Source organism: Bacillus sp. AP8, assembly GCF_000321185.1.
GTDB lineage: Bacteria > Bacillota > Bacilli > Bacillales > DSM-1321 > Bacillus_AD > Bacillus_AD massilioanorexius.
Map to the genome: position 1 here is coordinate 1 of NZ_CAPG01000076.1, position 57,671 is coordinate 57,671.

Annotated in this window: 62 protein-coding genes (1 of these 62 running past the window's edge); 27 read left to right on the forward strand and 35 right to left on the reverse strand. The window is 33.6% G+C overall.

The window, feature by feature from the left end:
* Positions 1-63 precede the first annotated feature (63 nt).
* Positions 64-1,449 (reverse strand): L-cystine transporter, encoded by a 1,386-nt coding sequence (locus tag BN349_RS18050; protein ID WP_019243740.1) that lies wholly within the window; start codon positions 1,447-1,449, stop codon positions 64-66.
* Between the two features lie 667 nt (positions 1,450-2,116).
* Between BN349_RS18050 and BN349_RS18055 the strand changes: the two genes are divergently transcribed.
* The gene (locus tag BN349_RS18055) at positions 2,117-3,967 is read left to right on the forward strand and encodes an acyltransferase family protein (RefSeq protein ID WP_019243741.1); all 1,851 of its coding nucleotides are present in this window, start codon (positions 2,117-2,119) and stop codon (positions 3,965-3,967) included.
* Between the two features lie 128 nt (positions 3,968-4,095).
* Here the strand turns inward: BN349_RS18055 and BN349_RS18060 are convergent, their stop codons facing one another.
* A complete protein-coding gene (locus BN349_RS18060) occupies positions 4,096-4,377 on the reverse strand; it encodes a late competence development ComFB family protein (RefSeq protein ID WP_019243742.1) in 282 nt (93 codons plus the stop codon).
* A gap of 411 nt (positions 4,378-4,788) precedes the next feature.
* Between BN349_RS18060 and BN349_RS24300 the strand changes: the two genes are divergently transcribed.
* Complete coding sequence (locus BN349_RS24300) at positions 4,789-5,553, forward strand: potassium channel family protein (protein ID WP_019243743.1); 765 nt, start codon at positions 4,789-4,791, stop codon at positions 5,551-5,553.
* 288 nt (positions 5,554-5,841) lie between these two features.
* On the opposite strand, the gene BN349_RS25980 is transcribed toward BN349_RS24300, so the two are convergent.
* The 5 genes from BN349_RS25980 to BN349_RS18090 all read right to left on the reverse strand — a co-directional run bounded on the left by BN349_RS25980 (position 5,842) and on the right by BN349_RS18090 (position 9,693).
* Positions 5,842-5,994 carry a hypothetical protein gene (locus BN349_RS25980; protein ID WP_019243744.1) on the reverse strand — a complete coding sequence of 51 codons (153 nt, stop codon included), beginning with the start codon at positions 5,992-5,994 and terminating at the stop codon, positions 5,842-5,844.
* A gap of 247 nt (positions 5,995-6,241) precedes the next feature.
* Positions 6,242-6,985, reverse strand: a complete 744-nt coding sequence (locus BN349_RS18075) for a hypothetical protein (protein ID WP_019243745.1) — start codon at positions 6,983-6,985, stop codon at positions 6,242-6,244.
* Between the two features lie 303 nt (positions 6,986-7,288).
* Positions 7,289-7,792: a hypothetical protein gene (locus BN349_RS26160; protein WP_019243746.1), complete on the reverse strand. Its 504-nt coding sequence runs from the start codon at positions 7,790-7,792 to the stop codon at positions 7,289-7,291.
* Between the two features lie 11 nt (positions 7,793-7,803).
* Positions 7,804-8,100, reverse strand: a complete 297-nt coding sequence (locus BN349_RS18085; RefSeq protein WP_019243747.1) for a hypothetical protein — start codon at positions 8,098-8,100, stop codon at positions 7,804-7,806.
* A gap of 243 nt (positions 8,101-8,343) precedes the next feature.
* Positions 8,344-9,693 (reverse strand): glucose-6-phosphate isomerase, encoded by a 1,350-nt coding sequence (locus BN349_RS18090; RefSeq protein ID WP_019243748.1) that lies wholly within the window; start codon positions 9,691-9,693, stop codon positions 8,344-8,346.
* A 272-nt stretch (positions 9,694-9,965) separates the two neighbouring features.
* Between BN349_RS18090 and BN349_RS18095 the strand changes: the two genes are divergently transcribed.
* A complete protein-coding gene (locus tag BN349_RS18095) occupies positions 9,966-10,199 on the forward strand; it encodes a DUF378 domain-containing protein (protein ID WP_019243749.1) in 234 nt (77 codons plus the stop codon).
* Between the two features lie 162 nt (positions 10,200-10,361).
* Here the strand turns inward: BN349_RS18095 and BN349_RS18100 are convergent, their stop codons facing one another.
* Both BN349_RS18100 and yugI read right to left on the reverse strand, forming a co-directional pair.
* Positions 10,362-11,642: a Glu/Leu/Phe/Val family dehydrogenase gene (locus BN349_RS18100; RefSeq protein ID WP_019243750.1), complete on the reverse strand. Its 1,281-nt coding sequence runs from the start codon at positions 11,640-11,642 to the stop codon at positions 10,362-10,364.
* A gap of 539 nt (positions 11,643-12,181) precedes the next feature.
* Complete coding sequence (yugI, locus tag BN349_RS18105; protein ID WP_019243751.1) at positions 12,182-12,583, reverse strand: S1 domain-containing post-transcriptional regulator GSP13; 402 nt, start codon at positions 12,581-12,583, stop codon at positions 12,182-12,184.
* Between the two features lie 387 nt (positions 12,584-12,970).
* Here yugI and BN349_RS18110 point away from each other — a divergent pair, with 387 nt between their 5' ends.
* Positions 12,971-13,177, forward strand: a complete 207-nt coding sequence (locus BN349_RS18110; protein WP_019243752.1) for a helix-turn-helix domain-containing protein — start codon at positions 12,971-12,973, stop codon at positions 13,175-13,177.
* A gap of 241 nt (positions 13,178-13,418) precedes the next feature.
* Here the strand turns inward: BN349_RS18110 and BN349_RS18115 are convergent, their stop codons facing one another.
* The 3 genes from BN349_RS18115 to BN349_RS18125 all read right to left on the reverse strand — a co-directional run bounded on the left by BN349_RS18115 (position 13,419) and on the right by BN349_RS18125 (position 16,588).
* Positions 13,419-14,621, reverse strand: coding sequence for an MFS transporter (locus BN349_RS18115; RefSeq protein ID WP_019243753.1), 1,203 nt, complete (start codon positions 14,619-14,621; stop codon positions 13,419-13,421).
* Between the two features lie 294 nt (positions 14,622-14,915).
* Entirely contained in the window at positions 14,916-16,091 is a 1,176-nt protein-coding gene (locus BN349_RS18120) for an aminotransferase (RefSeq protein ID WP_019243754.1), read from the reverse strand.
* Positions 16,088-16,588, reverse strand: a complete 501-nt coding sequence (locus BN349_RS18125) for an Lrp/AsnC family transcriptional regulator (RefSeq protein WP_019243755.1) — start codon at positions 16,586-16,588, stop codon at positions 16,088-16,090. The genes BN349_RS18120 and BN349_RS18125 overlap by 4 nt, the downstream gene beginning before the upstream one ends.
* Positions 16,589-17,004: 416 nt before the next feature.
* On the opposite strand from BN349_RS18125, the gene BN349_RS18130 reads away from it, so the two are divergent.
* Positions 17,005-18,174 (forward strand): MalY/PatB family protein, encoded by a 1,170-nt coding sequence (locus BN349_RS18130; RefSeq protein ID WP_019243756.1) that lies wholly within the window; start codon positions 17,005-17,007, stop codon positions 18,172-18,174.
* A gap of 161 nt (positions 18,175-18,335) precedes the next feature.
* Here the strand turns inward: BN349_RS18130 and BN349_RS18135 are convergent, their stop codons facing one another.
* The 3 genes from BN349_RS18135 to BN349_RS18145 all read right to left on the reverse strand — a co-directional run bounded on the left by BN349_RS18135 (position 18,336) and on the right by BN349_RS18145 (position 19,930).
* Complete coding sequence (locus tag BN349_RS18135) at positions 18,336-18,845, reverse strand: superoxide dismutase family protein (protein WP_019243757.1); 510 nt, start codon at positions 18,843-18,845, stop codon at positions 18,336-18,338.
* Between the two features lie 74 nt (positions 18,846-18,919).
* Positions 18,920-19,129: a hypothetical protein gene (locus tag BN349_RS18140; RefSeq protein WP_019243758.1), complete on the reverse strand. Its 210-nt coding sequence runs from the start codon at positions 19,127-19,129 to the stop codon at positions 18,920-18,922.
* Positions 19,130-19,204: 75 nt separating this feature from the next.
* Entirely contained in the window at positions 19,205-19,930 is a 726-nt protein-coding gene (locus BN349_RS18145; protein ID WP_019243759.1) for a peptidylprolyl isomerase, read from the reverse strand.
* Between the two features lie 359 nt (positions 19,931-20,289).
* Between BN349_RS18145 and BN349_RS18150 the strand changes: the two genes are divergently transcribed.
* Entirely contained in the window at positions 20,290-20,676 is a 387-nt protein-coding gene (locus tag BN349_RS18150; RefSeq protein WP_019243760.1) for a kinase-associated lipoprotein B, read from the forward strand.
* 54 nt (positions 20,677-20,730) lie between these two features.
* Here BN349_RS18150 and kapD read toward each other — a convergent pair whose 3' ends face one another.
* Positions 20,731-21,351, reverse strand: coding sequence for a 3'-5' exonuclease KapD (gene kapD / locus BN349_RS18155; protein ID WP_019243761.1), 621 nt, complete (start codon positions 21,349-21,351; stop codon positions 20,731-20,733).
* Between the two features lie 215 nt (positions 21,352-21,566).
* Between kapD and BN349_RS18160 the strand changes: the two genes are divergently transcribed.
* Positions 21,567-23,441: a transglycosylase domain-containing protein gene (locus BN349_RS18160; protein ID WP_019243762.1), complete on the forward strand. Its 1,875-nt coding sequence runs from the start codon at positions 21,567-21,569 to the stop codon at positions 23,439-23,441.
* Positions 23,442-23,636: 195 nt separating this feature from the next.
* On the opposite strand, the gene BN349_RS18165 is transcribed toward BN349_RS18160, so the two are convergent.
* Positions 23,637-24,194, reverse strand: coding sequence for a DUF5366 family protein (locus BN349_RS18165; protein WP_019243763.1), 558 nt, complete (start codon positions 24,192-24,194; stop codon positions 23,637-23,639).
* A gap of 519 nt (positions 24,195-24,713) precedes the next feature.
* On the opposite strand from BN349_RS18165, the gene BN349_RS18170 reads away from it, so the two are divergent.
* From BN349_RS18170 to BN349_RS24305, 8 genes are all read left to right on the forward strand, one after another.
* On the forward strand, positions 24,714-27,131 hold the full coding sequence (locus BN349_RS18170; RefSeq protein WP_019243764.1) for a Na+/H+ antiporter subunit A: 2,418 nt from the start codon (positions 24,714-24,716) through the stop codon (positions 27,129-27,131).
* Positions 27,118-27,540 carry a Na(+)/H(+) antiporter subunit B gene (locus BN349_RS18175; protein ID WP_019243765.1) on the forward strand — a complete coding sequence of 141 codons (423 nt, stop codon included), beginning with the start codon at positions 27,118-27,120 and terminating at the stop codon, positions 27,538-27,540. Before BN349_RS18170 ends, BN349_RS18175 begins: the two co-directional genes overlap by 14 nt.
* Positions 27,540-27,881, forward strand: a complete 342-nt coding sequence (locus tag BN349_RS18180; RefSeq protein WP_019243766.1) for a Na(+)/H(+) antiporter subunit C — start codon at positions 27,540-27,542, stop codon at positions 27,879-27,881. The genes BN349_RS18175 and BN349_RS18180 overlap by 1 nt, the downstream gene beginning before the upstream one ends.
* Positions 27,874-29,364, forward strand: coding sequence for a Na+/H+ antiporter subunit D (locus BN349_RS18185; protein ID WP_019243767.1), 1,491 nt, complete (start codon positions 27,874-27,876; stop codon positions 29,362-29,364). The genes BN349_RS18180 and BN349_RS18185 overlap by 8 nt, the downstream gene beginning before the upstream one ends.
* Positions 29,365-29,370: 6 nt before the next feature.
* A complete protein-coding gene (locus tag BN349_RS18190; RefSeq protein ID WP_019243768.1) occupies positions 29,371-29,847 on the forward strand; it encodes a Na+/H+ antiporter subunit E in 477 nt (158 codons plus the stop codon).
* Positions 29,848-29,895: 48 nt separating this feature from the next.
* On the forward strand, positions 29,896-30,132 hold the full coding sequence (locus BN349_RS18195) for a Na(+)/H(+) antiporter subunit F1 (RefSeq protein WP_232423577.1): 237 nt from the start codon (positions 29,896-29,898) through the stop codon (positions 30,130-30,132).
* Positions 30,116-30,454 carry a monovalent cation/H(+) antiporter subunit G gene (gene mnhG / locus BN349_RS18200; protein WP_019243770.1) on the forward strand — a complete coding sequence of 113 codons (339 nt, stop codon included), beginning with the start codon at positions 30,116-30,118 and terminating at the stop codon, positions 30,452-30,454. Before BN349_RS18195 ends, mnhG begins: the two co-directional genes overlap by 17 nt.
* Positions 30,455-30,928: 474 nt before the next feature.
* Entirely contained in the window at positions 30,929-31,825 is an 897-nt protein-coding gene (locus BN349_RS24305; protein ID WP_019243771.1) for an FAD-dependent monooxygenase, read from the forward strand.
* A 292-nt stretch (positions 31,826-32,117) separates the two neighbouring features.
* Here the strand turns inward: BN349_RS24305 and BN349_RS18210 are convergent, their stop codons facing one another.
* On the reverse strand, positions 32,118-32,498 hold the full coding sequence (locus BN349_RS18210; RefSeq protein WP_019243772.1) for a PaaI family thioesterase: 381 nt from the start codon (positions 32,496-32,498) through the stop codon (positions 32,118-32,120).
* Positions 32,499-32,614: 116 nt separating this feature from the next.
* Between BN349_RS18210 and BN349_RS24310 the strand changes: the two genes are divergently transcribed.
* Positions 32,615-33,040: a hypothetical protein gene (locus BN349_RS24310; protein WP_019243773.1), complete on the forward strand. Its 426-nt coding sequence runs from the start codon at positions 32,615-32,617 to the stop codon at positions 33,038-33,040.
* A 105-nt stretch (positions 33,041-33,145) separates the two neighbouring features.
* Here BN349_RS24310 and BN349_RS18220 read toward each other — a convergent pair whose 3' ends face one another.
* A complete protein-coding gene (locus BN349_RS18220; RefSeq protein ID WP_019243774.1) occupies positions 33,146-34,648 on the reverse strand; it encodes a leucyl aminopeptidase in 1,503 nt (500 codons plus the stop codon).
* 387 nt (positions 34,649-35,035) lie between these two features.
* On the opposite strand from BN349_RS18220, the gene BN349_RS18225 reads away from it, so the two are divergent.
* Positions 35,036-35,515 carry a divergent PAP2 family protein gene (locus tag BN349_RS18225; RefSeq protein WP_019243775.1) on the forward strand — a complete coding sequence of 160 codons (480 nt, stop codon included), beginning with the start codon at positions 35,036-35,038 and terminating at the stop codon, positions 35,513-35,515.
* A 274-nt stretch (positions 35,516-35,789) separates the two neighbouring features.
* On the opposite strand, the gene BN349_RS18235 is transcribed toward BN349_RS18225, so the two are convergent.
* The 4 genes from BN349_RS18235 to BN349_RS18250 form a co-directional block, all read right to left on the reverse strand.
* Complete coding sequence (locus BN349_RS18235; protein WP_019243777.1) at positions 35,790-36,449, reverse strand: 3D domain-containing protein; 660 nt, start codon at positions 36,447-36,449, stop codon at positions 35,790-35,792.
* Between the two features lie 471 nt (positions 36,450-36,920).
* A complete protein-coding gene (locus BN349_RS18240; protein WP_019243778.1) occupies positions 36,921-37,244 on the reverse strand; it encodes a YuiB family protein in 324 nt (107 codons plus the stop codon).
* A gap of 84 nt (positions 37,245-37,328) precedes the next feature.
* Entirely contained in the window at positions 37,329-37,811 is a 483-nt protein-coding gene (locus tag BN349_RS18245) for an NUDIX domain-containing protein (RefSeq protein ID WP_019243779.1), read from the reverse strand.
* Between the two features lie 89 nt (positions 37,812-37,900).
* Complete coding sequence (locus tag BN349_RS18250) at positions 37,901-39,118, reverse strand: NAD(P)/FAD-dependent oxidoreductase (RefSeq protein WP_019243780.1); 1,218 nt, start codon at positions 39,116-39,118, stop codon at positions 37,901-37,903.
* Positions 39,119-39,475: 357 nt separating this feature from the next.
* Here BN349_RS18250 and BN349_RS18255 point away from each other — a divergent pair, with 357 nt between their 5' ends.
* Positions 39,476-40,471 carry an NAD(P)/FAD-dependent oxidoreductase gene (locus BN349_RS18255; protein WP_019243781.1) on the forward strand — a complete coding sequence of 332 codons (996 nt, stop codon included), beginning with the start codon at positions 39,476-39,478 and terminating at the stop codon, positions 40,469-40,471.
* A 222-nt stretch (positions 40,472-40,693) separates the two neighbouring features.
* Here BN349_RS18255 and BN349_RS18260 read toward each other — a convergent pair whose 3' ends face one another.
* A complete protein-coding gene (locus BN349_RS18260) occupies positions 40,694-41,056 on the reverse strand; it encodes a HesB/IscA family protein (RefSeq protein ID WP_019243782.1) in 363 nt (120 codons plus the stop codon).
* A 198-nt stretch (positions 41,057-41,254) separates the two neighbouring features.
* Here BN349_RS18260 and BN349_RS18265 point away from each other — a divergent pair, with 198 nt between their 5' ends.
* Positions 41,255-41,947, forward strand: coding sequence for a DUF2225 domain-containing protein (locus BN349_RS18265; protein WP_019243783.1), 693 nt, complete (start codon positions 41,255-41,257; stop codon positions 41,945-41,947).
* Positions 41,948-42,141: 194 nt separating this feature from the next.
* Here the strand turns inward: BN349_RS18265 and BN349_RS18270 are convergent, their stop codons facing one another.
* Positions 42,142-42,381: a YuzB family protein gene (locus tag BN349_RS18270; protein ID WP_019243784.1), complete on the reverse strand. Its 240-nt coding sequence runs from the start codon at positions 42,379-42,381 to the stop codon at positions 42,142-42,144.
* Between the two features lie 325 nt (positions 42,382-42,706).
* Between BN349_RS18270 and BN349_RS18275 the strand changes: the two genes are divergently transcribed.
* Positions 42,707-43,774, forward strand: a complete 1,068-nt coding sequence (locus tag BN349_RS18275) for an NAD(P)/FAD-dependent oxidoreductase (RefSeq protein WP_019243785.1) — start codon at positions 42,707-42,709, stop codon at positions 43,772-43,774.
* 95 nt (positions 43,775-43,869) lie between these two features.
* On the opposite strand, the gene BN349_RS18280 is transcribed toward BN349_RS18275, so the two are convergent.
* Positions 43,870-44,199 (reverse strand): YuzD family protein, encoded by a 330-nt coding sequence (locus tag BN349_RS18280; RefSeq protein WP_019243786.1) that lies wholly within the window; start codon positions 44,197-44,199, stop codon positions 43,870-43,872.
* Positions 44,200-44,337: 138 nt separating this feature from the next.
* Here BN349_RS18280 and BN349_RS18285 point away from each other — a divergent pair, with 138 nt between their 5' ends.
* A complete protein-coding gene (locus BN349_RS18285; RefSeq protein ID WP_019243787.1) occupies positions 44,338-44,574 on the forward strand; it encodes a NifU family protein in 237 nt (78 codons plus the stop codon).
* Between the two features lie 224 nt (positions 44,575-44,798).
* Here BN349_RS18285 and thrB read toward each other — a convergent pair whose 3' ends face one another.
* From thrB to yutH, 4 genes are all read right to left on the reverse strand, one after another.
* Complete coding sequence (thrB, locus tag BN349_RS18290) at positions 44,799-45,707, reverse strand: homoserine kinase (RefSeq protein ID WP_019243788.1); 909 nt, start codon at positions 45,705-45,707, stop codon at positions 44,799-44,801.
* 8 nt (positions 45,708-45,715) lie between these two features.
* Positions 45,716-46,777 (reverse strand): threonine synthase, encoded by a 1,062-nt coding sequence (gene thrC / locus BN349_RS18295; protein WP_019243789.1) that lies wholly within the window; start codon positions 46,775-46,777, stop codon positions 45,716-45,718.
* The gene (locus BN349_RS18300) at positions 46,774-48,072 is read right to left on the reverse strand and encodes a homoserine dehydrogenase (protein WP_019243790.1); all 1,299 of its coding nucleotides are present in this window, start codon (positions 48,070-48,072) and stop codon (positions 46,774-46,776) included. Before BN349_RS18300 ends, thrC begins: the two co-directional genes overlap by 4 nt.
* Positions 48,073-48,286: 214 nt before the next feature.
* Positions 48,287-49,291, reverse strand: coding sequence for a spore coat putative kinase YutH (yutH, locus tag BN349_RS18305; protein WP_019243791.1), 1,005 nt, complete (start codon positions 49,289-49,291; stop codon positions 48,287-48,289).
* 597 nt (positions 49,292-49,888) lie between these two features.
* Between yutH and BN349_RS18310 the strand changes: the two genes are divergently transcribed.
* The gene (locus tag BN349_RS18310; RefSeq protein ID WP_019243792.1) at positions 49,889-50,383 is read left to right on the forward strand and encodes a phosphatidylglycerophosphatase A family protein; all 495 of its coding nucleotides are present in this window, start codon (positions 49,889-49,891) and stop codon (positions 50,381-50,383) included.
* Positions 50,384-50,484: 101 nt separating this feature from the next.
* Here the strand turns inward: BN349_RS18310 and BN349_RS18315 are convergent, their stop codons facing one another.
* Positions 50,485-51,255, reverse strand: coding sequence for a TIGR01457 family HAD-type hydrolase (locus BN349_RS18315; RefSeq protein ID WP_019243793.1), 771 nt, complete (start codon positions 51,253-51,255; stop codon positions 50,485-50,487).
* A gap of 343 nt (positions 51,256-51,598) precedes the next feature.
* Here BN349_RS18315 and BN349_RS25035 point away from each other — a divergent pair, with 343 nt between their 5' ends.
* From BN349_RS25035 to BN349_RS18325, 4 genes are all read left to right on the forward strand, one after another.
* Positions 51,599-52,093: a nuclear transport factor 2 family protein gene (locus BN349_RS25035; protein ID WP_019243794.1), complete on the forward strand. Its 495-nt coding sequence runs from the start codon at positions 51,599-51,601 to the stop codon at positions 52,091-52,093.
* The gene (locus tag BN349_RS25040; protein WP_019243795.1) at positions 52,086-52,928 is read left to right on the forward strand and encodes a PAS domain-containing protein; all 843 of its coding nucleotides are present in this window, start codon (positions 52,086-52,088) and stop codon (positions 52,926-52,928) included. The genes BN349_RS25035 and BN349_RS25040 overlap by 8 nt, the downstream gene beginning before the upstream one ends.
* Before the next feature lie 5 nt (positions 52,929-52,933).
* Positions 52,934-53,173 carry a GGDEF domain-containing protein gene (locus BN349_RS25045; RefSeq protein ID WP_019243796.1) on the forward strand — a complete coding sequence of 80 codons (240 nt, stop codon included), beginning with the start codon at positions 52,934-52,936 and terminating at the stop codon, positions 53,171-53,173.
* A gap of 414 nt (positions 53,174-53,587) precedes the next feature.
* Complete coding sequence (locus BN349_RS18325) at positions 53,588-54,052, forward strand: hypothetical protein (protein WP_019243797.1); 465 nt, start codon at positions 53,588-53,590, stop codon at positions 54,050-54,052.
* 743 nt (positions 54,053-54,795) lie between these two features.
* On the opposite strand, the gene BN349_RS18335 is transcribed toward BN349_RS18325, so the two are convergent.
* Entirely contained in the window at positions 54,796-56,547 is a 1,752-nt protein-coding gene (locus tag BN349_RS18335) for a helix-turn-helix domain-containing protein (RefSeq protein WP_019243799.1), read from the reverse strand.
* Positions 56,548-56,647: 100 nt separating this feature from the next.
* Complete coding sequence (locus tag BN349_RS25985) at positions 56,648-56,824, reverse strand: hypothetical protein (RefSeq protein ID WP_019243800.1); 177 nt, start codon at positions 56,822-56,824, stop codon at positions 56,648-56,650.
* A 102-nt stretch (positions 56,825-56,926) separates the two neighbouring features.
* Between BN349_RS25985 and BN349_RS26965 the strand changes: the two genes are divergently transcribed.
* The gene (locus BN349_RS26965) at positions 56,927-57,064 is read left to right on the forward strand and encodes a GGDEF domain-containing protein (protein WP_342780451.1); all 138 of its coding nucleotides are present in this window, start codon (positions 56,927-56,929) and stop codon (positions 57,062-57,064) included.
* Positions 57,065-57,154: 90 nt separating this feature from the next.
* Here the strand turns inward: BN349_RS26965 and BN349_RS18345 are convergent, their stop codons facing one another.
* Together BN349_RS18345 and BN349_RS18350 are read right to left on the reverse strand one after the other, a co-directional pair.
* Positions 57,155-57,592 (reverse strand): DUF86 domain-containing protein, encoded by a 438-nt coding sequence (locus BN349_RS18345; RefSeq protein ID WP_019243801.1) that lies wholly within the window; start codon positions 57,590-57,592, stop codon positions 57,155-57,157.
* A gap of 14 nt (positions 57,593-57,606) precedes the next feature.
* Positions 57,607-57,671, reverse strand: the final stretch of a protein-coding gene (locus BN349_RS18350) for an EAL domain-containing protein (protein ID WP_019243802.1). Its footprint extends 1,243 nt past the window's final position; 65 of the gene's 1,308 nt are visible here — the last part of the coding sequence; its start codon lies off the right edge, out of view — the gene reads right to left on this strand; the stop codon is at positions 57,607-57,609.

The window sequence follows — 57,671 nt, forward strand, 5'->3', positions numbered from 1 at the left end:
AAAAAAACAAGGTGCTCGAAAGGAAATTTCCTTTCGAGCACCTTGTTTTCAGTTTCAAACTATTTACACCTCAGCTTCGATCTTAGCTGAATCATCTACATACGTTTTTGAATCTAGTTCTCCAATAATTCTACTTGTTAGAACACCAGATGTCATACTTCCACTAACGTTTAACGCTGTTCTTCCCATATCAATTAGAGGTTCAACTGATATTAATAGTCCAGCTAGCGCTACAGGAAGATCTAATGCTGAAAGAACGAGAATAGCCGCAAACGTCGCTCCTCCTCCGACTCCAGCAACTCCGAATGAACTAATGGCAACAACAAGAATTACTGTAGCAATAAATGTAGGTGTTAATGGGTCAATCCCTACTGTCGGTGCAATCATAATGGCAAGCATCGCTGGATATATCCCTGCGCAACCATTTTGTCCGATGGATAATCCAAATGACCCTGCAAAATTGGCAATACCATCAGGTACACCCAATTGTTTTTGCGTTTGAATGTTCAATGGTAAAGCTCCTGCGCTTGTTCGAGAAGTAAAGGCAAACGTTAAAACAGGAAATGCTTTTTTGATATACGTAATAGGATTTAATCCTGCAAGTACTAATAATAATAAGTGAATGAAAAACATAATAAGCAAAGCCGCATAAGAAGCTGCCACAAATTTACCTAATTTCAAAATCGAATCAATATCACTAGTTGCCACAGTCTTTGTCATGATAGCTAAAATACCGTATGGTGTTAATCGGAGTATTAATGTTACGACTCTCATTACTATGCTATACAATGTATCGATAATTTTTGCAAATAACTCTGCTTGTTCTGCTTGTTTTCGTCTTACCCCTAAATATGCTACTCCTATAAATGCAGCAAAAATAACAACCGATATTGTTGATGTAGGTCTAGCACCCGTGAAATCTAAGAATGGATTTGTTGGAATGAGATCTAGAATTTGTTGAGGCATCGTCTTTCCTTCAATACCAGTAAATGTTTCTTCAATTTCAGTACCACGAGCATTTTCAGCATCACCTTGATCAATTTGAACAGCCTCTAAATCAAATACGGCTGCAGAAGTAATTCCTACTGCGGCAGCAATAGCTGTTGTACCAATTAAAATACCAAGAATGAGAACACTTATTTTCCCTATATTACTAGTGAGTTTTAAGCGCGTAAAGGCTGATAAAATAGAAACAAATACAAGTGGCATAACAATCATTTGTAAAAATTTCACATATCCGCTTCCTACAATACTAAACCAGTCAACAGATTTCGCTAATGCTTCTGACTGCGGTTCGTACATCCATTGAAGTAGAAACCCAAAAAGAATTCCTAAACCCAATGCAGTAAATACTCTTTTAGTAAAAGAAATATGCTTTCTTTGCATAAAAATGAGTACAGCTATAAGTAATAACATAATTGCAATATTTAATATGACATAACCAATCATTTCTCTCTCCCCTTTGCTGTTCATGAAGTTTAATTCCGACAAAACTCATAAGAATAATTGTATACTCTACATATTACCATTAAACAGTTGTAAATAACAATAAAAAAATCATATTTAGGCATTTTCACCCAATTTACTTCAACAATTACCTTCATTCATGAAATTTTTTTAGATTCTTAATATCATATATTTATGCCACTTCCTCATCACTCAAAAATATAAAATGAAATTTCTACCTTTTTGTACTCTAAGAGTATGTTTTTTTCATAGAAATGGTATAATTCACACATTAAATCATTCTTCTTACAAGCAATCAATTTTATTAGTTTTAGGCACTGTTATACGCCACTGCTGTTGATTATTTATAAGGTTATAATCAGGCGAAAATCTGTAAGCCTCCTGACGGAGAAGCCATAAAGGCAAAGCACAACATGACGAGACTTGCAACTCACCCATGGTAAGCGAACAGCTTGGAGCTATTATCAACCATGAATTTTAACAGATACTATTTTTTTTAAAACTTTTTGTATTATATAATCGTCTTAATAGATTGATACATTAATAAAAGTGGAAGCCATAACATGTAAACAAGTAATGGGAAAAACCATATATTTTAAAAACTTCAAAGAAATAAGCAAAAGCTTACAAAACAAAAGAGGTCACTGTAATGTCTAATCTTACAAAAGAAAAAAATCGATATATACATAGTCTTGATGGATTAAGAGGAATTGCTGTACTTGCAGTAATTGCTTATCACATGGATTTCAATTGGGCATCTGGCGGTCTACTTGGTGTAACCATTTTTTTCGTCTTATCCGGATACCTAATAACAAACTTATTAATGATGGAATGGGATCAAACAAACACAATAAACCTAAAAGAGTTTTGGTTCAGACGAGCTAGAAGATTACTTCCAGCTATGTTTTCCATGCTTTTTATCATAACAGCCTGGGTCACTCTATTCGAACAATCTTTTTTGTCAAAGCTTCGTGAAGACTTTCTAGCTGCTGCTCTATATGTCAGTAATTGGTGGTATATCTTTCAAGACTTATCCTATTTCGAAGCAATGGGAACGCCATCCTTACTAACTCATTTTTGGTCTTTAGCCATCGAAGAACAATTTTACATAATATGGCCTATTTTTATTTTCGTAGCACTTCTCTTCAAAATGAAGAAGAAACATATAATGATTACAACGATTGTAATAGCCGTTATTTCCGCTCTTGCAATGGCCTTATTATATGATCCAAATGTCGATCCAAGTAGAGTTTACTACGGCACTGACACTAGAGTGTTTTCATTATTAAGTGGTGCCGCTCTTGCATTTTTTTGGCCTAGTCAAAAATTAGCTAAACAAGTTCCAACTCAATTACGAATAGTTTTGGATATTACCGGGGCTGCTGCACTTGTTATTATTTTTGTAATCATAGCTTTGACCAATCAATATGGCAGCTTTTTATACTACGGTGGCATGGTATTAGTGTCGATTCTTTCCGTTATACTGATTGCTACTTTAGTTCATCCAGCTAGCAAATTAAGCAAATTGATGAGCTTTAAACCCCTTTGTTGGATAGGGGCTCGCTCATACGGTATATACTTGTGGCATTATCCGATTATATTGTTAACATCGCCTAAAGTTGACATTGGAGAATTTAGTTTCACAAGATTCCTTTTTCAAATTGTATTAATTTTAGTTGTTTCGTCCCTTTCTTACACATATATTGAAAATCCTATTCGCAAAGGCGGGATAAAAAAATATATAGATCGTGTACGAAATAAAGAATGGAACACGAGTAATATAACAAATAAACAATGGATTGCCTTTGGATGTACAGTGCTCATTCTACTTACAGCTACCTTTGGGCTGACATTAAAATCCATCCATTCGCCAGAAACAGTGAAAGCTAAAGAAGAGCATTTAATAACGAATAACAGCAGCAAACAAGCAAATAGTTCTCCTAAAAAAGAGAACCCTACAATAAATAAAGAAGAACAGAACCAAACAGATAAAACCGAACCAAAAGAGGATCCTAAACAAAACGTCGATAAAAAAGTAAGCGTGGTTGGTGATTCAGTTATGATTGATTCCGCCCCCTACCTTAAACAGCATTTTCCAAACATTGTAATCGACGCAGAAATTGGGCGCCAAATGTATAAGGCCGCTCAAATTGTTGAAGGTTTTAAATCGAATAATAAATTAGGAGACTACTTAGTCATTGGTCTAGGTTCTAACGGAGCTTTTAATTCACAGCAACTTAAGTCTTTAGTTCAGTCAATAGATAGCAAAGTTAGAATCATTTTAATTACAACACGCGTTCCTAAGCCATGGGAAAGCACAGTAAATGAAGCATTAAAGACAATCGACCAAGAGTTTAAAAACGTGACTCTAATAGACTGGTACAAATACAGTGCTGGACATGCGGAATATTTTGAACCTGATGGCGTGCATTTAACAAAAATAGGCTCTGAATTTTATGCTTCTTTAATTGCATCTGAAATCAACAGAAATACGAATTAACTAAGAAAAAGTAATACCAAACATAAAATCAAACGATAAATAAGAGGGTGTCCAACAAAACGTAACTTTTGGGACACCCTCTTATAGTTCATCTACAAAAATAAAAAGTATCCTAATCATGGGACAAATTAATTTCCATGCTTGGGATACTTCCCAACTGTATAAATAGCGCTTATGATTCTTTTATTAATCCATTTGAGATTCTCAGGGGTATTCAATTGATCATACGCATTCTTTCTGGACTCTTCATCTGATACATAATGATTAGGTAAATTATTTAAACTTAAAACAATTACTTCCGTACGACATTTATCGCAATGACAAAATGTTTGATATTCTGGTCCAGTTAATAAAATAGTCACTAATGTAGCGACTATTTCTTCCATTACATTAACATAATTCCGCTCCATTCCACTCCCACTTCCCAGGCAAAAAAAGATATAGAACTTATATCCTAAACTGCGCAAATATTCTTATTTGAATTATATATAATTACCTATATTTTTTCGAGAGTCTTTGAGTACAAAGTTTTACAAATTAAAAGAAAATAATAAGTCTATTACCCTGATTATTATATCTTTCGAACTAAAAAACAAAAAAACAACCGCAAATCTCAAAAATTCCGCAACCATTCCAACTTAAGTTTATATATCTAACTGAGGTATCTGTATTTATAAAGACTGTCATGGCGACTTCATGAATTGTCAATATTCTTCCAAACTAATGATGTGGGTAAATGTAATTCGATGTGAATCATGCTTAAATTCCCATAAATATAGACACAATAGTAATGTAAGTGCAGACATACGGAGTGAAATAACTTGTACGAAAAAATCGTTATATTTTTTACAAAGATTCCTAAGATCATTAAACTAATCATCATTATACTTTTTTTAATTTACATATTCGGGTCAATCATGACTTTCATTGAACCAGATAGGTTCCCAACACTATTGGATGGCATATGGTGGGCTATAGTAACAACATCAACTGTTGGATATGGTGACTTTACGCCTGTCACTGTATTAGGGAAACTAATCGGAATACTATTAATTTTCATCGGAGCAGGATTTGTAACAAATTATTTTGCATCACTTGCAGCAACAGCTGTTTATACAGAGGAGAAGCTTATGAGGGGTTCTAGTGCATTTACAGGAAAAAACCATTATATTATTGTTGGATGGAATGAACGATCCAAAAACATTATTCGCTCATTGCATCAATTAGACTATAAAATCCCAATTGTACTTATTGATTACTCTATAAAAAAACATCCAGATTCCAATCTGAGTTATCATTATATACATGGAAAAGCAACAGAGGATACAACTTTATACAATGCCAATATTCAATATGCAAAAAAAATACTAATAACAGCAGACTTTAAGCAACATGAATACCAAGCAGATATGTCATCCATATTGACGCTGATTGCCAGCAAAGGTTTAAATCCATCTATTTATGCATGTATAGAAATATTAACAGCCAATCAATTAGAAAATGCCAAACGAGCTGGCGCTGATCAAATCATTCAAACAAATGTATTTGCTGGTGAAAAAATGGTAGATGTTCTTATAAAAGAATAAGAATTTTTGTCATTTTCTCAGTTTAATTTAACCGCTCTATACACAATACCCTTTAAATAATTCAACATTTGCAGAAAATGACTACTTCGAATAGATTAGCTAAAAAATTCAATTTACTTTTCTTAGTCTACTGTTCTTACTTCCTATAAAAAAGGAAGATGCCTAATACTACAGCATCTTCCCACTTGATATCATACATTTTTGGATTTATCGCAAGTAGAACGAAAGAGGAAATAGAGCTTGTCCTAATCCATTCATTACGCTAATCAATTATTACTTTGATCTTTACTAATATTTATTAGTGTTTTTTATGACCATGTTTCTTTCTTCTTTTATGCTTCTTTTTACATTTACAACCAAAGCTTGAGCTTGATGATGAACTAGATGATGAGCTTGAGCTTGATGATGAACTTGAGCTTGAGCTTGAGCTACTAGATTCACATTTCACTCTTTTCTTTTTCCATTCGTGATGACATTTTTTAACCTTACAATAACATTTTTTTGTTGACATATTATCTACCCCTTTATTTGAATTTAATATATTAAATGCAAAAGAAAGGTAAAGTGCTTGTGTTACTATCTATTTTTCAAACTATTATTTTTTTTACTAGTTTATAAAAAACAAATTGTGTTCTGCAATCTCTATAATCAATATACATAGCGATACCCCAAACACCTTCCCTATTCACTAAATACTTTCGTCTGATTCATCTGAGAAATCACTAAAGTTATTCAAAGAATTACTATTTCTTGAAAAACCACTAGATGATTGATCTAAAAACACATTGGATTGTCTAGGATGGCGATCTCTATCAATTTGAGTTACAACTAGAGCCGCGTTTAAAACATCTAATTCTGTCGGACATGGTCCTGTTCCACTTGTAAAATTAGCAGTAACCTTTAATTGTACAATATCACCAGCACGTAAAGTGAGTTGAACTGGTCTAGCGCCTTGTAATATTTCATTAGTTAGAAGATCTGGAAGTACCAGGACACTATTATTAATTAAATTATTATTTACAAATACAGCAACTCTTATATTTGTTATAGATGCAGTTCGAGAGAGTACACCAGTAACTGCGATAGCAAATTCAACATTGTAATCTCCCGTTCTCAAAATTTTGATGAAATTACCATTAACATTAGGAATAGCACGATTAAAAGGACCAGCAGTTGTAAAATCAATTGCTGTTGTTATTAATGAACTACCCGTAGTAAGATCAATTATTTGAGGTGGTGTATCCGCAGGTCGATATAACGACGCATGCGCCAGCTGCTGTTTACGAGGTTTACAATGCATTTTCTTATGACTGCTGCTTGAGCTTGAACTACTACTTGAGCAGCTGCTTGAGCTTGAACTACTAGATTCACGTTTCTTTTTCCAATGACAGCGACATGGTTTAGATTTACAGCGACATTTTTTAGATCCCATATTTTCATCTCCTTTTCAATAAGATAATATAGTTAATGCAAATGTTTAATGAATTGCTTGTACAATTATCTATTTTTTTAGAAAAACAAACGCTGTAACCTATTTCCGCATATTCATTAGCTAGACTTAACTCCCAAATAGAATTCATCGCTTTTCAAATTCTATTAAATATTTCTTCCAATAAACCTTTCACAAATCACCACTTTCTTTCATATGATAGAACAAAGAATATTACTAGATATATAAAGAAAAGAACCCCTACCATTAAGGAAGGGTTCAGTTGAATTGTATAGTTCAACCTGATTAAGGCATAGAATATCCAGAATCATAACCATAATGATGTTTTGCATCAATTTGTTTAATAGTCAAAGCTGCGTTAAAGTAACAAGCTTTAGTTGAATCATAGCCGTGGTACGGTTCAATATATACATCATGGAATTGTGCCGTTAATATGTCACCATACTTCAAGTAGCGATGCGTAGTAATAGAATAAGTTTGATCAAATTTAAAATCATCGTTATCTTGATTTACCACATTATAATTAAGTGTTGTTTTCTTATCTTTATCACCAGTTACACAAACACTTACTTTAGCGCTGAATACTCCATTTTTCCAATAATGTTTTGCTTCTGCCTCTCCTGCAATTCGAAGAGTATGGGTAATTTCATATACTCCTGGATTTAAGATAGTAATTGCATGATCATCAATTGAAGGTCTAGTTCCCCAAGACGGTCCCTTAGTTGTATATTTAACCTTTCCAAACCCATCATGGATATGAACCCCTGGACATCCATCTGGAATATACAAAGACCCATAAGCTAAATTATATTTTTCTTTATGCTTTTTTTCTTTTTTCGGTTCTTTTTTGGGTTCTTTTTTGGAACTGCTGCTGCTACTGCTGCTACTGCTACTGCTGCTACTACTGCTGCTACTACTGCTGCTACTACTGCTGCTACTACTGCTGCTTTCATAGCTACTCTCATAGCTGCTACTCTCATAGCTACTGCTCTCATAGCTGCTGCTCTCATAACTGCTGCTTCCTTTACTTTCGAAACCGCTACTGCTACTGCTACTGCTGCTATTCTCATAATGAACACTACTGCTAGTCGAGCCAACACTTTCCCATTTTTTATTATGATGACACTGACAAGGTTCAGAATTACAATAACAATTTTTAAAAGACATATTATCTTCTCCTTTTCTTAGGTTTAATATATAAAATGAAAATAGGGAAAAAATCGCTTGTACAAACACCTATATTACAAAAAAAGGCAATTCACCCATTTTTAAAAAGTCTGTATCACATTTTTTACATAAAAAAAAGTCACACATTTTTGTGTGACTTCCTTTAAATTTAATTATTTCAAACGTTTTTCAAGCTCTGCTTTTTTCTCTTCAAAGCCTGGTTTTCCAAGTAAAGCAAACATATTTACTTTATATGCTTCAACTCCTGGTTGATCAAAAGGATTAACTCCTAAGATGTATCCACTTACTGCACACGCTTTTTCAAAGAAGTATACAAGATATCCGAATGTGTATGCATCCATAGCTGGAATCTCAACTAATAAGTTCGGTACACCTCCATCAGTATGTGCAAGTAAGGTACCTTCAAACGCTTTGGTGTTTACAAAATCAACTGTTTTACCAGCTAAATAATTTAAACCATCGCTATCGTTATTTGCTTCTTCAATTGTTATTTCATGTCGAGCATTTTTCACTTTAATAATTGTTTCAAATAAGTCACGACGACCTTCTTGAACATATTGCCCTAGTGAATGCAGGTCTGTTGAAAAGTTTGCAGAAGCTGGGAAGATTCCTTTTTGATCCTTCCCTTCACTTTCACCAAATAACTGTTTCCACCACTCATTAAAATATTGCAAGCCCGGTTCATAGTTAATGAGCATTTCAATTGTTTTACCCTTACTATATAAAACATTTCGAACTGCAGCATATTGGTAAGCAAGATTTTCTTCAAGCTCTTCTTTAGCAAAATCAACTTGCGCTTGTGCAGCTCCATTCATCATTTCTTCAATGTTTGCCCCACTTACTGCAATTGGAAGTAATCCAACTGCTGTTAAAACAGAGAAGCGTCCACCAACATCGTCTGGAATAACAAATGTTTCGTATCCTTCTTCATCCGCAACTGTTTTTAAAGCACCGCGAGCTTTGTCAGTTGTAGCATAAATACGTGCACGAGCTTCTTCTTTTCCGTATTTATCTTCTAATAATTTACGGAAAATACGGAAAGCAATCGCAGGTTCAGTCGTTGTTCCTGATTTCGAAATAACATTGATTGAAAAATCTTTATCTTGAAGTAAATCCATAAGATCCTTCATATACGTACTACTAATATTGTTTCCTACAAATACAATTTGAGGTGTCTTACGTTGCTCTTTTGTCAAAGCATTATAAAAGCTGTGCTGTAACATTTCAATAGCTGCTCTAGCTCCTAAGTACGAGCCACCAATCCCTATTACTAACAAAATATCAGTATCATTTTGAATCTTTTTTGCTGCTTTTTGGATACGACTGAATTCTTCTTTATCATAAGCTGTCGGTAAGTTAATCCAACCCAAAAAGTCATTTCCTGCTCCAGTGCCTTCATGCAACGCATGATGAGCAGCTTTAACTGCATTTTTTAAATATGTAATTTCATGTTCACCAAAAAATGGTAGAGCTGTAGAATAATCAAAACGAATATGTGCCATTACTGTTCCTCCATAATAATTAGTACATTTTACACTTTAGCGAATGAAGAGCATATAATCAAGAAATCGTTTCACTTAAAATATGCCAATATTTTCACAAAGTAACATAAATCGTAATTAGGAAATACTTTTCCCTTACATTTTCTCCATTTTTGACAAAATCACTCATATTTTTTTATTACATGTATATAATTTTATTTTCTACTTATCATATTACTTAAATCGCGATTTAAATAATCAAAACACTAATTACCATTATAGGAGGTCCTATTATGAGCGGAATCCAACGTACTGCACTTGTTCTTACAATTATCGGCGCTATCAACTGGGGGCTAATCGGCTTCTTCCAATTTGATCTTGTTGCTACTATTTTCGGTGGTCAAGGTAGCCTAATTTCCAGAATCATATATGGGTTAGTAGGAATTGCTGGCCTCATTAATCTAGGTTTGCTCTTTAAGCCTAATGAAGCCCGTATAGCAGATCCTGAAACAAGACCAGCTCGTTAGAAAAGTGGAAGCGTCTTAGTAGCCCGAACAACATAAGTCAAGAAGGTCGCTCTATGAACCTACTTATTTCCTTAGCTTAAGACACTAGGAATAGTGCTACTTTCTTATCATAAAAAAAGCGAGAGTTCCTTTTAGATAAGGAGCTCTCGCTTTACCTACTATTTATACCCAGCCACGGAATCTTGAAGCTTCAGCCATCTTACGTGCTCCAACCATATACGCAGCTAAACGCATATTAATGTTTCGATTATGAGCTACTTGATAGACATTATTAAAAGCTTGAACTAGTACTTTTTCTAGCTTTTCATTGACTTCTTCCTCTGACCAATAATATCCTTGATTGTTTTGAACCCACTCAAAGTAAGATACTGTTACTCCACCAGAACTAGCTAAAACATCAGGAACAAGCAAAATACCACGATCTGTTAAAATTTTAGTCGCTTCTAAAGTTGTTGGTCCGTTAGCTGCTTCAACAACAATTTTCGCCTTAATATTATCTGCATTACTTGCAGTAATTTGATTTGAAATGGCAGCTGGAACAAGAATATCACACTCTTTTTCCAATAGTTCTAAATTGGTTATTGTATTCTCAAACAATGTCGTTACTGTTCCAAAACTATCTCGACGATCGAGTAAATAATCAATATCTAATCCTTTCGGATCATATAATCCACCGTAAGCATCGGAAATACCTACTACAATAGCTCCTGCATCGTGCATAAACTTAGCTAGAAAACTACCAGCATTACCGAATCCTTGTACAATTACTTTTGCACCTTTTACTGAAATTCCTTTTCTTTTAGCAGCTTCTTCTATACATATCGTTACACCTTGAGCCGTTGCCTTTTCACGACCTTGTGATCCTCCTAGCACTAAAGGTTTACCAGTGATAAACCCTGGGGAATCATTTTCACGTAAACGACTATATTCATCCATCATCCAAGCCATAATTTGAGAGTTCGTATATACATCTGGAGCAGGAATATCTTTTGTTGGACCAACTATTTGACTAATAGCTCGTACATAAGCTCGACTTAAACGTTCAAGCTCACCCATAGACATATTACGAGGGTCACAAATAATACCACCTTTTCCCCCACCATAAGGTAAATCGACAATGCCACATTTTAAGCTCATCCACATGGAAAGAGCTTTTACCTCTTCTTCATTAACCTCTGGATGAAAGCGTACCCCACCTTTTGTAGGCCCGATTGCATCATTGTGCTGTGCACGATATCCCGTAAACACTTTTACACTGCCATCATCCATTTTTACAGGCATACGTACTGTTAGCATTCTTAAAGGTTCTTTTAATAACTCATAAACCTCATCTGAAAAACCTAATTTACTTAACGCTTCTCGAATGACAACCTGTGTTGAAGTAAGTAAACTTAAAGATTCAGTTTGTGTCGGCTTTTGATCTGCCTTACCCGTTGCTCCCATTTGTTCAATCAATCTCCTTTAATACACTTATACTTTGGATTTTTTTAACTCACACTAATCTTAACTAACCTAAACCTCTGTCTTCTTCAGCAAATCTCAAGTTTAATGAAGGATCATTCGATATAAATAGATAATAAATAATTAAAATTAAAGCGTTTTCATAAATGAACTATTTTAAAAATGAGAAATACTACCACTAAGATAACATATAAGATAAAAAAAGAAAGTGATATGCTTATAAAAAAGTAATCTAAGTTAATTATGCTTCAAGATGTTCCTTTTCCGTCGTGAGACTCCTTAGTAGCAATGAGTGTTGGTACTCTCACCTATCCAGCTACTCTTACAGAGTCTCGCACATTACACTCCATTCCCCTTTTTATGACGATTTCACACCACATTTATAAAACAACGTGAGTTATGACAAGTTACGCGATTTCAACGTTTTTTACTTCGTACTACCTAATTCAAATATTTTATATTTCTTGTATAACAAAAAACATCATCCTCAATTAGAAGATGATGTAAATAAAAAATATTTATTATTTTTTAATTAAGTCTTGGCGTTCAGAAGCTTCAATCCACTCTTGAAGTTTATCTTTTAACGTATTAAATCCTTCTTCAGGTGCAGCAGTTGTAACAACAGCCGCATGACGTTTCTTTGGCGCAGCTTGTTTTGGACGCTCTTGTTGAGCTGGTGCTTCTTGAGTAGCACGGATTGATAAGCTAATTTTACCAGAAGCTTCGTCAACTGATAATACTTTAACTTGAACTTCATCTCCTACTTTAAGATGATCATTAACATCTTTTACATAACCATGAGTTACTTCAGAAATGTGAACTAAACCTTGTGTATTTTCATCAAGCGCAACAAACGCACCATAAGGTTGAATCCCTTTAACTGTACCTGTTAGAACTGAACCTACTTCGTATTTTCCAGACATATAAACACTCCTATTTTTACATTGTTATTTTTCGTCAATTTTACACAATTATATATTATAACATATTATATTGATTTCCACAAAAGGATCAACATTTTTTAAAAAGTCACTGTTACTTTTTATTTGAACTCACTTTCCCTTAAGCTCTTAATTCTGTAGTACCATACGTCACATCCTTCTTCGCTTCACATCTGTATTATGTAACGTAAATTCGAAAATGAAATCCCACCTTTTGAGATAAATGGACAAAGCAATCACTTTCCTTATTAGATGTTTCCTATTTCAACGAATAATAATCATTAACACGAAAAGTTCAATTTTCCAATAAAAAACCAATTTTTTCATTGATATAATAAGAGTAAAGGGATGTAAAGGAGGATGTTTTGTATGTCTACAATCGGGCAAAATATTCAAGCTTACCGTAATGAAAAAAGTATGAGCGTTGAGGAATTAGCTATTAGAATCAGATGTGGTACAAAAACATTAGAAGATTACGAAAAAGGGATTAACATCCCCAACAATCAAACTCTATTAATGATTTCTACAGTGTTAGATGTACCAGCCTCAGAATTATTAGAACATCACATTAGATAAAATTGTTTCCAATAAAAAATGCAAGAGGGTGTCCAAAAGAAAAAAGTGATAGACACTCTCTTACATTCTATAGGAGGTTTTATCCTCTTTCTCATTTTCCAAAAAGCAGAACAAGCGATGCACAAGACAAAGCGCGTAACATTGCTTTTTAACTATAAAAACGAAGAAAAACATAGGGCCACTGAAAAGTGATAAAAAATCACTTTTCAGCAACCCCTTCTTTAGCTTTTAAAGAATTCCATTATTCTAGTTCGATTTGTTTGGTTTCTTCTCCAAGGAATAATACCGCAACTGCACCAATTAATATCGCGATACAGAATATTAAAAATATTGAACTTGTGGAAACATTATAACCAACTAAAGATCCAATAAGTAATGGTCCAAAAACGCCTCCCAATCGACCTGCACTTGCTGCCATTCCAGAGCCAGCTCCTCGCATTATAGCTGGATATTGCTCTGGTGTATAAGCATACATAGCTCCCCATGCACCTAAATTAAAGAAAGAAAGCATTGCACCTGCTATGAGTAATAATGATAACGATTCAGCACTTCCAAACAAGTATGCACTTCCAGCTGTACCTAATAAGTAAACAACAAGCACAAATTTCCTTCCTACTCTTTCGATTAACCAAGCTACAGAAAAATATCCTGGTAATTGCGCTAAGGTCATCAATAAGACATATTCAAAGCTTTTAATTAAACTGTATCCTTTCATTACCATTACATTTGGTAACCATAGGAACATCCCATAATAGGAAAAAACAACACAAAACCATAATATCCAAAGCATCACCGTTTTCTTTCGATAAGGTTCTGACCATACTTCTGTAATTTGTTGAAATACATTCTTTTTAAGTTTTCTCTGAACCTTTTCGAACTGAGGAGAATCAGGTAGCTTAAAGCGAAGATACAAAGCATAAAAAGCTGGAATAGCACAAAGTATTAAGGCCCATTCCCATCCAAATTTCGGAATAATAAAATAAGATATTAGAGCGGCTACAATCCATCCACCTGCCCAAAAGCTTTCAAGTAGTACAACTACTCTTCCTCTTTCTTTAGCAGATACAGATTCGGATACTAACGTCGAAGCAACAGGAAGCTCACCTCCTAAGCCCATTCCAATTAAAAATCTTAAACAAATAAATCCAAGTAACGTACTAGTAAAGGCAGACAATCCACTGCCTACTGAAAAAAATAACAACGTAATGATAAAGACCTTTTTACGGCCAATACGATCGGCCATTAACCCAAAGACGAAAGCACCTACCATCATACCAATAGAATTTATACTACCAATGAAACCAACTTGTTCTGTTGATAGTCCCCAGTCTACTGCAAGTGCTGCTAAAACGAACGATAGGATTCCAACATCCATAGCATCAAACAACCAGCCTAAACCAGCAATTCCAAGTAGCTTTCGTTGTGATACCTCACTTTTATTCATGAGAAAGTTCTCCTTTTTTTAGTATAAAACTAACTGAATCGGAAATACTTAATCTTGAAGGCTTTTAACTAATCCTTCAAGATTAGTTATGAAAACAAAACGTCAATATTGAAATGCTCCCCCAAACATTTCAATACTGCTTTGTTTTCAAGTATTCCCCCCTTTTTACGGACAAAACTGAGTTTTGTCCGTTTTTTTATTTGCTCGCTATCTTCTAGATAGTATATCCCTATCATTTTTTTATTTTTTCAACAATTCATCCGTGGAGATATCCTCCACGGATGAATAATTATCTTATTTAGATTCATTTAATTTATCAATAAATCTTCCAATTCTTTTAATTGCTTCTTGAAGTTGCTCAATGGACGATGCATAAGAAGCACGAACATGTCCTTCTCCACTCTCACCAAATACACTACCTGGGACAACCGCTACTTTTTCTTGAAGTAACAATTGTTCAGCAAATTCTTCTGATGTTAAGCCTGTACTTTTAATTGATGGGAAAGCATAAAATGCTCCTCCTGGTACATGACAATCTAATCCTAATTCATTAAATGACTTAACAATATAATTTCTTCTTGCACGATAGCTAGAGACCATATCTTCAACATCTTGCATTCCATTTTTCAACGCTTCAAGTGCCGCATATTGAGCCATAGAAGAAGCACACATCATTGCATATTGATGAATTTTGAGCATAGCTTCTGATATTTCACGTGGAGCACATACAAATCCAAGTCTCCATCCAGTCATAGCAAAAGCTTTTGAAAAGCCATTAATGACTATTGTTCTTTCCTGCATTCCATCAATAGAGGCAAAGCTTGTAAACGGTTCATCATATGATAATTCTGCATAAATTTCATCTGTCAGAACTAGTAAATCATGCTTTTTAATCACATCTGCAAGTGCTTGAAGATCATCTTCTAATAATTGTGTACCTGTTGGATTATTTGGCGTACAAATCAAAACGGCTTTTGTTTTTTCCGTAATAACAGAAGATAACTCTTCTGCTGTTAATTTAAATCCATTTTCTTTCTTAGTAGAGATCGTAACCGGTACCCCACCTGTTAATGCAACTAACGGTGCATAGGCTACAAAGCATGGTTCTACTACGATAATTTCATCGCCTGGATCAATAATAGCTCTTAAAGCAATGTCCAGTGCCTGACTAGCACCAACTGTCACAATAATCTCATTGTTTGGATTATAGTTCAGATGAAAAGATTTATACATATACTTCGCTATTTCTTGTCTTAATTCTAAAAGTCCCGCATTGGCAGTGTATGAAGTATATCCTCTTTCTAAAGATGATATAGCCGCTTCTCGCACAGACCATGAAGTAACAAAGTCTGGTTCCCCTACACCAAGCGAAATTACACCTTCCATCGTTGCCGCAAGGTCAAAAAACTTACGGATTCCTGATGGTTTCATTTCTTGTACTGTTTTTGATAAATAATTTGTTTTAATCATGGAGAAACCACTATCCTCTTATCATCATCACCCTGTTCAAAAACGATGCCATCATGTTTATACTTTTTCAGAATAAAATGGGTTGTCGTAGACAGAACAGAATCTAATGTCGAAAGTTTTTGTGAAACAAAGCTTGCTACTTCGTTCATTGATTTGCCTTCAATAATGACGGATAGGTCATATACACCAGACATTAAATAAACAGATTGTACTTCTTTAAAACGATAAATTCTTTTAGCTACTTCATCAAAGCCTACTCCTCTTTTTGGAGCTACCTTAACATCGATCATAGCTGTAACACCTTGATGCTCGTCCACTTTTGCCCAATCAATGATTGTCATGTATCGCACAATAACTTTCATTTCTTCAAGTTTAGATAAAGTTACTTCTAGTTCTTCTAGCGTTACGTCAACCATCTTCGCTAGGTCGTTTTTATCAATACGGCCATTGTTCTCAATCAACTTTAAAATTTCTAATTCTATTGTATTAAGATGCATAAACATCCTCCTAAGAAATAATTAAACATTCCTAATTATAGCAAGCTTTAAATCATATGATAAAGGCTTTTTTCATAGAAAAAAACCTTTTTGCCTATTAAAGTGTTAAAAGATTCTCTTTCAAACAAGCAAATCTATTATATAACACATTTTTAACTTTTATATCAATTATATAAAAAGATTTAGAATTTGAAAAAATATTTAAAAAATTATCTCGTTCATGTAATATACAATCATATAGCTAACATGAAAACAAACCTACATAATTCTTAATTATAGCTCAATTGCAGCTTTGTAAATTTTACATTTTTTCTAATCTGCAGAGGATTCTATTAAGAAAATTTGTCGATTGAAAAAAGATTCTTTAAACTAGAGGATATGGCTGCATACGAAAATTTAACAGGACGGTGAATAAAATGGGAACAATTAATTTTGATCAAGAAATTAATCGAAAAAATACTGCATCTCTTAAATGGGATTTCGTTGAAGAACGATATGGTGCAAAAGATTTATTACCTATGTGGGTAGCTGATATGGACTTTGCTTCTCCAGACAAAGTTGTAGAAGCATTAACAGAAAGGGCAAAATATCCGGTTTATGGATATACAGGAGCAACCAATGAAGTGTATGAAAGTATTGTTAATTGGATGAGCAGCAAACATCATTGGTCTATACAAAAAGAATGGATTGCCTTTAGCGCTGGAGTTGTAGCTGGCTTTACGACAGCTATTAATGCATTAACAGAACCAGGTGATAAAATAATCATCCAAACACCTGTTTATACACCATTTTTCAATAGTATTAAAAATAATAACCGCACAATTATAGAAAGTTCCTTACAATACATAGATGGTACAATGAAAATCGATTTTGAGGATTTTGAACGTAAATTACAAGATGACGTAAAACTATTTCTTTTGTGTAGCCCTCATAATCCAGGTGGTATTGTTTGGAAGAAAGAAGAACTACTTAAAATCGGAGAACTTTGTATCAAGCATAATGTCACCATTGTATCAGATGAAATTCACGCTGATTTGTGCCTACCAGGACATACACACTATCCAATCGCATCATTAAGTAAAGAACTCTCTCAAAATACAGTAACACTTATCGCACCTAGTAAAACCTTTAACGTAGCTGGTATACAAGCATCCGTTATCATTAGTGAAAATGATGAATTATTAAATAAAATTAAAACCACTCAACATCAATTAGGGCTAGATGGAATTAACATTTTTGCTTTTGAAGTCATTAAAGCCTCTTATAAATATGGAGGACCATGGCTTGAAGAGCTAGTCCAATATCTACAAAAACATGTAGAAACTGTTGAAGCCTTTATTGAATCAGAATTACCTGCTATTAAAGTAATCAAACCTGAAGCGTCATACTTAATTTGGTTAGATTGTAGAGCGCTAGGCTTAACAGACTCAGAACTTAAAAAACAACTAATCGAAAAAGGACAAATTGCTATCTCTCCTGGTCATATGTATGGAGCAGGCGGTGAGGGCTTTATCCGATTAAATATTGGCTGTACGAGTGCTACACTACAAGAAGGACTAAAAAGACTAAAAATTGCACTTGGATAAAAAAGTGCAATCAACTTGCAAGTCCGTCATATTACAGAGCAAAACAGATTTGACCTATGTCGAATAGATTTCTAATTTAAAAAAGCAAACGGATTCTCGTTCTATTACGAGAATCCGTTTGCTTTCTTTGTAAATATAAATCAGATAACAATTAAGCGAGATTATTTTTTCTTAATAACTCCACATGCAAGTCGAGCACCAGAATTACCAGCCGGCTGAGTCATGCCATCATCGATTTTTTCATGAATCACAATCGATGTCCCTTCTGGTGTTAAAAGCATATTTTTTCCTTCTTTTAGGGAAGCATCCGAAGTTAATTTGACTTTAACAACACCTTTTTCATCAACATGAATATTTGGTAAGTCACCTACATGGGGACCTTTTGAAGTCATTAAACCATGATTATTTTCATCAGGATTAAAATGATTACCTGCTGATTTAAAATCTGGTGCCTTGCATGAGCCTTTTTCATGAAAATGAATAGCATGATCACCAGGAGGTAAACCTTCCAAATCGATATCTAGTTCAATCCCACTAGATAATTGCGTTAAAGCAATTTCTCCTAGATTATCTCCAGAAGCATCATACATAACGACATTCATTTTAGTAGAGTTCTTCTCTACACATCCGCTTAAAATGAATAGAGAAGCAACAATATACCACAACTTCATAAAGAGCCTCCAATAGACATTTTGATTCTATTATGCCCATTAGAAGTAATCTCTATTCAAATTAAGAAAACCTATTATTTTGATTTTGTTTGCTCTTCTAATACTTTTCTTTCAAACTCTTTCAGTTTTGCCTCTTCTTTTTTTGAGTGATTAATTATTAATCGCATTGTTAAAATGGCAGCGATAAAAAATATAATGCCGGTAATAACCGCCGGTATATATTCTGTTTTATCCTCTGGAAAATATAAAAATAATCCCAATACTTCATAAAACAAAAAATTCACGAAAGCACACCCTTTCACTCATCGCCCTTGTCATATTATAACAATTATTTCTATATTTTCACAAATATGTAAACACTATTTTATTATTTTTATTGATTTAATAATGACATCTTTCGTTGCAACACCATTTTCATCCGTTTCTACATTAGCAATGTCATCCACTACGTCCATCCCATCAATGACTTGTCCAAAAACGGTATGAACATTATCTAACCATGGTGTACCACCCTTTTCCATATACGCATCCACTACTTCTTTAGGAAATTTTGCTTCGGTCATTTTTTCTTTTAAGGATGGATCTACCGTTTTAGCTTGAACAATAAAAAACTGGCTTCCATTAGAATTTGGTCCTGAATTCGCCATAGAAAGTGCTCCGCGGAAATTATAAAGCTTCGATGAAAACTCATCTTCAAAAGGTTTCTTCCAAATACTTTCTCCACCTGTTCCATTTCCAAGTGGGTCGCCCCCTTGAATCATGAAATCTTTCAATATTCTGTGAAATTTCAAACCATTATAATATCCATTTTCAGCATGTGTAGTAAAATTTCCGACCGCTTTTGGGGCGTACTCTGGAAATAGTTTAATCTTGATGTTACCTTTTGAAGTTTCCATAAGAACTTCTCTTTCATTCTCTTGTACATCTGTAAACTGTGGATAACTAGTGATAGGTGTACTACTTGATTGTGATTCATTATTATTTGATTCAGCTTCTTGGCTTTGCTTGTTGTTATTGTCATTACTTCCACAAGCACTTAATACAAGTAATAATAAAAATGTACCTAATAATAGTATTTTTTTCATTGAAAATCCTCCTTGGTCAAACTGTACAACATAAAATACTTTATTTACAAGTGGTTCTGTTAAATGTCTTCTTTTTATTCTTTAGGATCTGTTAGTGTAAGACTCCTGCGGAATCAGTGGAAAGCGAACTTCCTGGAACGGAATTCACGTCAGCCTATATTCTAGTTCATATAAAACAACCTTATTGAAATATGAATAGAAAGAAATACGTAAAACTTGTGTAGATACACCAACAAAAAGTGCACGGACTAGAGCCACTAGCAACAATGATATTTAACACTGCGTTATTTAAAAGATTAGATACATTGATTATTTATTGCACAATTCGTTATGATGAAAGGAAAAAGGAGAAATATATAATGGAACATAATGAAATCGCATTAGGTAGTATTGTTACTGCTATAAATAAAACAGGTAAATATATTGGAGAAGTAACGGATATTAGAGAGCAATCATATTTAGTCAAAATACTAGCAGTTCTAAAGCACCCTATGCAAGGTGATTTGCATAATCCTAAACAAGTAGAAGTAACTATGTTTCACGCTAGAAGAGCATTAGCGTATAGAGAGCAAACAAATGTACCCAAAAAGATGGTAAAACCTTATCACGATGAAGTTCCTCATTATTTAGATTCTTTACGTTCAGCCGTGGATAAGATAAAAGAAGAATTATCTGCAAACGATAGCCCATGGAACAAAAAAAGCTTAGAAATGATTGATGAGCTTGAAAAAGATTATTTTAAATAAGTATTAAACGTCATATAATAAAAAAGCCAAATTATCAAATTTAATTTGGCTTTTTTATGCAAACTTATTTAACACCTTAGACAAGTCGATCACATCTCCAATTGTCGTTGGTTCATGTTTCTCCATATATTTTTTATCATTATCCACTAGCTTACAAATATTGAAAGTTGTCATAGCGTCATCTAAAGCACGATGATGTTTTCCAACCCCGTCTTTTCCATACTCTTTGACAGCCTTCCAAAGCCCCGTTTGATTTTGATCTCCAAAAAAACGCTTGTACTCCATGGATAAATCAATAAGCTTTCCTTTAAAAGGAAAAGGTATTCCGTTAGCCTGGCAATTTTGTCGTAAAACTTTCATGTCCATATTTCCCCATGTAACGATATGACTATTGCCGTACTCTTCATAGGACAATAATTCATTTATCATTGATGAAAAGGTTATCCCATTGTCTACTTGAGCCTGCTGAATGCCTAAAAAATTCTTACAGCGTTCTGAAAGAAAAGGAAAACGAGTCGGCTTAACAAAATTTGAGTATTCTCTTAAAACTTCGTCATTCATTACAAGAATTGCACCAACTTCAATTATTTCTGGATAAAAGCCTTCACTTTTCATCTTTCCTTCTGGCATAGTAAATTCGAAATCGATAAATACATATGGTTGATTCTTTTCCAAATTCTTTCCTCCTTTCTCTCACCTAGATTCTCTTTCCCAAATTATATCAGATAATACTCGCAATTATTTATCTTTTGATGATAATAGTCTACCAATTTTTAAAGTATTAAGGATATATAATCTATTTGAAATGAAATACCATTTAAATATTACTTTTTAAAACCGAAATTTATAAAGTAGATTTTTTTAAAACTATAGGAATAGGAAGAATTGCCATGAGAACATTTTTTGGATATATCATCATTTTCTTCACGATCCCAATCCTAGCCTTACTACTTAAGGACTTGTACAAAGAGTGGCAACAGTTTAAGCCATATGATCAATTCATAGATGAACGAATTTCGATTAAAGATGTGTCTTTACCTGAAATGAGTTACATTACATCAGCTGATGGCATGGTAATATCTGAAATAACCAATGGAGAAAAACGAATCAATATACCTTTTTCTAAGATGCCACAACTACTTAAAGATGCTTTTATTACAATTGAAGATCATAATTTCTTTCAACATAGTGGTTTCGACTTCTTCGCCATTGGAAGAGCCATTCTTGTAAACGCTAAAGAAGATGGACCAAGTCAAGGTGGAAGTACCATTACACAACAATTAGCTCGAAATTTATATTTGACCCAAGAAAAGACATACAATCGGAAATTAAGTGAACTTCTCTATTCATATGAGCTAGAACGTTATTATACAAAAGAGCAAATTTTAGAGTTATATATGAATGCCATTTATTTCGGTAATGGAGTTTACGGTATTGAAGCAGCATCGCGCTACTATTTTAATAAAACTACTCAACGATTGACAGAAGGAGAGTTATTATTCATTGCTGCTATACCAAATAATCCAAGCTTGTACAATCCATTAAAACGTTTCAATGCAACTAAAGAGCGACAAGAGAGAATAATTAAACAGCTAGTCCAGCATAAAAAACTTACACCTGACAAAGGCGATCAGATTATTCAGCAACCAATCCAGCTCTCAAAAGGCGCTAAAATTGATCTTTATCCAGACTATGCGACATATGTCGAACGAGAATTGTATTGGTTAGTCGCAGAAAACGAAGAACTCACTGAATTACTAAAGAGTAACGACGACACTATACAAGCAGAAGCTATAAAGAAAGTTAAAGAAAAGGTTAAGAAATTATTAGAGTCAGGTGTTACCATTCATACTGCTCTGGATCGTTCGATTCAAAACTTAGCTCAAAAGGCTTTGCAGCATAATATTCCATATCCTGATATCGAAGGTTCTACAGTCGTTATACAGCATAATACGCACGAGCTTGTCTCTTTGACTGGGGCAAAAGATTATAAAAAATATTCTTTTCACAGAGGTTTCCAGAGCTTTAGACAACCTGGTTCAGCTATTAAGCCTTTACTTGTATATGGACCATATATTGATAGGAACAATGCTGCTATTGATGAACAAATCGATAGCTCCGCGTTCTGTAAAAATGGCTATTGCCCTAGAAACTACGGTAACGGGAACTATGGAAATGTAAAATTAAAAACAGCTTTTGCTAAATCGTATAACACATCAGCCGTTCGAATTTTCGATCAAATCGGCATCAATAATAGCTTTGCCTATTTAGAAAAATTTAAATTTACTAAACTAATGAAAGATGACTATCAACTACCAGCTGCTATCGGAGGGTTTACATATGGTATGAGTCCACTTGAAATAACAAATGCCTATACTTCATTTAACAACGGTAGCTATCAGACAGCACGTGCCATAAGGAAAATTACGGATTCTAGTGGAAAAACCTTATACCAATGGAAAGAACACCCTATTCAAATTTGGAACAGCAATACAGTTGTAAAAATGAAAACACTCTTACATGCAGTTATCAAAGAAGGGACGGCAAAAAAAGCTGATTATATTACTTCATCCAACATTGGGGGCAAAACTGGAACGACAAATGATTATAAGGATTTATGGATGATTGGTTATAACGACCAATATACAACAGGCGTGTGGATAGGAAAAGATCATCCAGAAAATATTGAGTACTCTGGTTCACCTCATTTATTCATATGGAGAAACATCATGCAATTTACCGCTAACAAACCGTATCAAAAGTGAAAAATTTTAATTTTGATACGGTTTTTGTTCTGTTTCGTCATTTTTAATAGGAACTATGAATCAGTCGTTTCGATTGACTCATGAATTAACCTTTAAAATCCAAAACGTAATTCCTCACTTCATCGTTATATAAATAGCTATATATAATAAGGCGTGTGAAAAGCAATTAGAAAATTACTTTTCACACACCTCTCTTCATATTGGTAAACTAGCTAGTACGCTATTATAAAGTTTTAATACCACAAATGCTACTATTGCTACAAAAGAACACCAAATAAATGTATGAAAAAAAATAATACCTACTAGGCCACTAGCAGATAAATCAGCACTCGCTTTATAAATAAAATAAGTGAAGGCAATCATAGTCGTAATAAAAAACACGAGGGTAATCGCGAGAATCGACATTGTACATAAAAGAGAGAATCCTCCACCTAAACAAAAAATAACGGAGCCTAATCGGATTCTTTGTAATACTTCTCCCTTTACATCTTTAGAAAACAACAACAAAGATGTTTGCAAAATGGTATCGGATATTAATTTTAAAGCTGAAAAAACCATAAAATAGAGTAAAAAAAACATAAATAAGAACGTAATTTTTATACCTGATTCAGAAAAAAATTCTAGCAATCCCTCATACAAACCTATTGTCTTTATGAGCTGCAAAACATGTATATCTGTATAAACAGCATATGACAAGCTAAATAAGACAATAGCGATTAAAGGAAAATATGCCGTAAAGTATGTATTTTTCATTATTGTCCTCTTTAAATAAAATATCTAATGAATTACTTTTGTTAAAAATCTAGTTACCATTCATCCCCTTTTTTCTCTATTTTAAGTAAAGTCACTTCCATTATTCTATCATTATTCAGAATTTTTTTTCAAAATAATCTTAAACAGATCACTGTTTTTATCACGTTAAATTTTGGAATTATTAGAGGTACATTTCACAATTCATCTTGAAATTTCATCAAATAAATACGGTGTTTGAAAAAATATCTCTTACTTTTTTCCATATTTCTTCTTATTTAATAACATTCTTTAAAGACCACATTACTAGGAATTATTTCTGCAAAAGGCTTATTTTTGAGCTATAATTATATTTAACTATGCTTGAAAGGAATTCCATTTACAAAGATTAAAGAAACTGTTATTTTACTTTTTGAGCCTTTTTTTCATGTATTAGCCTTATTCAGGAAATACTAGAAGCTAATATTTCTTATATAAAAGGTTTGATTTACTTTTATTCAAAATATATATGAGGGGGATTATATGTCATTACTACATTGGGCTATCCTTTCGCCCTTTCTTTTAGCTATAGTAATACCTATACTGTATAAGTTCTTCAAACGCGTACATACAGGCTGGTTTGTTTTGCCATTACCTTTTTTACTTTTCATTTATTTTATTCGGAAAATTCAGGTAATTAAAACTGGCGAACCAATTAAAGAAACATTCAATTGGATACCAACATTAAATATTAACTTTACAGCAATTATTGATGGACTCTCATTGTTGTTTGCGTTATTAATTACTGGAATTGGTACATTAGTTATTTTGTATTCGATTTTCTATTTATCTAAAGAAAAAGAGAAATTACATAATTTCTACGTTTACTTATTGCTTTTCATGGGAGCTATGCTTGGAGTTGTCTTATCTGACAATTTAATTGTCCTATACATGTTTTGGGAATTTACAAGCTTATCCTCATTTTTACTTATTGGATATTGGTATCATAGAGAACGCTCGCGTTACGGTGCACAAAAATCATTATTAATCACTGTTTTTGGTGGTTTAAGTATGCTTGGAGGTATCGTTCTTCTCTATATCATGGGGAACACTTTCAGTATTAGAGAGTTAATTGGACAAGCTGATACACTGATAAACCATCCTCTTTTTATTGCAGCTTTGCTCTTAATTCTATTAGGTGCATTTACAAAGTCTGCACAATTCCCATTTCATATTTGGCTTCCCGATGCTATGGAAGCACCAACACCCGTAAGTGCTTACCTTCATTCAGCAACAATGGTTAAAGCTGGGATATATTTAGTAGCTCGATTAAGCCCTATTTTTGCAGCCGAAGGGTTATGGCTTTGGCTTATTGCCGGCATCGGATTGCTTACATTAATTTGGGGATCGTTCTCAGCAATCAGACAAACTGATTTAAAAGGAATTCTTGCATATTCTACGATTAGCCAACTCGGCTTGATTATGTCTCTTCTTGGAGTAGGTGCTGCAGCTCTTCATTATACAGAGCTTAACGAAAATCTTTATATCGCAGCAACAATTGCAGCTGTTTTTCATTTAATTAATCATGCTACATTTAAAGGTAGTCTATTTATGGTAGCTGGGATTGTTGACCACGAAACGGGAACGAGAGATATTCGCAAATTAGGTGGCTTAATGACATTTATGCCTATAACAGGGACCATCGCTATAATTGGAACCTTCTCAATGGCTGGATTACCACCTTTTAATGGATTCTTAAGTAAAGAAATGTTCTTTGAGAGCATGGTTTCTGTATTGTCATTAGACATCTTTCAATTCCAAACATTAGGAATACTGTTCCCAGTTATTGCTTGGATTGCGAGTGTCTTTACATTCACATATTGTATGATTCTTTTCTTTAGAACATTTACAGGAAAACCTCAACTAGAAAAGCTAGAAAAGAAACCGCACGAAGCACCAATTGGTATGCTTATTTCACCAATTATTTTAGCGGTACTTGTTATCACTTTTGGATTATTTCCAAATATCTTATCTGATACATTAATTCGACCTGCTTCATTAGCTATTTTAGGGGATGTTCTACCAAAAGATTACGGTATTCATATATCGTTTTGGCATGGAGTTACACCTGCATTATTGATGACGATTGGTGTTGTAATACTAGGAATTGTATTATTTAAAACTTGGCCAAAATGGCGATTCGTATATAAGCCATTCCCTAGTCGATTATCCTTTAATGCACTATATGACAAAAGCTTATATGCAATGAATAAAGGTTCTTTTGCCCTTGTCAAAGCAGTGATGACAGGATTTATCCGCAACTATTTAGTGTATATTTTCTTGTTTTTTATTACGATTCTTGCATTCACACTCTATTGGACGGATGCATTTAAAGTCGATACAAGTAATATAGCACCAATTGGATTTTATGAAGTAGTACTGGCCTTAGTCATAGCAGCTGGAGCTATCTCTATTCTGTTTGTTAAATCTAGATTAACTTCGATAATTGTACTGGGAGCGGTTGGATATACTGTTTCGCTATTCTTTGTACTGTTTAGAGCACCAGATTTAGCTCTTACACAACTTGTGGTTGAAACCGTTTCTACTGCTTTGTTCTTATTATGCTTTTACCATCTTCCTAAACAATTTCGTAAGGAAGAACGTGCTTCCTTTAAGCTAACAAATTTATTCATTTCTTTAGGTGTAGGTATAATAGTTACTCTTATTGCGCTTTCTGCACACAGCACGAAGTTGTTCGATACGATTTCTAAATATTATGTTGACACAACTTATACCGAAGCTGGTGGTAAAAACATGGTAAACGTAATTTTAGTTGACTATCGAGGACTCGATACGATGTTTGAAATTACAGTTCTAGGAATTGCTGCGATTGGAATTTATGCCATGATTAAACTACGACTTACGAAAAAAGGAGGAAAGAAAGCGAATGAAAACAAATGACATCATTCTTCAAACAACAGCTAAGGTAACAGCGTTTGTCATCATTCTTTTCTCCATCCGCCTTTTCTTCTCTGGACATTATTATGCTGGAGGAGGTTTTGTTGGAGGTTTAATGACATCCGCGGCGCTTGTATTAATCATGATTGCCTTTGATATGAAAACTGTTTCTTATATCTTACCAATTAATTATCGAATATTAATTGGAGTCGGTTTACTCACGTCCACATCGACAGGTTTGATAGGTGTGTTCATGAAAGAACCATTTTTAACACATTATTTTGGATATTTTGATCTACCTATTATCGGCAAAACATCCTTACACACAGCTTCATTATTTGATTTAGGTGTATATTTTGTAGTTGTTGGCGTAACAATGACCATCATTCAAAGTATAGGGGAGAGTGAATAATGGAAATTTTAATGGCTATTGTAATAGGAGTCTTATTTACTTGTGCAACCTATTTGATGCTTTCAAAAAGTATTTTACGAATCATTATTGGTACAGGATTATTAAGTCATGGGGCACATTTATTAATCCTGACAATGGGTGGATTAAAACGTGGTGCAGTTCCTCTTCTTGGTGAACATGCAAAATCTTATGTAGATCCTTTACCACAAGCGTTAATCTTAACAGCCATTGTTATTAGCTTTGGTGTTACGGCTTACTTTCTAGTATTGGCATATCGTACATATCAAGAACTAGGAACAGACAACATGGATTTACTGAGAGGAAACGATTCAAATGAATAGTCACAATATCGTATTTGCACCTGTTTTATTGCCCCTTTTAACAGGTATATTCTTAATTTTTTTCCGTAACATTACGTTTCAAAGAGTTCTCTCTATTATCTCTTTTATTTTTGGAATAGGGATTGCCTTTTATCTAATATCAGCTGTTCACGCGAGTGAATACGGACAACTAGCAGTAGATATGAGTAGCTGGAGTGCTCCATTTGGGATTACCATTACAGCGGATATGCTTTCGGCTATTCTAGTACTGACAACAAATATAATTGGATTATGTGTAGTGATATACTCATTTCGTTCAATCGGAAAAGAACGCGAACAATTCTATTACTATACGGTATTCCAGCTTCTATTCGTTGGAGTAAACGGTGCCTTCCTAACAGGTGATATCTTTAACTTATTCGTATTTTTTGAAGTCATGCTAATGGCTTCATACGTGTTACTTGTATTAGGTGGAACAAAAATTCAATTACGTGAAACCATTAAATACATTTTAGTAAACGTGATATCATCAGCCATTTTTGTTATTACTGTTGCTTATTTATATTCCGTTGTAGGAACATTAAATATGGCTGACCTTTCTAGAAGAATAACAGAAATTGATCAACCGGGGATCATCACCGTAATTGCCGTTCTTTTCTTAATTGTATTCGGTCTAAAGGGTGCTGTTTTTCCATTATTCTTCTGGTTACCAGGTTCTTATTATGCAGCCCCGGCTCCAGTTTTAGCTCTTTTTGGCGCATTACTTACGAAAGTTGGCGTGTATTCCATCTTCCGTACGTACACGTTAATTTTCAATCATGATCCAAGTTTCACACATACATTATTAGGTGTCGTTGGATTACTATCCATCATCGTTGGAGTAATAGGAGCCATTGCCTATTGGGATATTAAAAAAATCATTATCTACAACATCATTATCGCAGTAGGTGTCATTGTTTTTGGTATTTCACTAAATAACGAAGCAGGCACTTCAGGGGCACTTTTATATTTGGTTCACGATATGATTATTAAGGCTGCATTATTCCTGCTTATCGGATTAATGATTAAAATCACTGGGACAAGTGACCTTAGAAAAATGAGCGGGTTAATTAAAAGCTACCCTCTTTTAGGCTGGGCATTTTTCATTGCAGCCATTTCATTAGCCGGTATTCCGCCACTTAGTGGTTTTGCCGGTAAATTAATGATTTTACAAGGTTCTGTAGAAGCTAAAGCTTATTTCGGCACATTTATTGTTTTAGCATCTAGTTTATTCGTTCTATACTCCGTCATGAAAGTATTCATTAATGGATTTTGGGGAGCACCCGTTAAAGTGGATGAACTGCCAAGTAAAACTCATATCACTTTACTTCTTCCAGCTATCGTCTTGGTAGCTATTTCATTAGCTTTTGGTTTAGGTCTTGAGAAAGTATTGCCTTATATCTCTCAGGCTACTGAAACACTATTGAATCCAGATCTTTACATTGATGCGATTATAAAGGAGTGATGTAAAATGGCATTTCAAATATTAATAAACTTGGTCCTAGCCTTTGTATGGATGTTCTTAGCTCACTCTTATAGTCCTTCTTCTTTTACTGTAGGATACTTACTTGGTTTGCTCATCCTTTTAGGATTTAGAAGATTTCTTAAATCTAAATTTTATTTAATAAGAGTATGGGCGGTCATCAAGCTAATATTTATTTTTATTAAAGAATTATTGCTTGCAAATATATCTGTATTAAAGGTTATTATTAAGCCTAAGTTAGATATGAAACCTGGTATATTCGCTTTAGAAACGGAGCTTAAAAGAGATTGGGAAATAACTTTGTTAGCTAATCTAATTACATTAACTCCGGGTACATTAGTTATTGATGTATCAGAAGATAATAAAATTCTCTATATTCATGCAATGAATATAGATGATGTTCCTTCTGAAATTGATGCTATCAAAAATTCATTTGAAAAAGCGATCTTGGAGGTGAGCCGTTAAATGTTTAATGCTTTTATTACATTTGCTCTCATATGCCTCTCACTCTCAATGCTTGGTTTGATTTATAGAGTAATAAAAGGGCCATCCATTCCAGATAGAGTTATTGCACTAGATGCTATCGGAATTAATCTAATTGGGATTATTGCATTGATTTCCATTTTATTAGATACCTATGCCTTTCTTGAAGTCATCCTTCTATTGGGGATACTTGCATTTATTGGAACAGTAGCTATGGCTAAGTATTTAGAGAAGGGAGAGATTATTGAGGATGATCGAAATAAGTAAAATCTTCGCAACAGCCCTAATCGTTATTGGAGCGTTACTAAGCTTAATAGCCACCTTCGGAATTCTTCGACTGCCTGATGTATATACAAGAAATCACGCAGCTTCTAAGAGCGCTACTTTAGGGATTATGACAATAATGTTAGGAACGTTCATATATTTTTATATTGAACATGGCCACTTTAACTCTCGTGTGTTACTTGCCATTGTGTTTGTATTTTTTACGGCACCTGTATCTGGCCACTTAATCAGTAGAGCCGCATACAATTCCGGAGTTAAGCTTTGGGATAAAAGTGTAAGAGATGATTTAAAAAAGACAAAATAATAAATAAGAAAAAGAGGGAGAGTGTCCAGAAAATAAAATGTGATGGATACCCTCCCTCTTTTTCTACTATATTAAGCACATCAACCAAAGAGTAAAATAAAGTAATGCATATGGCAGAAGCCAGCAATATGACTTTTTTTAGAATTCCAGAACATACTCATACAAATATGTCCATAAAAATGTAGCTTATTTCAAGCGTAGGAGCCTCTAAAAGATGACTTTGATCACTTTGAGGCTCTTAAAGTTTCTGATTCATAAGCCTCACTATGACGAAACACTATCATTCCATTCCACTATGCTTAATTTACGTTGTAGAAATAGGAAGGCATTCTTTCAGTTTCTATTTTTTGTATGAAATGTTAACTATTTATATAATTTAGTTAAATAAGTTCGTAAAAAGTTAACTTTCCCATACAGTACAACCCGCTATATTTAAATTAGGGAGATATTCACATCATAGTAGGAGGGGATGAAATGAAAGATCAAATTGACATCATAGGAGCTGGCATTGGTGGTCTTTGTGCGGCAATAGCCGTGCAAAAATTGGGGTATAATGTCAAACTATTCGAAAAGCAACCTCAAAGCTTTGAAATTGGTTCAGGTATAATACTTGGTGCAAATGCAATGGTCTCACTAGATTATTTAGGGATAGGAAATCAGATTCGAGAGATTGCCTATGAAGAAAATGTATGTACAATTCTTTCAAATAAAGGAAAAGAACTCACAAAATTAGACTATAGAGGCACTTCAACAGCAAACTACACATTTGTTTTACGATCTGATTTAATAAAGATTCTATCAGAGACATTACAGCCTAATAGCATTATTTTCAATAAACAACTCACAAGCTTTAAACAAAATGATGAAGGCATCTTAATCTATTTTGAAGATGGGACTTCTTTTCATGCCCATTATATGATAGCAAGTGATGGAATTTTCTCAACTGTTAGGCAACAATTACTTCCTGACAAAAAAGTTCGATTTGCAGGATATACCTGCTGGAGAGGTGTTGTTGAAAGCTGTCCACAATACATTGAAAGAAAATATACTGAGACGTGGGGTCCAAAAGGGCGTATAGGTATTATTCCATTAACCAACAATCGAATCTATTGGTATGCCTTTAAGAACTGCCAAGCAAACGATAAAGAATTAAAGCAATGGAAAATGGCCGATATTCTTTTTAATTTTTCAGATTACCATCCACCTATTCAACAAATTATTGATCGTACTAAGGAAGACCGAATTTTTCAAAAAGATATTTATGATTTAGACCCAATTTTTCAATTCACATGCGATCGTATTCTTTTATTGGGAGACGCAGCACACGCTACAACCCCTAATATGGGACAAGGAGCCCTGTCAGACAATTGAGGATTCATTATTTCTTGCGTTGTGCTAAAAAAATGCCTCAACTGTCAAACAAGCATTTATTTACTATGAAAAACAAAGATTAAATCGCACAAGAACTAAAAGAATGTTACGTAAGGCTGTTTTCTCATACTTTTCGTCTATGAACAAGTAGTGAATATAAGCTGAGTTGAAAGCTGCTCTTGTAAGAGTTTCACGCCTTACGCTCCAATCAATCTTTTTATGTAATTTTATTCACTGATTTACAATCTTTTAGAAAATAGTCTAAAAAAAGACCCTCTCCGAAGAGACGGGTCTATTTTTCAATAACAGCCATTGTACATCTAGAAGTACAAATTAATTTTTCTTGCTCATCTACAATTTTTATATCCCAAACCATTGTTTTTCTTCCTCTATGTAATATGGTTGCTATAGCTGTTACTATTCCATCTTTCTTTCCACGAATATGATTCGCATTAATTTCCAAGCCAACAGTAGCTTCTTTTTCAGAATCAATAAGAGAAAAAGCTCCAATACTTGCGACAGTTTCAGCTAGTGCAGCCGATGCTCCACCATGCAATAGGCCCATTGGCTGTCGAGTTCTTTCATCAACAGGCATCGTCGCAATTACTTTCCCTTCTTCAAGAGAGGTAATCTCAATTCCCAATGTGTTAATTAATGTGTTTTCAATATTCATCTTATATCGGCTCCTTTATTTGGTTTCTTATATTCTTAAAATGGATAATTAAGACATTTTGCCATCATACGCATATCATAGCTATATCAACTTACTTATTACAGGAGGGTTGCCTTATGCAAAATTTATATTATTATCCATATCCTGTTTATTATCCTGCATTTATTTCTGTTGACTCCTTTCCTCATTCCCTTACTACATCCGCAGCAACGTTCTCATCATATCCTTATGCCCGAATTTTGCCACAAATAAATCCAAATACATTTATGAATTCTGCCAGACAATCAAAAGATTTGCTTAGAGATGCTCAAACTGTATCAGAAGGTGTGTATAAATCTCATAGTTTTTCTAAGCAACTAATGGAGGCTGCACAACAATCAAATACAGAGCTAGTAAAAAATTTAATTGCAAGCTTAGCTATTCAAAACCATTCTGAAATAGCTTATAATCCAGATGGAATACGTATTACTATAACACCCAAAAATCAAACAAATAATTGTTGTACTGTTATTCTATCATTAAAATGGCAAGATTTTATATAATTTTACTTTATTTAACAACAATAAAATCTTATATAAGAAAAAAGGCCTAAAGGTATGATTTTGTAACCTTTAGCCTTTTTGCTAAGCCACTAGTGCGACTATATATTAATGAATCGACTTAAAATCTCTAACAAATTGTGCTAGCGTTTTGGACATAACTCCAGTAGCTCCTGGCTCTTGTAAAGCACTAGATTTTTTGGTTGTTGCTGTTCCTGCTATATCTAAATGAATCCAAGGTGTTTCTTCTGCAAATTCTCCTACAAAAGCTGCACCCATGATTGCATGCCCTTCTCGCCCTGGCGAATTATTCAAATCTGCAATTCTACTGTTTTTAACTCTTGCTCTATCCTTAGCGGTAATAGGAAGCTGCCACATCGGTTCTCCTGTTTGTTCAGAAGCAGCTTTCATTTGTTGAAGTAGCTCATCATTATTTGTAAATACACCTGTCATTTCATTTCCTAATGCTACAACTACTCCGCCAGTTAATGTAGCAATATCCACTACATATTCAGCTCCATGCTGTTTCGCATACGTTACACCGTCTGCTAACGCTAATCTACCTTCAGCATCCGTGTTCAATACTTCTATTGTTTTTCCACTTAATGAAGTAATAACATCATCAGGCTTGAATGCTGTAGCACTAACTACATTATCAGTGGAAGCAATGACAGCTACAACATTTTGTTTCGGCTTTAGTTCACCTATTATCTCCATAGCCCCTAATACAGCAGCTGCTCCCCCCATATCCGTTTTCATACCGATCATACTTTCTCTTGGTTTCAAAGAATATCCTCCTGTATCATAAGTGATACCTTTTCCAACTAATCCGATAACATCCTTCCATTCTTCTTTTCCTTGATACTTTAAGACGATCATTGCTGGTGGTTCTACTGAACCTTGGTTAACAGCAAGTAAGGCCCCCATTCCCAATTCTTCCATTTCTTTTTTATTCAGGATTTCTATCTCAAATCCATATTTTTCAGCTGTTTGCTGAGAATAATTTGCCAATACGGTCGAAGTTAAAATATTTGGAGGTAAATTAACAAGTGTTCTAGCATAGTTTATTCCTTTACCATTAAAGAACCCAATTTGCATATATTTTCTAATCGTGTCATGATTGCTGGAAGAATAAATTGCAATATCCTCTATTTTTCCTTTAGACGGACTATTATTTGTTTTATAACCATCAAAAGAGTAAGCTGAAAGCATATACACCTCACCTATAAGTGTTGCTGCTTTTTCAATAGTTATTGGTCCCCCCATTAATGAATCCACATCTACTGCGACCGATGATAGCTTTAAATCTTGTACACACTTAAAAGCCTTTGCTAAGCCCTCTTTCCAATCTTCCTCCGTTACTTGTTGTTCTCTGCCTAATCCCACAAACAGAATTCGTTTCGTTTTAATTTTACCTAGTGTATGTATAACTGAAATAGCTTTTTTCTTTGTAGAAATATCACCACTTTTGATTAGTTCACTAATTTGATGATCCATTGCTTCATTACAATAAGGTAAAATTCCACGTAAGTTATAACCCGGATGATGTATACCTAAAATTAAGCATTCGATTTCTGTGTCTTGTAACCAGCTTTTTTCTAACGAAAACATACTATTTCCTCCATTGTATAAAATAAATTTGATTTAGCACTTTTTTACACTGACCTCCACCTAGACTTCACTTTTCTTCTTGATTTCAAGTGAAATTCTGGTAGAAGTAAAATAAACAAAATTTTTCGACTGTAGTATTTACACGCCTCTATAGAATGAAAATATTACAGTTATCATTATATACTAAAGAACTAGTTACTGTATTCCTGAAGTATATTAATTAAACTCAACTCTCATTTAAATTGTTTTAGCCTTAATTTGGACGAAATAAAAAATACAATTATTTTTATGTTAGATACAACATAAAGATGGGTAAATGAAATATCCTAACGATAGCATATGATTATCAAACTTAGAAATACAATTATAATAAAGAAGGTGAAGCCAATGAACATTATTTGGAATTTCCCAATTGTAGCTTCTCTCATCGCAATCTTTTTCGCGCAATTTGTTAAAGTTCCAATTTATTATATCGCGACTAGACGTTTTGATTGGTCTCTCTTAACTAGTACTGGTGGTATGCCTAGTTCCCATTCTGCTGCAGTAACGGCATTAGCAACTGCAATTGCTTTAGAAAATGGATTTGACTCTCCTATCTTTGCTGTAGCAACTATGTTTGCTATTATCACTATGTTTGACGCTACTGGTGTCCGCAGACAAGCAGGTGAACAAGCTGCCGTCTTAAATAAGCTTGTTCATGATTTTACAACTTTTGTTTATGAGGCAAAGCATTGGCAAGAGCAAGAAGAGCAGCAAAAACAAAAAAAATTGAAGGAGTTACTTGGGCATAAACCGATTGAAGTATTTTTGGGAGCATTAACTGGGATTCTTCTTACCCTTTTACTTTATTACATCTTTTATCCATAATTCGTAAAAAAATAGGAGCCTCTGAAAAGTGATAATAAATCACTTTTCAGAGGCTCCTTAGCTTTATGTTATCTACGTTTTTTATGAATCCGTTTATATACATGTATTCTTACTTTCTAAATAAAGCTCGTATTACACGCTTTAGATTTTGCATTATTTTATTTTCAGCTTTAAGAAATCTCATAAAAGATAAAAGATTGTCCATCAATGTTTTGGACAACCTCCTAATAAAGAATTCCTTAAACATTACCTATGTTAATTTCGTGATTATAGCTTATTTCTTATGTTTTTTAATAAACTGTTGACGAAACACTTGCTTTTCTTCACTTTCATTCAGTGATGTTAATTCAGTCTCTGTTAATTTACCATTTCCTCTTTTAATAACATACACATCTACTTCTTTTTTGCCCCATTCATTATATACATCTTGTACCGTCTCATAGTATAAATCTAATTTATTACCTTTAATGGCTCCACCAATATCAGCTACCACTCCATAGCCGTAATCCGGAATATAAAGAATCGTACCTATTGGAAAAACGTTGATATCAGCTGCAATAGTGGAGTAGTAATCTCTCTTCACTTTTACTCCAGAATACGTAATCCCATAGGAAGGATGATTTGGACTTTTCCCCGTAGATTCAAAACCAGCAGTATAGCCCGTTGCAATAACACTAGCTTTTTTATACATTGAAAAATCCTCTTCTAATTCATCAGGGAGCGTTTCTTCCTGTGCTGTTGTATTTCGACTAGTTGGCAAATCGATATAAGCTTGTAATCTTTGACTAAATCCTTCTATACTTTGATCCTTTTCAGCTAATAAAAATAACTCTCGAGCTTTCACACCTGTAAGATGAAAGTATGTCGCTTGTATAGCTAACAAAAATAGTAATAAAACAAATACTAATTTCAACAATTTTTTATTTTTTTTCATTTTCTCTCCACTCCTCTCGGAAATAGTACTTTCCAAAAAGAATAGAAAATATGCATTTCAAAAAACGTTAATGTTCCTTCATTATTTTTCCATGGGGTAAGCCAGTGCTCCTTTAAGAGTCTTGTTCCTTACGCTCTACAGCATATCTTTTTATCCCCTTTTTTCCTAACAAGCGTAATGAAAAGCAACTACAATCTTAAAAAAACAGCCTTTTCCGAAAAAAAAGGAGCTATTTCAATAGCTCCTTAAAACATCGTATTTTTCTTTTATTTCTGTTTAGCAAACCTTGTCGCTTATGAACAAATAGTGAGCAACTTTAAGCTAAATTCTGCTTCAAAATACGAGCTTTCCGCTAGTGACAGTATTCCACCGTGGCATATAGCACTTATGGATTCTAAACAAGTCCACTGACATTATAAAAACAACATACTTAATGGCCTATGTATAAACAAAATACATATTATTCTGTCTTTAAAACATTTGATATCCTTTTTTTCTTAAATATTTCATCGTAACTCCTGCTGCAATCGCTCCTAAAAATCCACTTCCTAATATAATAATGTCAGCCAATTGAATAGAAGCGATTCTTTCTCCGAGGTGACTAATTGTGTTGATAGGCTCCTTTAAATAATAAGTAAACTTAGCATTATTTATGATGTACAGTGATACTATTGGAAATAGCACAGCCATGATCCATGAAGCCCTAAATAACATATTAAGTAGGAATCCAATACCATAAAATAAAACAAAAAATAGTACAATAGAAATAATTAACGATGGAATAGATAAAGGCATCTTCTAAGTCCCCCTTTGAACATTATACTAAGTTTACTTAATGCACAATTATCCGTCAATTACCAATATTGTAAAATAAAAACTTTAAAGAAACAATTTATATGATAGATAACCAAATTGATTTCCAGGGTCCATATTATCTATTAATCTCTTAACATTATCTGTTTCTAGAGTCATCATATGCTTTAATAATGGAGAACAATAAGGATCTATCTGTATTTTTTCAGGAGACATATACACCGCTTCATATAATTCATCATACTGAATCACGATTTCTTCATGAAGAGGCTTTAATAAAAACATAACCATATTATCGCTATAGCCATCAGAAAGTACACCGCTTCTCATGCCCAGCATTCCTTTCACTTCTGTATCAATTCCTGTTTCTTCTTTAATTTCACGAACAGCAGCCTCATCTACTGTTTCATCCTCTTTTACAAACCCTGCTGGCAATGACCAAAATCCTTTTAATCCACCATATTTCTTTTTGACAATTAACCATTCACCCTTCTTATTAATCACAATACCACACACAGCAAGCCATACGTTTCTACATCTTTCGCTCATATCTCTTCCCCCATTTATACACAATTATCTAGTTTATAAAAACGCCTTGCTTATATTAGCAAGGCGTTAATCCCTATATTTCTAATCTTTTACAAAATGTTGAATTTCCCTTTCTTTACTACAAGAGGAGTACCTCCAATTAGGAAAAGCGCCCGATTATCAATAATTTTTTTCATAAAAGATGCCGATTTGCCAGTTAATTTTCTTCCGAATACAAGACCAATCGCATCATCTTCTCCTAATGAGCATACACTTCCTTTTAAATCCGGTTGAAATTCTTCTAGTTTTGATTCATTTCGAACAAGCAAAGTGATATTTTTAGAACATGTTTCTGCTTGTTGCATAGCAATTTGAGCAGTTGGTGGATATGGACGATTTGTTTCTTCATTAATGATTAACGAACTATCTCCAATAACGAAGATAGATTCTTCCTCGGGAGCACGTAAATCTTTGTTTACTTTAACCCTTCCACGCATCGTCTCAATCCCAGACTTATCGATTAGGGGATTTCCTCTCACACCCGCAGCCCAAACAACTGTTGATGCTTTAATTTCTTCCACGTTATCATTAGCAGCAGAAACTAATATACCGTCAGCTGTACATTCTTTGATAGCTGTTCCAATCCTAAATTCTACACCTTTTTTCTCTAAAATGGCCACAGCATACTTCACTAGTTCTTCGTCAAAACCTGGTAATACTGTTGGAGCAGCTTCTACACAAATTATTCTAACTTTATTATAGTCTACATCATGTTCTTTTGATAGTTTTGGTATACGGTTTACTAGCTCTCCTAAAAATTCAATTCCTGTAAAGCCTGCACCACCTACTATAATGGTAATCCTCTCTTGTTGTTTATATTCTTCTGTTCCGTACGTCGCAAATTGATACTCTATGTGATTGCGTATTTTCCTCGCAGAATTTAAATTACTTATTGAAAATGCATATTCTTTTAATCCTTTTATCCCAAAAGTTTCGGGTACTGATCCTAAAGCAATAACCAAGAAGTCATATTCTATTTCACCACTTAAAAGAAGGATTCTTTTCGCATCTTTCTTTATATCAACAACTGTATCTTTTATAAATTGCACTTTATTTTGATCAATTACTTTACTAATTTCATAACGAACTCGGTCATAAGATAAAGTACCAGCTGATGCTTCATGTAACCATGTCGTCTCATAATGATACGTATTATTATTTATAAGAATGATTTCCGCTTCATTAACACCCAAGCTTTTTTGTAAACGAACAGTAGTTGTCAATCCTGCATATCCAGCACCTAAAATAACAATTCTTGGTTTTTTCAATATTTCTCACATCCATCTTTATCAAAATTCATCTATTGATTCATTCTATGTTCTCCATCTTCTTATTAATAAATGTATACAGATTTATTCCAAACATTCATATTCCCAACATGTTGCACAAGAAATATACTTATTTATGAATTAGTGTCTATTTATTTGCAATATGTAATATGGTAAATTAAGCATATCAACTTGTAAGGTAAACTAAATGTTCAAAATACATATTTTAAAATATTAATTCAAAATAATAATTGTTCATAAATTTTTATAATTATTTACCGATTTTAACAACCGGCTTCATGTATTATGGTAAAATGTATAAAAAATTGTGTATTTTTCACATAAGGGGGAATTTGCGTGACTGAGGAACAAAAAGTTTATGATATCACAATCATAGGTGGTGGACCTGTAGGACTATTTACTGCTTTCTATGGTGGAATGAGACAAGCGTCTGTAAAGATTATCGAAAGCTTGCCACAATTAGGTGGACAATTAACAGCATTATATCCCGAAAAATATATTTATGATGTTGCAGGTTTTCCAAAAGTACGCGCACAAGAGCTTGTAAATAATTTAAAGGAACAAATGAAAAAGTTTGAACCTACGGTTGTGCTAGAAGAAGCTGTTGAACAAGTTGAAAAACAAGCAGACGGTGTCTTTAAGCTGACCACAAATGGTGGCGAACATTTCACGAAATCACTTATTATTACTGCTGGTAACGGAGCTTTTCAACCTCGACGTTTAGAACTCGATGGAGCAATTAAATATGAAAAGTCTAATATTCATTACTTTATTGATGATTTAAATCAGTTTGCGGGTCAAAAAGTCGTAGTTTGCGGTGGCGGAGATTCTGCTGTGGATTGGGCTTTAATGCTTGAAAACATCGCAGAAAAAGTATATATCGTTCATCGTCGTGACAAATTCCGTGCTCATGAGCATAGTGTTGAAAACTTACACAATTCCAAAGTCATTGTAAAAACTCCTTACGTTCCCGCAGAAATTATCGGTGATGATGAAAAAGTAACGCAAATCGTTTTAGAAAATGCTACAGATGGATCAAAAGAAGTAATTGATCTAGATGCACTGATTGTAAACTTTGGATTTATTTCTTCATTAGGTCCTATCAAAACTTGGGGATTAGAAATTGAAAAGAATTCTATTGTAGTAAATTCTAAAATGGAAACAAATATCGAAGGAATTTATGCTGCAGGTGACATTTGTACGTATGATGGTAAAGTTAAACTAATTGCAAGTGGTTTCGGAGAAGCTCCAACAGCTATCAATAATGCTAAAGCCTATATTGATCCAAAAGCTAAAGTACAACCTCTTCATAGTACATCTCTATTTAAATAAAAAAGTCATTATACATGACTTTTTATTACTTCTAGGTGCCTTTCTGTATCTTTTACTACCTGAAAAAGAGGGACCTGAGGCATCGTTTCATAATATAATAAGACCTTATCGATAGTTAAAGTCATAAAACATCCACTATCAATAAGGTCATTTCTACAACCCTGAATATACTTTCTGGGTTGTTTTTTTCATTTTAAGAGTAAAAATACGTACGTTTACAGATTAACACTCTTCAGGCTTACCTGCATTCTTCGCCGTACGGAAAGAAGAACCACATCCACATGATGCAATCGCATTTGGATTGTCAATGGTAAATCCGCCGCCCATCATGGATTGCTTATAATCAATAATGGTTCCTTTTAAAATTCCTACGCTTTCCTGATCAATCACAATACCAATTCCATGTTGATTTAGTTCAACATCGTCATCGTTCACTTCTTGAGCAAATCCCATGCCATAAGAAAGACCACTGCATCCTCCCCCATGAACCGCTACTCGTAGTAAGGATCCTTCTCCTTCATTTTCTTTCATCATATCTTTTATCTGCATTGCCGCAGATTCTGTAATTGTTATAATTTGTTCCATTTTCTTACCTCCTATGACTTCCTGAATAGAATTTATACTTTACTACAAGTATATACAAAAATCTAATTTATGCTCAACTTATCGATATGAACAAGTTTAAACTAGGACAAATTATTCAGAAAAATTTTCCCTTTTTATTGTTTTTGGCTTTATAATGAGATTATAAGAAAATACTCCCCGAAAATGAGGTCGATTCCTATGGAAAAGATAGAACCTTTATTCGATCGAAAAATCCAATGTCCTTTATGTGAAACAAACTATACATCAAAAAAAATTCGCTCTAAATGTATTCAAGTACAAGAATACGACACAGACTTTTGCCCTAAATATAAAGAAGGAAGCATCAACGGTTTACTTTATAAAATATATGTTTGTCCAAGTTGTGGTTATGCATTTTCTAATGATTTTTCAAAATACTTTCCTCCCAATAGTAAAGAAAACATCATCAGTAGTATATGCTCTAAATGGATTCCACATAGTTTTAGTGGAGAAAGAACCGTTGAAGAAAGTATTAAGACATATAAATTAGCTGTTCTGTCAGCAACCTATAAGAAAGAGAAACACAGTTTAATTGCTGGTTTACTTTTAAGAATAGCTTGGTTAAATCGTCTGACTAAAAATGAAGAACAAGAGAAAAGATTTATGAAACTTGCCTTTCAGGAATATAACCAATCGTTTAGCACAGATGATTACAAAGGCACAAAAATATCAGATGTGAAAATTCTTTACTTAATGGCGGATCTTTCAAGACGGATTGGAGATATTGAACAAGCAACTAAATATTTATCGATGGTAATTGAACGCTCCAAAAGCTCAATTGAAACAGGCATAATTGAAATGGCCAAAGAAAGATGGAATGAAATACGCGAACAAAAAAAAGTAGTACTTTAATATTTTTTTCGTCAATTTATAGATACAAAACATTCCCTCTCTCTCCCATAAAAATATAAGGGACTGTTTCAATCAATCTGAAACAGCCCTTCATACTATGATATGTTCCTGTATTATTATACTTTGTTACATAATCCTATAGTCACTTATTACTAGCTATTGTCATAACACCATGTAATAGAACAAAACTATGATCAAAAAATTCCGTTTTCTTCTATAAATTCATATATATTTTCTACAAGCTCGTCAGCATCCTCACCTGTTACCATTTCTCCGTTTACAAGTGCAAACATGTAATGGCCACATTTACCACAATAACTTAGGCACCCATATTCAACTATGTCTAAATTAGGATCTTTTTGTAATTTTTCCAAGGCTGGATATGATCCACTTGCTACGTTGCTAACACAAAATTCAATTATTGGCTTTATCATGTTTTCACCTCACTACTAATAGTTATGCTACTCTGTTTCCTTTTTATAGTCAAACGATTGTTCATTGAATTCTAATTAACACAAAAAATTCAATAATTTAGAAAATAATATTGTAGAAATTATCCATCTTCGTTATACTAGCATATGGAATCGAACATCTACCATACCAAAGTTAATACAAATAGAAAAAATTATAGAAGACGTTTTGAAACCGTTTTTAATCAAATTCGGTTATAATAAAACTTGTTGCAATTATACGAATTAGGGGTAAGTATAAACAAAGGGAACAATTACAAACTAGCATAAACACAAAGGGGATAATGTGATGAGAAAACTAGTTATACTTGGTGGAGGATACGGGGGTATGAGAATCCTTCACAGATTACTTCCAAATCATTTACCTGAGGATGTATCTATTACTTTAATCGATCGTAATCCTTACCACAGCTTGAAAACAGAATACTATGCACTAGCCGCTGGTACTATTTCAGACCAGCATATTCGCGTTTCTTTTCCTGAGCATCCTAAACTTTCATATGTTTGTGGAAATGTTCAATCTATTAATCTAGAAGAAAATGAAATTCTTTTAGAAGATGAAAGCAAAATTGAATATGATGATTTAGTTATTGGACTTGGCTGTGTTGATAAATATCACGGCGTTCCAGGTGCTAAAGAGTACACTTATAGCATCCAATCAATTGATCAAGCACGTAGAACGAGCCAAGTTTTAAATAATTTAGGCAATAATGCTTCTGTTTCTATCGTTGGTGCAGGATTAAGTGGTGTCGAACTAGCAAGCGAATTAATTGAAAGTCGCCCAGACTTACAAATAAAACTCTTCGATCGTGGCGAGCATATACTATCTGCTTTCTCTCCACGTCTTAGTAAATATGTTGAAGATTGGTTTAAGTCAAATAACGTTGAAGTAATTAGTCGTTCTAATATAACTAAAGTAGAAGAAAATATTCTATACAATCATGACACAGCTATTGAAAACGATGTAATTGTTTGGACTGCTGGTATTCAACCAAATAAAATTGTACGTGATTTGCCAGTTGAAAAGGATAAGCAAGGACGTGTTATCTTAACACCTCAACATTTCATTCCAAATCATGAAAATGTATTTGTTGTTGGAGACTGTGCAAGTCTTGATCATGCTCCAAGTGCACAACTAGCGGAAGGCCAAGCTGAGCAGATCGTCGTAGTATTAGACAAAAAATGGAAAGGTGAACCTTTACCTGAAAGCTTTCCTAAGATAAAACTTAAAGGAATTCTTGGCTCTCTTGGTAAAAAACACGGATTTGGTTTAGTAAATGATCGTGCTATTACTGGTAGAGTTGCTAGATTGTTAAAATCAGGAATTTTATGGATGTACAAATTTCATAATGGATGATGTAAACCATTAACCTTGACTATAATAATTAAAACTCGCTGCTCTAAAAAGAAAGCGAGTTTTTGTTTTCTACTTTTCAAATCAAAATAAATTTTCTATTCCTTTACTTTAAATCCGTATCTCTCCATCTCTTTTACTACTTTTTTCAGATTCGGATTTCCTTCACCTACAATTTCATCATTAATGACAACAACTGGATAGAACAAGTCCTCTTCAATGACCTTTTTAGAAAAAGCCGCCTTTTTTGCATCTTCTTGTTCTTCAAAAATGTCCACATATGTAACTGAAAATTTTTGTTCTGGAAACTTTCTAGTTAATGCAGCCTCAAGCCATTCATATGTATCTTTCGAAGAAGGTAGATTAACGCAACTTGCACATAACTGTTCTGCTCCATATACTATAATGTCAAAGTTTTCATTACTCATCGCTTTTTCCCTTCTTTCCCAATTTCGTACTATTTTCATTGTAAAACATACTTTTCTTTTCTTAAAGCAAGAATACTCAATGGATTTTTTACCTTGTTGTGATTATAATATGTATAGATATAGAAAGGAGTCGATGAAATGTCTGAGCAATCAATGTTAGAGCAAGTTCAAGAAGTACTAGATAAACTTCGTCCATTTTTATTACGCGATGGAGGAGATTGCGAACTTGTTGATGTCGAAGATGGAATTGTTAAACTTCGTTTATTAGGTGCTTGTGGAAGCTGCCCAAGTTCTACAATCACTTTAAAAGCAGGCATCGAGCGTGCTCTTCTTGAAGAAGTACCTGGTGTTATTGAAGTTGAACAAGTTTTTTAATACAACATATGTAGAGCTAAGCCTTTGTAAATAAGTGCTTAGCTTTTTTCATTATGAATAAATTGTTTTAAAAGAGGCATAACAAAGCGCATAACATCAGCTTTTTTTAGCAAGTAAGAATACACTTGTAAACAACCTCGTATTAACAACATAATTCCATACAAAGCGTAGGGGCCTCTGAAAAGTGATATAAATAACTTTTCAGACAGCCCCCCTTTTTTGTATTATGAGACAACTATATCTGCTTTGTTCGTTACAACACAACCCTCTTCATCTACTTGAAGCTGTTTGATCGTACAATCAATAAAGCTTTCAGAGAGTTCATCTACAAGCTGATTTGTATGCTTGCTTTCAACAAAACATACTACTGTTGGTCCTGCACCACTTAAAGCAATCCCAAATGCACCCGCTTTTTCTGCTACTTGTTCTACTTCGGTTAATAACGGGACTAGCTTTCTTCGATATGGCTGATGAAATAAATCTCGCTTCATCATTGATCCAGCCATAGAATAGTTACCAGATAATAAGGCAGCTAGAAATGTGTTTGAAATTGCACTTGCCTTTACCGCTTCTTTATACGAAAATGTCGATGGTAATACCTCACGAGAATGACTCGTTAAAAGCTCATAATCTGGAATTACTGCAACCACTTCAACATTTGGTAGCGCACATGTTAAAAGACTTGTTTTACTCTCTTCATATTCACCAACCACTAAACCACCAGTTACAGAAGCACCTGCATTATCAGGATGTCCTTCTTCAACTGATGCAAGATGAACTTTCTCCTCTTTAGTTAGGTTTAAATGAGCTAGTGTATCTGCCAATTGAATACCTGCAACAATAGCTGAAGCACTGCTACCTAATCCTCTAGCTAATGGAATCTCACTATGGACCGCAAGCTTACATGGAGGTAAAGTTTTTCCATATTTCCCCGCAATTTTGTTAGCAATTTTCACAATGTAATGATTTTCATCTGTCGGAAAAGTCTTCATTTCCTCTGTTAACGGTTCAACTATCCATGAATCACTTGGATAGACATGAACAGTTAAATATAAAGATAGTGCCAATCCAATAGAATCAAATCCAGGGCCTAAATTTGCAGAGCTTGCTGGAACTCTTATGCTAAATAGCATGTCACTCCTCATACTTTTGCCACACCTTTAATATGTGATAAAATAGCTTCTTCATCTGTTGGTAGTACCACTGGTTTTACTTCGCTATATTCTACTGCAGTTGATGGATCTTTTAATCCATTACCTGTTAAAACAGCAACTACTTTGGAGCCTTTTTTAATTTCTCCAGATTTAAGCTGTTTAATTAAACCTGCAATACTTGCACTAGAACCTGGTTCTGCAAAAATTCCTTCTTTTCTAGCCAATAATTTATAAGCTTCTAAAATTTCCTCATCCGATACTTCGTCAATTTTCCCATTTGATTCCTCAGCTGCATTTACAGCTAAATTCCAGCTTGCTGGATTACCGATACGAATAGCTGTAGCGATTGTTTCTGGTGCTTCAAACACGCGGTTATGCACAATAGCTGCTGCTCCTTCAGCCTCAAAGCCTCTCATTTCAGGAAGCTTAGTTCCCTTTTTCTCATGGTACTCTTTGAAACCTTTCCAATAAGCCGAAATATTCCCAGCATTCCCCACTGGAATAACTAATACATCTGGAGCATCGCCAAGCACATCACAAATTTCAAATGCAGCTGTTTTTTGTCCTTCAAGTCGATAAGGGTTAACAGAGTTTACAAGAGCAATTGGTGATTTTTCACTAATGTTTCTTACAATTTGCAAGGCATTGTCAAAGTTTCCGTCAATTGCTACAATCTCTGCTCCATACATAACAGCTTGTGCTAGTTTTCCCATTGCAATTTTGCCATCAGGAATAACAACAATACAACGAAGACCCAATCTAGCAGCATAAGCTGCTGCTGCTGCAGATGTATTACCTGTAGATGCACAAATAATAGTATCTGCCCCTTCTTCAACAGCTTTAGCTACAGCCATAACCATACCTCTATCTTTAAACGAGCCAGTTGGATTTAAACCTTCATACTTAACATATAATTCTACACCAAACTCTTCAGATAAATTATTACACTTAATTAATGGTGTATTTCCTTCATGTAAAGTTAACAATGGTGTATTGTCTGTTACGGGTAAATATTCTTTATATTCTTGAATTAAACCTCTCCAACTCATTGTACGCCATTCCCTTCTACTCTATAAGTGCTATTAATATCGTAAACTAAATCATTATCTCTTAGTTGTTGTAAGATTTCTTCAAAGTCTTTTAATGATGAACGGTGTGTTACTAGCACTATTTCTGATTGACCTTTTTCTTTTAATGGAAGCTGTAGGATTTTCTCAAAACTTACATCATGCTTCGCAAATAATGCTGTAATAGAAGCAAAAACTCCTACCTCATCTTTTACTTGAAGGCTAAGGAAATATTTTGAAAATATTTCTTCTGAATTCTTAATGTTTTTCTCATATTGAGGAGCGGATGCACTTCTTCCATTCACACCTAGCCTCATATTTTTCATGACATTTACAAGGTCAGATACAACGGATGTTGCTGTTGGTAAACTACCAGCCCCTGGTCCGTAAAACATTGTTTCTCCAACTGCTTCTCCATATACATACACCGCATTGTACTCATCATTAACACTTGCTAGTGGATGAGTTTCCGGAAGTAAAGTAGGTTGTACACTTACTTCGACTTTGCCATCTTTTTTAGATGCGATACCAATTAATTTCATTGTATATCCCAAACGTTTACTATAATCTAAATCTGCTTTTGTAATGTCAGTGATACCTTTTACACTAACATCTTCTAGATCAATATTCATGGAGAATCCAAGTGTAGCAAGAATAGCCATTTTTCTAGCAGCATCTAAACCTTCTACATCTGCAGTTGGATCACTTTCAGCATAACCTAGAGCTTGTGCTTCAGCTAATACTTCCTCATATGGAGCACCATATTTACTCATTTTCGTTAAAATAAAGTTGGTAGTACCATTCACAATCCCCATAATTTTCGTAATACGATCAGAAGCCAATCCATCTACTAAACCACGTAGTATCGGAATACCGCCTGCTACACTTGCTTCATAAAATAAATCGCAACTATTTTGAGTAGCCTCAGCTAATAATTCTGAACCATAGAGAGCCATTAAGTCTTTATTCGCTGTTACAACATGTTTTTTATTACGAAGAGCTTTCAATAAGTATTTACGCGTTTCATCAATACCGCCCATTACTTCGATTACTACATCTATTTCTGGATCATCGAGGATATCATCAGCACAATCTGTTAATAAAGTTTTTCCTACTAAGTTTCCTCTTTCTTTCTCCATGTTCTTAACTAAAATCTTCTTTATCTTCACCGGACAGCCAATTTGATGCATAAGCTTATCTTGGTGGTTTTCGATAATTTGCACTACACCTGTACCAACTGTTCCTAATCCTAATAAACCGATTGATATAGCATCCATATCCTATTCTCCCTCTCCGTTGTTCTCTCTAAACATACATTTGTTTTTATATAAAAGACATTATATGCTTTCCGCCCGTTATTTTCAATAGTCAAAAATAACAGAATAATAAGTATATATTTATTGTAACAAGAAATTTCGAAATATCGTAAACATTTATCTTATAAAATAAAACAAGAGAACATTTGTCAGAGAATGAACACAAACAATTCGTTTATGATAACCAATCCACTTTTGGAACTTGAAGAGCATTTATTGGAACTTGATTTATTTCATAAAAATACCGTAAAAAATCTTCATAGCGATGAGATTGATTTAAGATTTCTTCTAATTTCTCCTCTAACATTTTCTTTTCTCCTTGAGAATTACTACTATAATATCCTTCAATGACTTCTAAATAATGAACAGGAAAAAGTAAACGAGAATATAGTAAACGCCAAGAAAAGCTACTTAACGGCTGCATGGATACATATTCTTGTAAAAATTGAGTCATAGTTGGTTGATATGTTTGAGGATAAGTATGATAATGTTGTCTAACCCATTCACCAATATCTCTACTATGGTGGTCATACACCCATTCAAAAGGATTTTTCACTAAATAATCCCCTAACCATTTATCATCATAGAAACGATCATGTGAAATAGTTCCTGCATCGAATCCATCAGGTTGATCATCTATTTCACAATCCACTAAATATTGAATCGCATTTTCTCCCATAATAGAAAAATACGGAAATGATTCAACGAACTTTTTTTCAAATTCGTTAATTGGATGAGAGGTCATTTTCTCTCTCCAAATTCCTTCTAAGTAATCTAACCTATTCTCCCACAGCTCTTTCCATTTTCCAATTCTATTACAAGCTTTTATCGGGACATCTAATGTACGACCTCGATTGTGAAATTTCGCTAACTTATACCCCATATTAATAGCACGTGGTTTATCTAATACATCGTTAGCCATCAAAATAAATAAATGATCGTCCATTTCAGATAAGTAAGTCTGTTCATTAGACATAACGAAAGAAGAGACATATTTGTCACCTTGCTGTTGCATATACTCAGCCATGATTAACCTTTCCATTAATTCTTCTTCTTCATACTCTTGTATAGGGATTATAGTATAAAGAACATTAGCTGAGAAAAAGCGTTGGTAAGCCCCATTCACATTTTGTCTTTCCATTACAATGCCGTAATTTTGATATATAACATCTTGAAGCATTTCCCCCACTCCTTTTCTTTTGGGTAAACTGCCTATAGTTAGGATACTCTATTTCATATATATGAAAATTGATGTGCTTCTTTACTTATAAAAAAGGATTACGCTAATTTATGCCGAAAAAACATTATAAGCGTTCGAATCTTATGCAGTTACAAAGTACAAGAGTAAAAGCATACGATACTATATATTTACTCTATGTTCATACCTGTCCATTTCAATGACGAAGAACTGATTATCACATAGAGCATTTGTTAAATATTTAGGCTTTTTTCGTAAATCTTGTTGCCTATAAACAGTAGTAAGTGTAAGTAAAATTCTACTCCTGAACGCTCACTCGCTAGAGAGCAATTAGTGTTCCTCAGAGTATGGGTTCTCACTAATCTCGATACTGTCTCAGGAGTCTCGCACCTTGTACATCAATCAACCTTATCAGCTGGTTTTGCGCACCAAATTTATTTATCACAACACTCTTTTAGAAAACAGCCAATATTTATTACAATGGAATAGAGCTATTATATTTAAAGAAAAAAGTAAATACTTTCTTCTGTTCGTTCATAACTAGAAGAAAAAATAATTAGAAGAAAAGGTGAAGCAATGATGACTAACAAAATTAATCTATCTGAACAAACAGCACGAAAATGGTTAAATGATCGCGGTGTCACAACAAAAGATATTGCTGAGCTTGTCATGTATTTACAAAGCGCTTATCATGAAAATCTCCAATTTGAAGATTGCTTGCATAATGTCGAGAGAGTTCTTTCTAAAAGAGAAGTACAAAATGCAATTTTAACTGGTATTCAATTAGATTTATTGGCAGAAAAGAAAATGCTTGAAGAGCCTTTACAATCCATAATCGAAACAGACGAAGGTTTATACGGAGTAGATGAAATACTCGCATTTTCTATCGTTAATGTATATGGATCCATCGGTTTCACAAATTATGGCTATATAGACAAACAAAAGCCTGGCATACTACAAAAACTTAATGATAAATCTTCAGGTCAATGTCATACTTTTTTAGATGATATCGTTGGAGCAATAGCTGCCGCCGCTTCAAGCAGACTAGCTCACAGAATAAAAAATGTAGAATAAGAAAAAATGAGAAAGACGTACAAGACTACCTAAAAAGAGAGTCAACCTCCACTAGAGGTTGACTCTCTCATAACATTTTACGTTATTTATATAAGACCACTTTAGGAAAGCTTCCAATCGCTTAAAGAATCAATAACATGTGTTGGACGTTTTTCATAGTTCTTTAACAATTCAGGTGTGGTTACGCCTGTATGAACAAGAATTGTATCCAATCCCGCATTCATTCCTGCAAGAATGTCCGTATCATAATTGTCGCCAATCATTACTGTATCTTCTTTACGAACTCCTAATACCTCTTGAGCTTGTTCCATAATAATGCTTTCTGGCTTCCCTATAAAAGTTGGCTTTACTCTTGTGGAAGTTGAAACAACAGCTGTAATTGATCCAGCTCCAGGCAATAATCCACGTTCAGTTGGAATAGCAATATCTCCATTAGTAGAAATAAATGTTGCACCATTTCTAACAGCTAAACAAGCCTTTGCAAACTTTTCATAATTAATATTACGATCAATTCCGACTACTACGAAATCCGTATGCTCATCATCTACTAGCTTAAAACCTTTTTCTTCAAGTGCTACTTTGATCCCTTCCTCACCAATCACATAAACCGTACCACTCGGCTTTAGCGTATACATATAATTAGCAGTCGCCTGACTCGTTGTAAAAACTTGATGTGCTTCTGTTGGAATATCGAAACCTCTTAGTTTTTCCGCTACTTGTGCTGGAGTTCTTGAAGAATTATTTGTTACAAATAAATAGGGCAAGCCTTTATCATTTAACTCATGAACAAATCGCATTGCTTCATCTATTCTTTCTGTACCTTTGTACATTGTTCCATCTAAATCGATTAAAAAGCCTTTATACTGTTTCAAAATACTCACTCCTAAATCTCTTGTAAGCTACCATACAATACTTTATCATAGCCCTATTTTATGGTCAAAAAGGTTTTTATCTAAGAAAAGAAACAGAAGAGTTTAGATTATCAAATTGAGATAAGGGTAGATACCTAAGACCTATCTGATTTCAAATCAATATAACGAATGAGTGAAGATAGCAAGACTACTGTCTAGAAGCACCATAATCGAATACGTTTACTTTAACAGTGCCTAAGTTAAAAAATCATTTAATTGACATATAAGTATTCCTATATGCCTTCATTTAGCGTGTTAAACTATATTTATACAAAAGGTGATTTACATCAACGAGGAGTACATTATGAGCGTTACACATGAAGACCCAATCAATTTCACAAAACATGTCATATATCAGTTTTACAAAGAAAGAAATCTAAAAGAGGTATTTAACTGCTTAGCTACTGATTTTACTTGGATTGGCCCAGCTAAACATGAATATATGACTGATAAAGAAGGTTTAATAGATTATTTCCATAAAGGGAAAGAACGAATACCCAGCTGTATTATAGATTTCAATACCTTTACAATCGAATATACTGGAGATCAAAATTGGTTAGTATTAGGCAGCTATGATGTTAGAAATGCAAATGGGAACGACATGCTTGTAGAAGTATTTCAGCGTTGTAGTTTCTTCATTGTTGCAGATAAAGATACATTAAAAGTAAAGCATATGCATATTTCCAATCCATTTATGGAGATGACCAACGAATACTATTCTCAAGAGGTACCAAGACATAGTTATGAATATTTGCAGCATAAGCTTGAGGAAAAAAACAAAAGTCATCGAAATGGTTAATAATAATATTGAAGGTGGATTAAAAGGAAGCATCGATGATGATGATTTCACCTACTTTTATGTGAATGAAGGTCTTCCTAAAATGCTTGGTTATACATACGAAGAATTTATGGAGATGAGTGGAGGAACTGCAGTTGGTGCCATCTATCCTCCAGACTTACAAAAGGCACGACAAGATTGTGAGAACTGTTTTGCAAAAGGTCCTTCCTACCATACAGAATATCGGATGCGCAGAAAAGATGGCAATTTATTATGGGTAATTGACCGAGGAACAAAAACACTTGGTACAGATGGACAAATTAAAATTAATAGTATTATTACCGATGTAACAAATTTAAAAAATGCCTTATTCGATTTAGAAATTGAAAGAAAAAAATATCGTATTGTATTAGAGAATATTTCTGAGGTTATGTTCGAGTATGACCTTGTATTAGATACCCTTTCTATTTATCATTCTGTTGAAACAAACGGAAAAAACAATCTGAACAAGACGGAAATAACAAATTTTATAAGCAGGTTAAAAAAGACAAAATATATTCATTTAGATGATATTGAAGAGATCACGGATCTAATCCATAAAAAGAATAAGCATTCGATAGAAGTACGCGGAATTGTTCGTGATGAATGGCGCTGGTTAAGAGTTCAATGTAGTCCGATAAAGAATAATGAAAATCAAATCATTGAAATTGTAGGTTCAATCAAAGATATTACGGAAGAAAAAATTAAAGTTCAAACTTTGATGGACCTAGCACAAAGAGATTCTTTAACTAAATTAATGAATCAAACTTCTTCAAAAGAAAGGATTACCCAATACTTACTTGAAACAAACAAATAGGCGCAATGATTATACTTGACATCGATGACTTTAAAATTGTTAATGATACAGTTGAGCATTTACAAGGAAATCGAGTACTAATTCAAGTAGCTCATGAGCTCATGAAATGCCTTAGCAAAGATGATATTGTCGCAAGAATTGGTGGGGATGAATTTCTTGCATTTGTTAAAACAAATGAAGAAGAAGTTCTGAGAAAAAGAGCGAATACGCTATTAGAAAGGATTCAATTAATCCCCTTTGAGTAACTATCATATAGAAGGCGTACGCCATTATTTTTTAGCTCAAATAGATAATTATAATCGTTAAAAGCAGATTCTTTTGTTTGTAGCAGCATAGGTGAAATGAACATAATTTACTCACTCTTTTTCTTTTATGATTTGTTTCTTTAAAAGAAATATTCCTGTTAGTCACAATAAGAAATCTTATCTGATTATACACATTTGAGATATCGCAATGTTTTGAATAAAGTTACGATATTTATAAAAATGTTGCGCTACTATTGCCTTAGATCATTTCACTAAGGCTTGTTTTATTTAACTAAATTAGCTAAATATTGTGATTAAATACACTTAAACAAACGGGGCAGGTTAGTTGAAGAAAGATGCATATTTGTCATATAATTCTAAAAAGATTCAGCTGTGAAAAAAGGAGAAATTATTATGAAGAAAATAACAACAATGTTACTTCTATTATTTGTTCTTGCTGCTTGTTCGAATGAAAACTCTACTGAAGTTAAAAAAGAAGAAAATGATAATGTTACTACTGAACAAGTTGAAAAGAAAAAGATAACGAAAGAGTTTGTAAAAAAGAATGCCAAAGTTGGTCTGTCTTATAATGGAGTTAGAGAAATTTTTGGAACCGAACAGTATTCTGGAATTATGGATAATACTATGACTTTCATTTACGATTCAACTTCATATAAACCAGTTGAATATGACCGACTAAGTGGTTCAGTAGCGTTTGATGATTTAAAGTCAGGTAACTTAGACTATCAGTTGTGGATTAATTTCGTAGAAAAAAAAGCTGTTTATTACCAGTATTATTTTGAAGGTGAAGATGGTGAAGTTTGGGGATATACAGTATCTAGTGACGGTGATAATTTGACCAGGAATTCTGGCAACTAATCTAAGTGAAAGAATACACTTAAGCTAACAGGTGCAATACTACATTAAATAAGCTGAAATTATCAGCTTCTTTTTTATGCAACTATCGGTGCAGAATAGTTGCATAAAAAACATTAGATTTATGGTAAAATTAAACATATATGTAAATAATCTAAAAAGAGGTGAGTTATAATGAAAAAAAAGAAACTTGGAACTTTAATGATTATAATTGGATGTTTAGTTTTGGTATTTGCATTATTGAATAATTTTATGGCTTTTTTTAATAATATCGATTATATCTCTCTAATTAGTGTGGGAATAGTGTTTCTTTGTTGTGGAACATTTATAAAGAATAAAAAAGCACTTTAGTAAGTTAACTCTTTCTGAATCTAATTATTAGTAAGTAAAAATCAAGAGAATAACACTTTAATGTATTCATAGTAGCCTATGTTTTGTGAAGAATTACACTTAAACAAACAGGTGCGTTAGTTCAATAAGGAGCAATAAAATAAGCAATCTTTTTTATAAAAAACCATCTTAAAAATATCAAAAAGCTATCGTTTTGAGCAATCTTTATTCAAAACGATAGCTTTTTGTATGTGATGAATATAATCTTTAATCGTGATTTTTTATCAAACTTATTATAGATCTACAATTGAAAGATGTACTTTTCTTACAGCCATATGATGGGATTTAATTTTACTATCATTCTAACAAAAAAAGACTAGCATTAAACTTCATTCAAGAAAAATGCTAGTCCTTTTTTATTTTGTATTTGCTTTTAACCATTCCAACATCTTTTTATCATTACTTTTATTCTGACGTTTGTATTCTCGTTTAATATAGCGAGAAAGAGTTGTATGAGCAATACCGATTTCGGCAGCTGCTTTACGTACACTTATTTTCTTTAATTCTAGTGTTTCTTGCATTAGTTCTGGACTTAAGACTAATTCTTCTACACTTGCACTAGTTTCTTGTTCCGCTTGAGATTCAAAATCAAAGGATTGCTGTCCTACATTTAAAGGTTCCGATACTAAGGATTGCTCCGTTTCAATAAATTTATATTCTCCTTCAACCATAGATTCTGCATCATATATCGTTGATAATTTCATAATTCGTTGATTTTCTTTCACCACAAGATCAGATGGTGTAATTAAAACCTTCACTTGGCACCAATAATCATTAAACCAGCCTTTCTTTCCTACCTTATTATCATCAATCGGCTCTTCATATCGCCAATGTTTTATTACATTATCCTTTTGCAAATCATCTAACACATTTTCAAATCTATCTCTCTTTACAACGCCAGAATAACTATCTGATATATTCATGATATTTAATAAAGTTCCCACTTTAAATGGCTGTTTTAATGTTTTTCTTCGTGTCCTTATCTTCCATTGATAATTCAAATAGCGAGTTAGTCGTTTATGCTCACGTTGTGTGTAATGATTATATTGAAAAACTTTTAAATTCAATACTCCTAATGAGTTGGAATTCCCATTCAGATACGGTAAAAGTACAGAAGTCGGCTTAATTTCTAGAGCATAAATCCCTTTTGGTTCATCTGTCTTAATGTCATAAGCAATTCGTACCTTCCCGATATTAAACATCTTCATAAATTCCTTTATTCGATAGCCTTCTTTATTTAACTCATCTGTATTAACTATCTTTATTTGTTCCTCATCTAACAGCACCCAAATAGTAGATAGTGCTGCCACTCGTTTCATGATATTAAAGCGGTCTTCCTCACGATAATTAAATTCTTTACCATCTAAAGTTCTCTTCCTTACTTGTCGTAACTTTAGTGCATCATCACTATGAAACTCAATATAACCTTCACTTGTCTTAGGTGAAACCATCCACAAATATGAGATAAGATCGAGAAGGTCAGCGGTTAATTCATCTAATGAGTTGATAGTAGATTGCAACAGCTTGTACCATAAATCTTTTTGTTCAGCTGGTACATCTTCTTCCTCCAATTCATATGGTCTTACATCCGCTAATCCTTTCACGTTGCCCTTAGTGTCCATAATAGGAGCCCGATATATTCCATTATCTAAAGGACTATAATTGCTTTTCTTTGAAACAATGTCACTTAATAACTGATAGCTTGCTTCTGAACTTGAATAGAGGTAATTTCGTTCCATTACTTCATCTATTTTATCAGCATTTGTGCTAAAAATACGATTATCGAATTCCTTCTTCAAATGAGGTTCCAAGACATTACGAATCATATCATGGTATTTAGACATGCCCTCAATAATCATACCTTTGGTGATATTTTCTTCTAAATAGATAGTATATGTAAAAAATGTATACAACGTTTTAAAGCTTTGACTTTTGATTGTTGCTATATGATCATCGTTTGGATCGTCCCTCTGACTATAGGCTTCCTTTTTCCAAACTTCTAAAACAGCAGATGGAACCAAAAACAGATTTTTAGCTTCTTCAAATATAGCAATTTTAATAGAATATGAATCTAAAATGGTGTCCTCCGCTATTTGTTTATAATTCATAGAAACCTTCCTTTTTAAAAATAGAATTCTCTTATATTGTAATAAAAAGCACCACTTTAATAAATAGAATACTAAAAAGCACCATTAATTTGGATTAAATTTAAGAAAAAGCACCATTTTTATAGCAAAAATAATAAAAAGCACCATTATTAGCGGAACTCTTAACCCAAAAAGCACCACTTTCTATTACTACATATTTATTAATTCGCACCACTATTAGCGGAACTTCACCTCTAAAAAGCACCATTTTTATAGCAAAAATAATAAAAAGCACCATTATTAGCGGAACTCTTAACCTAAAAAGCACCACTTTGACCTTTTTGGTATAAAAAGCACCACTATTAGCGGAATCCTTAACCTAAAAAGCACCACTTTAAATATAGAAATGACTGAGACGAGCCATATAGGGATTGCTAAAATTTCTAACGAATTATGTACATATGAGGCACTGTTCAAGGCTGCAGATGAAGCAATGTATCAATCCAAAAAACATGGGAAAAATAAAATATCCTTTTAACTACTGACGCTCTACTTTTTACATTACCAATAAAAAAGTTCACTCTAATAGCTTTCGGATTGTTCAGAGTGAACTTTTTTGAATTTATTATTAATTTATAAAAGCTGAAACAGGTCCTAATTCATTAATTAAATATTGGCGAACTGCATTTGGAAATTGTTTAAATGCTTGGAAATTTTCACGCAATACATTTTGTAACAGTTCATGATTAATCACTAAATAATCTTGAACAATTGTTTTACGTAAAGGAAGTATTTGTTTAAATTGAACTTCCATTTCTTTTGTTATAACTTTCTCATCTAATAAGATATCAATAATATCTTCATAGCTTCCAGGATCCCTCATAATAAAGCCATCAATAATAGCATTACTTACATCTAAAACACAATCTGTCATCGATTGAGCCACTCTTTCAAGTGCTATTTTAGATATCTCATCATCCCAATATGTTTTTTCCTGAAATAAGTCCATATTTTTTTCTAAAAATGCAAGGTAACTTTCTATTTTCTGCCGATCTACGAAGTACATATTTTTTCATCCCTTCATATTGATGCTGGTACGATCACTTTTTCTATATTAAGTGGTCTCGCATAAAAATATCCTTGTG

Bases quoted from the DNA above. Each gene is read 5' to 3' on its own strand.
- BN349_RS18240 (WP_019243778.1), bottom strand. From the start codon at position 37,244: ATGCCTTTATCTATTCCATCGTTAATTATTTCTATTGTACTATTTTTT.
- BN349_RS18125 (WP_019243755.1), bottom strand. From the start codon at position 16,588: ATGCATCTTAATACAATAGAATTAGAAATTTTAAAGTTGATTGAGAAC.
- BN349_RS18335 (WP_019243799.1), bottom strand. From the start codon at position 56,547: ATGAATTATAAACAAATAGCGGAGGACACCATTTTAGATTCATATTCT.
- BN349_RS18190 (WP_019243768.1), top strand. From the start codon at position 29,371: ATGGCATTTCAAATATTAATAAACTTGGTCCTAGCCTTTGTATGGATG.
- BN349_RS18280 (WP_019243786.1), bottom strand. From the start codon at position 44,199: ATGAGTAATGAAAACTTTGACATTATAGTATATGGAGCAGAACAGTTA.
- BN349_RS18150 (WP_019243760.1), top strand. From the start codon at position 20,290: ATGGAACATAATGAAATCGCATTAGGTAGTATTGTTACTGCTATAAAT.
- BN349_RS18165 (WP_019243763.1), bottom strand. From the start codon at position 24,194: ATGAAAAATACATACTTTACGGCATATTTTCCTTTAATCGCTATTGTC.
- BN349_RS18265 (WP_019243783.1), top strand. From the start codon at position 41,255: ATGGAAAAGATAGAACCTTTATTCGATCGAAAAATCCAATGTCCTTTA.
- BN349_RS18180 (WP_019243766.1), top strand. From the start codon at position 27,540: ATGGAAATTTTAATGGCTATTGTAATAGGAGTCTTATTTACTTGTGCA.
- BN349_RS18275 (WP_019243785.1), top strand. From the start codon at position 42,707: ATGAGAAAACTAGTTATACTTGGTGGAGGATACGGGGGTATGAGAATC.
- BN349_RS18300 (WP_019243790.1), bottom strand. From the start codon at position 48,072: ATGGATGCTATATCAATCGGTTTATTAGGATTAGGAACAGTTGGTACA.
- BN349_RS18235 (WP_019243777.1), bottom strand. From the start codon at position 36,449: ATGAAAAAAAATAAAAAATTGTTGAAATTAGTATTTGTTTTATTACTA.
- BN349_RS18145 (WP_019243759.1), bottom strand. From the start codon at position 19,930: ATGAAAAAAATACTATTATTAGGTACATTTTTATTATTACTTGTATTA.
- BN349_RS18325 (WP_019243797.1), top strand. From the start codon at position 53,588: ATGAAGAAAATAACAACAATGTTACTTCTATTATTTGTTCTTGCTGCT.
- yutH (WP_019243791.1), bottom strand. From the start codon at position 49,291: ATGCTTCAAGATGTTATATATCAAAATTACGGCATTGTAATGGAAAGA.
- thrC (WP_019243789.1), bottom strand. From the start codon at position 46,777: ATGAGTTGGAGAGGTTTAATTCAAGAATATAAAGAATATTTACCCGTA.
- BN349_RS18245 (WP_019243779.1), bottom strand. From the start codon at position 37,811: ATGAGCGAAAGATGTAGAAACGTATGGCTTGCTGTGTGTGGTATTGTG.
- BN349_RS18115 (WP_019243753.1), bottom strand. From the start codon at position 14,621: ATGAATAAAAGTGAGGTATCACAACGAAAGCTACTTGGAATTGCTGGT.
- BN349_RS18170 (WP_019243764.1), top strand. From the start codon at position 24,714: ATGTCATTACTACATTGGGCTATCCTTTCGCCCTTTCTTTTAGCTATA.
- BN349_RS18060 (WP_019243742.1), bottom strand. From the start codon at position 4,377: ATGGAGCGGAATTATGTTAATGTAATGGAAGAAATAGTCGCTACATTA.
- BN349_RS24305 (WP_019243771.1), top strand. From the start codon at position 30,929: ATGAAAGATCAAATTGACATCATAGGAGCTGGCATTGGTGGTCTTTGT.
- BN349_RS18160 (WP_019243762.1), top strand. From the start codon at position 21,567: ATGAGAACATTTTTTGGATATATCATCATTTTCTTCACGATCCCAATC.
- BN349_RS18260 (WP_019243782.1), bottom strand. From the start codon at position 41,056: ATGGAACAAATTATAACAATTACAGAATCTGCGGCAATGCAGATAAAA.
- BN349_RS18095 (WP_019243749.1), top strand. From the start codon at position 9,966: ATGAGCGGAATCCAACGTACTGCACTTGTTCTTACAATTATCGGCGCT.
- BN349_RS18175 (WP_019243765.1), top strand. From the start codon at position 27,118: ATGAAAACAAATGACATCATTCTTCAAACAACAGCTAAGGTAACAGCG.
- BN349_RS18075 (WP_019243745.1), bottom strand. From the start codon at position 6,985: ATGGGATCTAAAAAATGTCGCTGTAAATCTAAACCATGTCGCTGTCAT.
- BN349_RS18195 (WP_232423577.1), top strand. From the start codon at position 29,896: ATGCTTGGTTTGATTTATAGAGTAATAAAAGGGCCATCCATTCCAGAT.
- BN349_RS24310 (WP_019243773.1), top strand. From the start codon at position 32,615: ATGCAAAATTTATATTATTATCCATATCCTGTTTATTATCCTGCATTT.
- BN349_RS25045 (WP_019243796.1), top strand. From the start codon at position 52,934: ATGATTATACTTGACATCGATGACTTTAAAATTGTTAATGATACAGTT.
- BN349_RS18055 (WP_019243741.1), top strand. From the start codon at position 2,117: ATGTCTAATCTTACAAAAGAAAAAAATCGATATATACATAGTCTTGAT.
- thrB (WP_019243788.1), bottom strand. From the start codon at position 45,707: ATGCTATTTAGCATAAGAGTTCCAGCAAGCTCTGCAAATTTAGGCCCT.
- BN349_RS18120 (WP_019243754.1), bottom strand. From the start codon at position 16,091: ATGATTAAAACAAATTATTTATCAAAAACAGTACAAGAAATGAAACCA.
- BN349_RS25035 (WP_019243794.1), top strand. From the start codon at position 51,599: ATGAGCGTTACACATGAAGACCCAATCAATTTCACAAAACATGTCATA.
- BN349_RS25040 (WP_019243795.1), top strand. From the start codon at position 52,086: ATGGTTAATAATAATATTGAAGGTGGATTAAAAGGAAGCATCGATGAT.
- BN349_RS18090 (WP_019243748.1), bottom strand. From the start codon at position 9,693: ATGGCACATATTCGTTTTGATTATTCTACAGCTCTACCATTTTTTGGT.
- BN349_RS18225 (WP_019243775.1), top strand. From the start codon at position 35,036: ATGAACATTATTTGGAATTTCCCAATTGTAGCTTCTCTCATCGCAATC.
- BN349_RS18135 (WP_019243757.1), bottom strand. From the start codon at position 18,845: ATGAAGTTGTGGTATATTGTTGCTTCTCTATTCATTTTAAGCGGATGT.
- BN349_RS18210 (WP_019243772.1), bottom strand. From the start codon at position 32,498: ATGAATATTGAAAACACATTAATTAACACATTGGGAATTGAGATTACC.
- BN349_RS18270 (WP_019243784.1), bottom strand. From the start codon at position 42,381: ATGATAAAGCCAATAATTGAATTTTGTGTTAGCAACGTAGCAAGTGGA.
- BN349_RS18130 (WP_019243756.1), top strand. From the start codon at position 17,005: ATGGGAACAATTAATTTTGATCAAGAAATTAATCGAAAAAATACTGCA.
- BN349_RS18285 (WP_019243787.1), top strand. From the start codon at position 44,338: ATGTCTGAGCAATCAATGTTAGAGCAAGTTCAAGAAGTACTAGATAAA.
- BN349_RS18050 (WP_019243740.1), bottom strand. From the start codon at position 1,449: ATGATTGGTTATGTCATATTAAATATTGCAATTATGTTATTACTTATA.
- BN349_RS25985 (WP_019243800.1), bottom strand. From the start codon at position 56,824: ATGGTGCTTTTTATTATTTTTGCTATAAAAATGGTGCTTTTTAGAGGT.
- yugI (WP_019243751.1), bottom strand. From the start codon at position 12,583: ATGTCTGGAAAATACGAAGTAGGTTCAGTTCTAACAGGTACAGTTAAA.
- BN349_RS18310 (WP_019243792.1), top strand. From the start codon at position 49,889: ATGACTAACAAAATTAATCTATCTGAACAAACAGCACGAAAATGGTTA.
- BN349_RS18100 (WP_019243750.1), bottom strand. From the start codon at position 11,642: ATGGGAGCAACGGGTAAGGCAGATCAAAAGCCGACACAAACTGAATCT.
- BN349_RS18220 (WP_019243774.1), bottom strand. From the start codon at position 34,648: ATGTTTTCGTTAGAAAAAAGCTGGTTACAAGACACAGAAATCGAATGC.
- BN349_RS18110 (WP_019243752.1), top strand. From the start codon at position 12,971: ATGTCTACAATCGGGCAAAATATTCAAGCTTACCGTAATGAAAAAAGT.
- mnhG (WP_019243770.1), top strand. From the start codon at position 30,116: ATGATCGAAATAAGTAAAATCTTCGCAACAGCCCTAATCGTTATTGGA.
- BN349_RS18345 (WP_019243801.1), bottom strand. From the start codon at position 57,592: ATGTACTTCGTAGATCGGCAGAAAATAGAAAGTTACCTTGCATTTTTA.
- BN349_RS18185 (WP_019243767.1), top strand. From the start codon at position 27,874: ATGAATAGTCACAATATCGTATTTGCACCTGTTTTATTGCCCCTTTTA.